Below are 57,671 nucleotides of genomic sequence, written 5' to 3'. Positions count from 1 at the left end.
ACTCTGGATAACCGTCTTGAGCGTCTGCTCATGCAAGCACTGAATACCGGAGGCAATGACAGCGTCGCGTTGGAGCCAGGTCTTGCAGATACATTGGCCAGCCAGACAGAAGCAGCCGCGCAGCAACAAGAGCAAATGGGGCTGACACCAGTATTGCTGGTACCTGCACCGCTGCGGGCATTGCTGGCGAAATTCCTGCGCCGCACGTTACCGCAATTGAAGGTGTTGTCACACGCCGAATTACCTGAATCAAAAACGATTAGAGTTACCAGCCTGGTTGGAGGTCAATGATGAATGTCAGAAAATTTACCGCAAATACATCCCGCGAAGCATTGCGGATGTTGAGGGAAGCTCTCGGTGCCGATGCCGTGATTCTTTCTAACCGTAATGTCGATGGTAAGGTCGAAATTCTGGCGATGGAAGACGGTGCAGTGAATGCGTTGGAACCAGTCTCTACACGCGCTGAGCAACAGGTGCCGGACCAGCCACGTTTTACGCCGCGATTTCAAGCTGATGCTCCATCTGTCGCGCGCCCATCATCCGTTCGCCCTGTTGTCGCTGCATTGAAGCCGATGATGCCTGCCATCGAGTCCGCCAGTTCTGCTGAACTGAATAACGTGATGTCGGAAATTCGCTCTATGCGCAGTATGCTGGAATCACAACTGGCAGAAATATCATGGAGTAACACGCAGAAGCGTGAACCTCAAAAAGCCGAAATGATGCGTGAAATGCTGGCGACTGGTTTTAGTGCCAGCTTGTCACGTTATCTGGTCAGTAAAATGCCGGAGACGGAAAAAGTTGAGAATGGTATCGATTGGATTAAATCAATCCTTTCCCGTAATTTATCGACCATTGATAACGAAAATGAAATTCTTGAAAAGGGCGGTGTGTATGCCTTGGTCGGCCCTACTGGCGTAGGGAAAACTACGACAACGGCAAAGCTGGCTGCGCGCTGCGTCATGCGTCACGGACCATCCAAGCTGGCATTGATTACGACTGATGGATATCGTATTGGTGGTTATGAACAGTTACGAATCTACGGCAAAATTCTGGGTGTGATGGTTCATGCAGTAAAGGATGAGAGTGATCTGCGCCTGGCACTGGATGAATTGAAAAACAAGCACACGGTATTAATCGACACTGTTGGTGTCAGTCAGCGCGACAAAATGGTGACTGAGCAGGTAGCGATGCTGTCCGGCGCTGATACGCCTGTCAAACGTTTGTTGTGCCTGAATGCGACATCCACAGGAGAAACCTTGAGCGAGGTGGTGCGCGCCTATCAAGGCAGTGGTCTGGCTGGTTGCATCCTGACCAAGCTGGATGAAGCTGCGACGATTGGTGGTGCGCTGGACATCGCCATTCGCCAGAAGCTGATGGTGTACTACGTAGCCAGTGGTCAGCGGGTTCCTGAGGATTTGCACATTGCGAATAAACAGCACTTGATTGATCGCGCCTTTAAACTGAAACGGGAAACGTCGGCTTTTCGCTATCTGGATGAAGAGCTGCCATTGCTGATGGCTGGCGCCGGTGTGATGCATAGTGGTTCCGCAAATACTTTCTCTCAGGAGGTGTCTCTTGGCTAATTTCGACCAGGCAGAAGGATTGCGGCGCATGCTCGCAGGACCAAAACCACGGGTATTGACATTTTTATCCGCGCTAAAGGATGAAGAGAAGAGTGGCATGTTGGTCAATTTGGGTGTTTCCCTCGCGCGCCAGGGAAGTCAGGTGTTGATGATTGATACCAGAGCTTCGGATGACAGTATTGGTGCCTGGATGAACGCAAGGAATGACCGTACCTTATTGGATGTAGCGAAACAACAGCGTACAATGTCTGAGGCAATTAAAATTGTAGCGTCAGGCTTATCTGTTACCATGCTCGCTCGTCATTCAATCACATCAACAGGATTGATAGCAGAGAATTCGCGGCAGTTATCACGCGTGTTTGATCATCTGGTCAGTAGCTCTGATCTGGTCGTGGTTGACACTGATATTGATGCTGAAGATTCGTTCCCATTATCATCGTTGGATGACAGTGAAATCGTGATTCAGGTTTCGGCAGATCCGACCAGAATTAAAGCCGCTTACGGCCTGATCAAGCGCGTCAGCAATCGCCTTGGTCGCCGGCAATACGGCATACTGGTATCGGGTGCCTCAGAAAAAGAAGCAAGATTGATTTATACAAATATGGCACAGGCAGCAAGTCGCTATTTAGCGGTACCTCTACATTTTGTCGGATATGTGCCAGAAGATGAGCATGTCAGAAAAGCGGCACATCTTGGTCGGTCTGTGATTGATGCTTTTCCTAAAGCATGCGCCTCCATGGCTTTTTCAAGACTCGCAGCCCAGTTGGCAACAACAGCGCGATCAACTTTGTGTTTAAAGGGAGTACCTGAGCTGGGTGTCGGCCTCGGAATTTAATCAACTATGTACACCGCAAGTGGAAAATCAGATAAAAACTTCCTGTTAAGGGAACATGCGCCATTGGTCAAGCGACTTGCTTACCAATTGAAAGCGCGGCTACCTCCCAGTGTGGAGGTAGACGATCTGGTGCAGGCGGGAATGATAGGTTTGCTGGATGCAGTAAATCGTTATGAAGATACGCATGGAGCGCAGTTCGAAACGTATGCGATTCAGCGTATTCGTGGTTCTATGTTGGATGAGTTGCGCAGCAGTGACTGGTTGCCGCGTGGTGTGCGGCAAAATATGCGCAAGATAGAAAATGCTATGAACGTTTTGCAGCAAAAGTTAGGACGTCCGCCGCTGGAAACAGAAGTAGCTAAATCTCTCAAACTTTCGCTGGAGGAGTATCAGGATCTATTGGGAGAAAGTGGTGGCCATCAACTGGTCTACTACGAAGACTTTCATGATGCTGATACCAAAGAACATTTTCTTGATCATTATTGTTCCGATTTTTCAGGTGATCCACTACAGGATTTATTGAATGACGATTTCAGAGATGCGGTGATTGGCGCGATTGACAGCTTGCCCGAAAGAGAGAAACTGCTCATGGGTTTATATTATGAGCAAGAATTAAATCTCAAAGAAATCGGTGCTGTCATGGGAGTGTCGGAGTCACGTATTTCACAACTTCATAGTCAGGCAGTTGCCCGGCTCAGGGCGTTTTTAAGGGAGAAAGCGTGGACTGGGCTAGCTTAGTTGGACTGATTTTAGTGATCGCTGGCGTCGTTTCGGGTCAGCTGATTGAGGGTGGAAAGTTATCGACGCTGCTGCAGCCAGCGGCTTTTTCTATTGTGGCTGTCGGTACTTTGGGTGCAGTTTTAATGCAAAGCCGCCTCTCTACATTCAGACGCGGGTTGAGAATGCTGCGCTGGATAATCATTGAGCCTCCTGATACCAGTAAAAAAAATATCCAGGAAGCAATGGTCTGGAGCGTAGTCGCCAGACGAGAGGGTTTTTTGAGTCTGGAACGTTACATGAGCACAAACGGAGACCCTTTTATTGACAAGGGTTTGCGTCTCGTCATCGACGGTATTGACCCTATCCGCTTGAAAGACATATTGGATGTCGACATTTCATTGTATGAAATGGAGCAGCGCCAAGCGGCCAAAATATGGGAGGCGGCAGGAGGATATTCCCCGACTGTGGGTATTCTCGGTGCTGTTTTGGGATTGATCCATGTGATGGAGAATCTTAGTGAGCCATCCAAGCTCGGCAGTGGGATTGCTGTTGCATTCGTTGCAACAATCTATGGGGTAGGACTGGCAAACCTGTTTTTTCTTCCTGTTAGTAACAAGCTCAAAGAGATTATCGGTAAAGAAGTTACCCGTCGTGAAATGTTGTCAGATATTTTCTTCAGTATTGCGCTCGGTGATAGTCCGCGTGTAGTGGAGGAGCGTCTTGGTAGTCAGAAAGGCTGACTATCTTATGGCGCGGAAGAAATATCACGAAGAGCCGGATAATCATGAGCGTTGGTTGGTATCTTATGCTGACTTTATGACGCTCCTGTTCGCGTTTTTCGTGGTGATGTATGCTATTTCCTCCCTGAATGAAGGTAAGTATCGTGTTTTATCGAATTCACTGACTGGTGCTTTTGGTAAAACGATTATTGTTCCCGCTAAGAATCAGGATGTGACTTATCCAGCAGTAGTAAAGCTGGATCCGTTACCGATGGTGAAGCAAAAAAATAGCGAAGCGTTACGCAAAGAACGTGAGCAGATGACCACCGTCGCTAAAGATATCATGACTGTTCTTGAGCCTTTGGTACGAGAGGGTAAAGTCCGGGTCACACAAACAAGTCGTGGCGTTACGATTGAAATTAATGCCAGCTTGTTATTCGCACCAGGAGAGGCGCGCCTGAATCTGGATTCTGTGCAAGCGTTGGTCGCGATTGCCTCTGTGTTGACGCTGGATAATCATGCGATTCAGGTAGATGGGCACACCGATAACGTGCCGATCAAAAATTCCATTTTTCCATCCAATTGGGAGTTGTCTGCCGTCAGGGCAAGTACGGTAGCTCGCTTGTTGACTGAGAATGGTGTTGATGAAATGCGTGTCACAGCGGTGGGGCAGGGGGCTAAACTTCCCGCCGAGACCAATGATACACCTGAGGGACGTGCCAGAAATCGCCGTGTGAGCGTCACGATTCTTGCTGTATTGCCAGAGCCTGTGATTGATGTACCAATTCGTAATAATCCAACAGCATCCTCTGTCAGAACAGAGGCGAATTAATCAAATCGATATTCATTCCCGGCATGTTAAATGCGGCACTGGCAATCAGTTTGATAGTCATCGAACAACAACACCTTTATTTGGCGAGCTTTTGATGGTCGAATGACCTGTTGGCCCGTATAAAGACGGAGCTTGGTTGCTTTCTTGTAAAGCACCAAGTGCTGCCTGATTGATCGATAATCTGCGATTAATTAGCATGCCGTTCGTACGGTTATTTTCTTTGGCTTGCTCAGAAATGCTCATCAATTGATTCCAGGCTTCTTTTGTCTCGGAATTTTCAGATGATTGCTGTAAATAATTCAGCATACCCGCAGCATCGCTTGAGAAGCCGAGTGCGAGCAGGCAAGTATTACGTTTTTTTTCTAATTCAGCAATCTGGTTTACCAGTATGCCTTTATCAAGAAGATGCTGGTTCAATGATGGAATATCTCCGTCGACAAGTGCGGACTGCTCTTTTTTTAACAGAGCGGCTAAAGAACTCATTGCTGCTATTTCTTCCTGCAAGCACAGGCTGATACCTGTGCTTTCTGTACTTGTCTGTGTCATTTCTAACGTTTTCTCGCGTTAAGCAAATCTTTAACTGTTTCCAGAAGTCCATCGGCAACCTTCTCAGAATTGACCTGAAAGCGGCCCTCTGAAATTGCCAATTTGATGGCTTCTACCTTTTTCGTCTCAAATACTGCGCTGCCGGCTTGCGTGCTTTGAAGTGCTTGCAACTGCGTCGATAACGATGAAATTTGTACGTTATGTGATGGAGTTGCAACGGGCGCTGTTTTTTCAGCAGGCGCTTCAGTGCGGCTTTGTTGCGGAGTGACTGGCAGTCCGACGGTTTTATTTAATGAGTCATCAATTTTCACAGCGACACCCTTTATGGTAGGATTTTTATCTATCTACCATCCGGTTATCGGCTGCGTAATTTTAAACTTTAGCTTTATTTATTCTAATCAATTGTGGCCAGGAAAATAATTTCTAATAATGCAATTTAAATTGTAGTCATGACTTGGGTAAATCCACCCCAGCGGCGTTATGGCTCTTTGTTCTAAAGCAAAGTAAAAGCTGTCTTGCATTGAAAAGACATGACTTGTCAGAATAGTTTTGCATCAATCCTGATGATGCCATGCGTTTTTAATAATTAATTTCAATAATTCCTCCAGCTCTGGCAATGCCGCTGACAGTTTGTCCAGAATTGGTCTTTGCTCTGGCTATTTGCCCATCAGTTGCGTTGCTGAGTGCCTGTCCGTCAGTAGCCACTTGAAATCCAGCACCTGAGCTTACGACTCTGACCGATTGCCCTTGTTGTACAACTGGTGCGCTTTTCAGTGAGTCCATGCGCAATACGCTACCAGACGGTACGGATGCCTGCATGGTCTTTCCGATCGCTTGCTCTGGATTGGTGATGACACCGACAGGCAAACTGGACAGCTCACCTTGTATTTTATTGAGGTCAGACAAACTGAGAACCTGTCCCTGCGATAGTGGACGAGCCGCCACATAATATTCAGCGCTTATTTTTACGTTGGCTTGCAGATAAATCACCCAGGACACTGGCGCGCTGCAACGGATGCCCATGGTTATTTTCCCCCATGGTTTACTTCCTGTTGGTAAAAACGGCTGTGGTGCTGAGCATGCTGCCAGGTTGAGCCTGCTATCGACTTGCCCAACGCTGATATTAATTTCACCCATTTGTCCTGCTGCTTGTTGAGTCAGGAAGTCCACTGCAATTTGTCGCAGTGCTGCGTGATCTTGCAGATTGGATTGATTTTCTGCCTGAGCAAGAATCGGTGCAGCCATCAGCAGCGAGCTGAGCAGTCGTTTAAAGCGGAAATTTACGGTTGTCATGATGTGTCCTGCATTGTGACGACATATTGCTTGATGAACTGATTGTAGTTCCTCAGTGAAAGTTTGAATCCATGAATAAAAGGGGTTTTTCCTCTCTGCTTCTTTGATCGAATTTGCTTGGCACTGCATATCATGCAAGGTATCGAAAACCGTTAAGCGTGTTTGCAGCGTGAGCGAAGGAGTCTGTAATGGTCGGCAAACTGGATGATTTTTTAAAGTTTCATGAGACTGCATTGGCAGTGCGTGGGCAGCGTCAGCAATTGTTGGCGTCAAATATTGCGAATGCGGACACGCCTAACTACAAGGCACGTGATATTGATTTTTCTAGTGTGATGTCTAAGGCACTGAACGTCAGTGGTAATCAGACTTCTACGCCTCTGGATAAAACTTCGCAACAGCACCTTGATGTGAAAAGTAGTGTTGATGGCATTACCCCTCAGTATCGGCCTACAGTACAGGGCAGTGTGGACGGTAATACGGTTGATATGGATGTTGAGCGCAATCAATTTACAGATAACTCCCTGCGCTACGAAGCCAGTCTGACGATGATTAATATGCAGATCCGCAACATGCTTGCGGCTATCCAAGGATAAATATTATGTCACTTTTCAATGTATTTAATGTGGCAGGTTCAGCAATGAGCGCGCAGGCACAACGCCTGAATGTCGTATCAAGCAATCTGGCTAATGCGGATAGCGTGACCAGTTCTAACGGTCAGCCTTACAAGGCAAAGCAAGTGGTATTTAGTGCCGTGCCAATGGATGGGACGGCATCTACTGCAGTGAAGGTGATTGATGTTGTAGAAGATAGTAATCCGCCTAAACTGATGTATGACCCTAAACATCCGTTGGCAGATGAAAAAGGCTATGTGGCGATGCCTAACGTCAATGTTGTCGAGGAAATGGTCAATATGATTTCGGCATCCAGATCATATCAAACCAATGTCGAGACCATGAATGCGGCAAAAACCATGCTGTTGAAGACTCTGACATTAGGACAGTAGCAAGCAACAGCAGACAGTAATCAATACTTTGAGATAGGACCATCATGACAACGATACAGACAAATACAGTTGACCAGTCGCTGCTCACCACCATGAACGGCAGTAAAACATCAACATCTTCCACGCAAGATGCGCAGGATAAATTTATGACCTTGCTGGTCACGCAGATGAAAAATCAGGATCCCTTAAATCCCATGGACAATGCCCAGGTAACGAGCCAACTGGCGCAACTGTCCACCGTGTCTGGTATCGACAAGTTGAACGCGACGGTAACTGCGCTGAATACGAATTTTCAAGCCAGCCAGAATTTGCAGGCAGCCAACATGATTGGTCACGGTGTGCTGGCCCCGGGAAGCTCAATGGGGTTGGCCAACTCTAAGTCAATTTACGGGGTTGAATTACCACAGGCAGCAGATAAAGTGGACGTCACCATCCGCGATGCAGCTGGTGTTGTGATGAGTAAAGTGAGTGTCGGTTCCTTGCCTCAAGGTATCAGTACGTTGAGCTGGGATGGCAAAAAAGATGATGGAACAACGGCACCGGATGGCAAATATCAGTTCCAGGTGACCGCCACGTCGGCCGGGCAGTCTGTGGCAGCCGTCAATCTTGGCTTTGGTACGGTATCGAGTGTCAGTTCGAGTACGCAGGGGGCCAAACTCAGCGTAGCGAATGTCGGTGATATTGCGATGAGCGATGTCAAACAAATTTATTGAGTGCGTCATCGTGTACGGTGTCAATAAGCAGTAATAAGTGGAAATAAGCAGCAGGGCGGATGTCTAACGTAAAAGGGGTACACCATGGGTTTTCAACAAGGCTTAAGCGGACTGAATGCCGCATCTAAATCACTTGATGTGATTGGCAACAACATATCAAATGCCAATACTGTCGGGTTTAAGCAAGCGCAGGCACAATTTGCCGACGTTTATGCGAACTCGTTGAGTGGTGCTGGCGGCGGTAATTCGGTCGGTATTGGTACAAAGGTCTCGGCTGTTGTTCAGCAATTCACTCAGGGAAATATTACATCGACGAATAATCCATTGGATATTGCGATCAATGGTGGTGGATTTTTCCGTATGTCGACGAATGGTGCCATCTCTTATTCCCGTAATGGACAGTTTCAGTTGGATAAGACGGGCAATATTGTGAATGCTCAGGGTGCACAGTTGACGGGTTATGTTGCGAATGCCAGTGGTGTTCTTTCAACAGGTGCACCAGCTCCGCTGAATATCAATACCGCGGATATTCCTCCAGCCCAAACGACTGGTATCAGCTCTGTGATGAATCTGGATTCGCGTAAGCTGGTTCCCGGTACACAGGTACCGGTTACGATTCCTCCGGTGATTACACCAGTCGCTTTTTCTGCAACAGACCCAACAACTTACAACAGTTCTACCTCCATCGCTGTCTATGACAGTTTGGGTAATTCGCATGTATTACAGTCTTTTTACGTCAAGGTAGATAGTGCTGTCACACCGCCAACATTGCCAGCGACTGCTGAATGGGATGTGTTTGCGACTGTTGATGGCAATCTGATTAACGGTACTGGTGCAACAACGAATTCGATAGGTCGAGTCGGTTTTGATTCATTCGGTAAGCTCACTGCTGCAACACCTGCTTTTTCATTGACTGATCCTCGATCATTTAAGGTAGTCGTACCGGTTGGTACAGGTGCTGTGACGCCAATTAACAATACGGTGGACATCAAGCTTGATTTCACCGGCACAACGCAATTTGGTTCTGATTTCAGTGTCAGCAAAAATACTCAGGATGGTTACACGTCCGGTAAATTATCCAAATTTAATACTGCTAAAGACGGAACCATTGTCGGTAGTTACACGAACGGTAAAACAGCGGTGCTGGGTCAGGTTGTTCTGGCAAATTTCACCAATCCTAATGGGTTGCAGTCGTCCGGTGACAATCAGTGGACCGAAACGGCAACTTCTGGCGCGCCGCTGGTTGGACCTCCAAACTCTGGCAGTTTGGGAACGCTGACTTCCTCTGCAACCGAAGACTCAAATACCGATCTGACTGGTGAACTGGTCAATATGATCACAGCACAGCGTATTTATCAGGCGAATGCGCAAACGATCAAGACGCAGGATCAGGTATTACAGACACTGGTTAATCTGCGCTAAGGCATTGGTAGCAGTATTTTTTGAATCATGTTTTTGAGTAATGTTTGTTGATGTCAATCTGACGGAGGATGTGCAATGGATCGGTTAATTTATACAGCGATGACTGGTGCAAAGCACATTCTGGAGCAGCAGGCAACGACATCCAATAATCTAGCGAACGCGACGACAACAGGTTTTCGCGCTCAGCTTGATTCTTTCCGTGCTGTTCCTGTACTAGGTGATGGTATGCCTACCCGGGCATTTGTCGTGGATGCGACGGTAGGAACGGATTTTTCTACTGGCAGTGTACAGATGACTGGACGTAATCTTGATGTGGCTGTTCAGGGTAAAGGTTGGCTGGCGGTAGAAAAGCCGGATGGAACGGAAGCTTATACGCGTGCGGGTAGTCTGAAGCTCAATGAAAATGGCGTATTGCAAACGCAAAACGGCTTGAATGTATTGGGCGAAACAGGGCCTCTGACGATTCCACCGGATGTTTCTGTCGCGATTGGCAAGGATGGCACGATCTCTACCATTCCGGCGGGTAGCAAGCCCAATGCTGTGCAGGTGATAGGGCGCCTGAAGCTGGTGAATCCTCCCGAAGAGAATCTGGTGAGAGGTGATGACGGTTTATTTAAAACCAAAGACGGCACAACACCTGATGCAGATGCAGCCGTCAATGTTGCCGGCGGCATGCTGGAGAATAGTAACGTCAACGTGGTTGAGTCGATGGTCAGTATGATTAATTTGTCACGGCAATTTGAGATGCAGATGAAGCTTTTACAGAATGCCGAGAATAACGCTACAAAAGCCAGTCAGATCTTGAGTTTGAGTTGATGCTTAATGTAAGACAATAGATTCATCGATTAATTTGTCTTTTTGTTGTAGCAGCAAACGGGAGTAAACAATGATACGTTCATTATGGATAGCCAAGACCGGCCTCGATGCGCAGCAGACGCAGATGGACGTGATCACCAATAATCTGGCTAACGTCAGTACCACAGGTTTTAAGCGCTCGCGTGCAGTATTCGAAGATTTGCTGTACCAGACTATTCGTCAACCTGGCGCGCAAAGCTCACAACAAACACAATTACCATCTGGTTTGCAGTTGGGTACTGGTGTCAAGCCAGTGGCGACCGAGCGTATTTTTACGCAAGGTAACTTGCAACAGACAGGAAATAGCAAAGACGTTGCGATTCAAGGCGAAGGTTTCTTTCAAGTGCTGATGCCGGATGGCGCAACTGCTTATACTCGTGATGGTTCTTTTCAGATGGATAATCAAGGTCAGCTGGTAACGTCGAGCGGCTTCGTCATTCAGCCTGCGATTACTATTCCCGCCAATGCACAATCAATTACGGTAGGTCGTGACGGTACTGTTTCTGTGACTCAGCCGGGTTCCACTGCGCCAGTACAGGTTGGTTCATTGCAACTCGCAACATTTATTAATCCAGCCGGCCTGATGTCGTTGGGTGAAAATTTATACGTCGAAACCGCCGCTTCTGGTAATCCCGGGACTAACACCCCTGGTACGAACGGCGCTGGCTTGCTGGTACAGAATTTTGTTGAAACGTCGAACGTGAACGTAGCAGAAGAGCTGGTGAACATGATACAGACGCAGCGTGCCTATGAGATTAACAGTAAAGCGATTACAACGTCGGACCAGATGTTACAGCGTTTATCGCAATTGTAATTTCAGTGTTGATGTGAGCTTTTAGCATAGTTCTGATCTGGAACGACGGGTTGATAGGGTGATGAGATGAGATTAGATTTTTTACCAGCAATAACGGTACTGATGTTAAGTGCATGCAGCGTCGTGCCGACACCAATTACACATCAACCTGGCTCATTGCCTGCTCAATCAGCCAGGCCGCAGCGCGAAATGAATGGCGCAATTTTTCAGTCAGCCAGTTACCGTCCTTTATATGAGGATAGTAAGGCACGTATGGTCGGTGATGTGCTGACGATTACGATCAGTGAAAAAACTTCTGCGGGTAAAGCAGCAGCCAGTTCGAATAGTAAAACTGGCAGCACCGCATATTCTGCGCCGACAATTTTTGGATTGCCTTCTTCAACGACGGCAAAAGCATCGCTGGCGGCATCTTCATCCAATAAGTTTGATGAAAAAGGTGCTGAAACTGCCAGTAATAATTTTACAGGTACGATTGCAGTGACAGTGATTGATGTTTTACCGAATGGAAATTTGTTGGTCAGTGGCGAAAAACAACTCGCATTCGACAAGAGTGCTGAATATGTGCGATTTTCCGGTGTCGTGAATCCGCAGACGGTTGCCGCTGGAAACACCGTGGCCTCAACACAGGTGGCCGATGCCCGTTTTGAATATCGCTCTACATCAAAAATGGATAGGGCTGAGATGAATTCCATGCTGAACCGGTTTTTCTTCAGTTTCCTCCCGTTATAACGTTGTTGTGTTTTTCAGTGAGTAAATGATGAAAATGTTTCCTTTTTCTGGTCGATATCTGTTGGGTATATTGCTGGCAAGTGTGCTCAGCGTGGGGCCTGCAGCGCACGCCGAGCGGTTAAAGGATCTCGCTGGTTTTCAGGGCGTTCGGCAGAATCAATTGGTCGGTTATGGTTTAGTGGTCGGGCTGGATGGCAGCGGCGACCAGACTACCCAAACGCCATTTACAGTGCAAAGTATCATCAGTATGTTGCAACAGCTGGGCGTCAGTATTCCGGTAGGAACGAGCCTGCAGTTGAAAAACGTTGCGGCGGTCATGGTGACAACTTCTTTGCCCCCATTTTCTCAGCCGGGACAGACGCTGGATGTAACGGTATCTTCTATGGGAAATGCGAAGAGTATTCGTGGCGGTACATTGTTGATGACGCCTTTGAAAGGCGCTGACAATCAGATTTACGCCATGGCTCAGGGCAACGTGTTGGTTGGTGGAGTCGGTGCAGCTGCGAATGGTAGCAAGGCGCAGATCAATCATCTGAGTGTTGGTCGTATCTCTTCAGGCGCCACTGTCGAGCGCTCGGTACCGTCGTCGTTCGGGCAGGGAAATACGATACAACTTGAATTGAATACGTCGGATTTTTCTACCGCGAGTCGGGTGGTAGATGCGATTAACCGTCGTTTTGGCCCGGATACTGCGGCTGCAGTCGACGGTCGTGTAATTCAGGTCAAAGCCCCCCCCAGCGATCAGCGTGTGGCTTTCCTTGGAAATCTGGAAAGCATTGATGTCACGCCAGCACAGATGGTTGCCAAAGTGATCCTGAATGCGCGCACTGGCTCTATTGTGATGAATCAGGCAGTGACTTTGGATACCTGTGCGGTTGCGCATGGCAATTTATCTGTGGTGGTCAATACTGATAATGCAGTCAGTCAGCCTAATGCACTGGCTGGTGGGCAGACGGCTGCTACGGCCAATTCGAATATCGCCATCACCAAAGACGGTGGACAATTATTGATGTTGAAAGCAGGAGTCTCTTTGACTGAAGTTGTCAAGGCACTCAATGCTATAGGTGCGACTCCTCAGGACTTACTGGCGATTTTGCAGGCAATTAAAGCTTCTGGCGCTTTGCGTGCAGATTTGGAAATTATCTAGGACATCAACATGCTAGGACGCGCAGATCTCTCGGATAAGCTAGCCTTTGATACCAAGGGCTTGGACGATCTTAAACAGTCCGCGAAAAATAATGCTCCAGATGCGCTGAAAACAGCAGCGAAACAATTTGAAGCTCTGTTCATGAACATGATGCTCAAATCCATGCGCCAGGCGGGTGGTCAGGATGGCCCGTTTGATAATGAGCAGAGTCGTATGTATACGTCGATGCTGGATCAGCAATTATCACAAAGCATGTCCAATCGCGGCATTGGCCTCGCCGATGCGCTGGTTCGTCAGTTGTCGAATAATGCTGCCAGTCAGGCATTGCAGGCAGATGGAACTTCTCCGGCGACAGCCAGTAAAATGAGAGGCATTGATTCCTATATCGATAATTTGAAGCTGGAGCCATCAGCGACTCCAGTGCCGGCATCAGTACCTGCCAAATCGTCGATACCGAGCCACGTTCGAGAGTTTCAGCAAAAATTGTCTGCCGATGCAGATAAAGCAAGCGCGGAAACCGGCATTCCAGCTAAGTTCATGTTAGGGCAAGCTGCTCTCGAGAGTGGCTGGGGGCGCAAAGAAATCAAAATGCCTGATGGCTCCAGTAGCCACAATATTTTTGGTATGAAGGCCAATAGCAGTTGGAAGGGCAAAACTGTGAATACGGTCACGACAGAATATGTCAACGGCGTTGCGCAGAGAAAAGTAGAGAAATTTAAAGCCTACGACTCTTATGCTGATGCGTTTAAAGACTATGCCAAACTGATTACCAAAAATCCGCGCTATGACAACGTAGTCGCCAATGCGAAAGATGCAACCAGCTTTGCACAGGGATTACAGCGTGCTGGTTACGCCACTGATCCGCAATATGCAAATAAATTATCAAAAATTATCAAACAAACACTGTCAACATAGTTCTGGTGTCTGTTGGATCTGGTCATATTAAAGTTTTCTGGAAATACTCCGAAAACCATCAAGACAACTCTGAGTGCGCAATTTAGCAAATAAACAGGTTCAATTATGGGTACAAATATTCTAGGCATTGGGCAAACTGCTCTGGCTGCCGCACAGTTAGGTATTAGTACCACTGGACATAATATTGCAAATGCATCAACTCCTGGGTTTAATCGTCAGGTATTGTTGCAGACTGCGGCCGAACCTCAAAATCTGGGCGGCTCATTTGTTGGGCAGGGCGTTTCAGTGACGCAGATACAGCGCCAGTACAATCAATTTACTGCGTTGCAGGTCAACAGCTCACAGTCATCCAAGAATCAAGTTGATTCGTATTACGCCCAGATTTCCCAGATTAATAATCTGGTGGCGGATCCAACAGCAGGTGTTACGCCTGCATTGCAGGATTTTTTCTCTGCTGTTCAAAATCTGGCATCGAGCCCGAATGGTACTGCTGGTGCTGCCGCCCGGCAGGCTGCATTGTCATCTGCACAGTCTCTGGTAGGACGCCTGACCGGTGTACAACAGCGTCTTGATCAGATCAGTACCGACGTAAATGGTCAGATTGGCACATCGATTGGCTCTATCAATACATATGCTTCTCAGCTGGCACAGTTGAATGACACGATAGAAAAAGCCACCAGTGTGTCCCAAGGGTCGCCACCTAACGATTTGCTGGATCAGCGTGATCAATTGATTACTGAGTTGAGTAAATTCACCAAAGTAACGGTGGTTCCTCAGGATTCAAAATATAATGTTTTTATTGGTAATGGACAGCCGCTGGTGCTGGGGGCCTCCGCTAATTTGTTGCAGGCAAGTCAGTCGCTCACAGATCCTACGCGAGTAGAAATTTCTTATGTTGCCAACGGTAAAACGATACAAATTGCTGAAAATGGTTTGCCTGGTGGTAGTCTCGGAGGTTTGCTGGATTTCCGCGCCAATATGCTGGATACATCGCAAAATTCGATTGGTCGTGTAGCGATAGGAATTGCGACTGCCTTCAATGATCAGCATAAACTTGGACAGGATTTAACAGGCCAGGTTGGCGCAGATTTTTTCAATGTTGCCACGCCGATTTCCAAACCCAGTAGTAACAATACCTCGACAGCATTAATCAGTGCATCAATTTCTGATGCAAGTGCGCTGACGACCAGTGACTACCGCATGCAGTTTGATGGAACGAACTACAAAATTACACGATTGGCCGATGGTGCAGTACAAACTACGTCTTCGCTACCATTGAAAATGGATGGTGTCACTTTCGCACTTGCGCCGCCGCCAGCTGCCGCCGTTCCAGCCGCCGGCGATGAATTTTTAATACGGCCTACCGCTGCTGGCGCTGCCAATATCTCTGTGCGGTTAACTGATCCTTCTAAAATTGCCGTAGCGTCGTCATTGACAACAACTGTTCCGACCACGAATACAGGTACGGCAAAATTTACTGGTGCGGTGGTGAATTCAGCAGTTGCGTCTGCGAGTACATCGGCGACATCAACGATCAGTGCGGTAACGACTGATGATTCGTATACCGGCACAACATTGGCTGCGCCGCTGACTTTAAGCTATGCATCGCCAAATTTAACAGGATTTCCTGCAGGTGCGACCGTTTCTGTCAAAGTAGGTGCTGTCACTACCAATTATCCACCTCCGGCAACTGTGCCTTATACCAATGGAGCAACGATTAGTTTTAGCGGTGTCAGTTTTTCGATTAACAACAATGGCGCGACTCCTCCGACGAGCGGCGATACCTTTACCTTATCTGCCTCGCTGCCTGTCGCCGCTACTAAGCTGACATTTAATTCTGCGGGTAATACTCTGACAGGATTTCCTGCAACGGCGAACGTGACTGTAACGAATGGTGGTACTTCAACCACTTATCCTGCTGGTACTCCAGTTCCCTACACCTCTGGTGCGACTATCAGTTATAGTGGCTTCAGCGTGACATTGTCTGGCTCGCCTGCGAATGGGGATGTGTTTAACATCAGTCCTAATGTCACTGGTACAGGTGATAATCGTAATGCCTTGTTGCTGGCGGGTTTGCAGACGCAGAATGCGCTAGCAGGTAAAACGACGACAATACAAGGGGCGTACGCACAGTTCGTCAGTTTTGTTGGCAATAAAGCCAATGAATTAAGTATTTCCAGTGTTTCTGAAACTAAATTACTAGCGCAGGCAGTGGCTACGCAGCAATCTGAGTCCGGCGTGAATCTGGATGAAGAAGCTGCGAATTTATTGCGCTATCAGCAGGCATATCAGGCTGCGGGAAAATTAATGCAGATTGCCAGTCAACTATTTGATGCATTACTGGCAATAGGCCGATAGAGGTTATTATGCGTATCAGTACAAGTACTATTTATGAAACTGGCGGCAGCCGTATCAGTGACCTGCAATCCAGCTTGAACAAAACCCAGCAGCAGATTGCTTCTGGTAAGCGTATTCTGACACCGGAAGATGACCCTATTGGCTCTGCCCGGGCACTGGTTATTTCTCAGGCAGATGCCGTCAATGATCAGTATGCAGTTAATCGTACCAATGCTAAAAATACCTTGAGTGTGACGGACGGGGTGTTGGGTGATGTGACGACGACGCTGCACAACATCAAAAGCCTGATTGTTGCTGCCGGTAACGGCACATTGAATGATACGGATCGCAAAGCTATAGCGACCGAGTTGCAGGGAAATCTGGATCAATTATATGGTCTTGCCAATTCAACTGATGGCACGGGAACATATTTGTTTTCAGGATTTTCTTCGACAACTGCGCCATATACAAAAACAGCAGGTGGAGCCACCTACAATGGTGATCAGGGGCAGCGTTATTTGCAAGTGGATAATTCCAGACAATTGCCACTGAGCGAACCTGGAACGGTCATTTTTGAAAACATCCGCACTTCTGCCAGTCAATTTAATGTCGTGTCTAACCCATCCAATACAGGACAAGTTGTAGCGACTGCGGCAATCAACCCTGCTACCGCTGCAGCGTTGACGGGTAATAACTACGAGGTGAGTTTTGACAATACCGGAGCAAACTTTACTGTAACGAATAAAACGACAGGTGCAGTCGTTGTTCCATTGAGTCCTTATACGAGCCCACAAGCGACTACCTTTGATGGGATTGATGTCACGTTGACCAATACGCCCAATGCGCCTGGGCCTAACGATAAAATTGCTATTCAACCGGGTAATCAAAACATTTTTGAGACGATGACCGATTTGATCAATAGCTTGAATACGTCAGCAACGACTCCTGCAGGAAAAAAAGACCTGACTCAGGCGTTAAATCAGGCGAATGGTAATCTTGATTTGTCGTTGGGTAACGTTTTGACAGCACGTGCAAAACTCGGTGTCAGCTTGAAAGAAATTGATCAACTGGATGGCGTAGGCGATAGTAAGGGTCTTCAGTACAAACAGGAGTTGTCACAAATTCAGGATCTTGATTACGCGAAAGCGATTACTTCACTGAATCAACAGCAGACAACATTGCAAGCGGCACAACAATCATTTGTGAAAACATCATCTTTATCCTTGTTTAATTACATTAACTAAACATAATGTGAGAATTTTGCCTCAACATTCTCTCGTAAAAAAACAGATTCTGTGATGAATCATTGTTTGAAATAGGTAAGGAGAGCAGGCTCTGACCTGCTCAAATTTTTTCCATTTCATCTGATTCTAATGCTATGACATGCGTTTGCATGATGCCTTGCTCATCGTGCCATTCCCTTACTACGCACGGTTGTCCTTCTTCATCCATATCGATCACTTTAAAAAACTGACCGATCATTGATTCAATCAAAATTCTTTCGTCAGCTGGAAAATTTTCAATGAATTCGTTACTGAGCGAAACCACGCGTACGATATCCCCGATATGGACTGTTTGGTTCTTGCAGTCGACGACTTGATTGTTAGACATAATTTCTGATTAGTAGGTAAAACATCTATTGTACTTGTATTGCTAGCTTCGCCAAATGTGGCAATAAATGTGGCCATTGCTAGATTGCTGGGGACGTGACTTGTCAGTTCCCCGCTTTAAGATATAACGTTTGTTCAGGTAGCCTTTTTTTCTTTGCCAATCCAGTACAGTAGCGCGATGATGATTGCATAAGGCAATAGGGATAAGCCATCCGCATTTGCACCTTCAAAAAATGGATTATTCAGTGTGGCCCAGGAACCTATTTTTTTATCAAAATCAGTCAAAATGCCCGCAGTGAACGCAATTACAATTCCAGCCAGCGCACCTCCTGCGATATAGCCTGACGACAACAGTACTCCTGCGCTGCGGTCACCAGCAGCCTGTTTTTCTTCCTCATTCAAATCTTTGTATTGAGGTAAGCGACTATTGCGTTTGTCCACCAGCCAGCGGATCATGCCGCCGACGAATAATGGCGCTGATGATGACAGCGGCAGATATACGCCAACTGCAAATGCCAGTGAGGGGATGCCTGCCATTTCCAGCACCAGCGCGATCATGACGCCGAACAATACTAGGGTCCAAGGTAATTGTCGGTCTAATATGCCTTTGATGATATAGGACATCAACACTGCTTTTGGGGCATCATACTTTTTAACTTCGGAACCATCAGGCCGCTTGTTGTAAGCACCATTAATGCCAGGGTCAACCAGGTAAACCACTTGACCCGCGTCGTTGACCAAGTATTTTCCTGCAGGGCCGCCGACCGTATTATTTTTATGCCAGACCTTGTATGTGCCGTGATCTTGTTCAGCCTGTGGGCCTTGTAATTGTGCTGTGTCCGTCAATATGGATGCATCAGTTGTCAGATCCGGTGCTACCTGTGCAGCAGGAACATATACCGTGCCTGCGTCATTTAATTTCAATAGAATGGGGCCCAGTATCAGCGCCGAAGAAAGTGCGCCTGCCAATATGGCATATTGCTGCAAGCGTGGTGTGGAGCCAACGATATAGCCAGTTTTTAAATCTTGTGAAGTCGTTCCTGCATTGCTGGAAGCAATGCAGACGATGGCGCCAACAGATAAAGCCGTGACGTAATATTGACCGCCAGTCCAACCCATCAGTAAAAAAATCAGGCAAGTGAACAAGAGCGTTGCGACAGTCATGCCAGAAATAGGGTTTGAAGATGATCCTATTTCTCCGGTTAATCGTGAAGAAACCGTGGCAAATAAAAAGCCAAACACCAGAATCAATAAGGCGCCAAGCAAATTCATGTGCAGCGGCGTGGCGAAAGTAATGATCGCGATAATCGCCAACGCGCCGATGATGACCCATTTCATCGGAATATCCTGATCGGTACGGGGAATGATTTGCTGGCTATTTTTATTCTGACTTAAACCAGACAGGCCGGCTGAAAGACTACGCCAGATTGTTGGCATTGCCCTGACTAGGCTGATTAATCCACCGGCAGCAACCGCACCGGCGCCTATATACAAAATGTAAGCGCTGCGGACATCATGAGCACTCATTTCGCTGATGAGTTTATTTCCTGGTGATAGTGGCACGCTTAACGCATCACCAAAAAATTTGATCATGGGAATCAGCAACAAATAAGACATGACCCCACCTGCCGCCATGACTGAGGCAATGCGGGGGCCGATAATATAGCCAACGCCCAGCAATTCAGGTGATACTTCTGCACCGATAGAGCCACCTTTCAACGGAGCGCCGAATGTCACTTCAGGCGTGTCTTTCCAGCCTTTTAATGCGACATTGGTAATTTTATAGAGCAGTCCCACCGCAAATCCACCAAAAATAATCGCTGCGCGCTTACTGGCGTCATCTTGAGCGTGTGGATTATTTTTTTCTCCCGCAGCTTCCCGAGAAGAGTCTGTTGCCGCCGCTTTTAATACCTCAGCACAAGCCGTCCCTTCGGGATACTTTAGTTCCAGATGCTTTTCAACGATCATCGTGCGCCGCATCGGTATCATGAGTAAAATGCCGAGCAGACCACCAAGACAGCCAACCAGCATAACGCGAGAAATTTCCAGATCAAAACCAAGAATCAAAATGGCGGGCATCGTTACTCCCAAACCGAATGCCAATGATTCGCCGGCAGATCCGGCTGTCTGGGTAATGCTATTTTCCAGAATGGTGGCGTCTTTGCCACCCAGTTTATTGGTCAGCCGGAAAAGGGTGATGGCGATCACCGCAACTGGGATTGAAGCGCTAACAGTGAGCCCAACTTTTAATACAAGATAGAGTGACGAAGCACCGAAAATCATTCCCAATACCACACCCATGAGCAGCGCTCTGGCAGTCATTTCCGGCAAAACAGCCGTTGCAGGAATATAGGGTTGGAATGCGCTGGATGACGTTTGTTTTGGCATGGTTCTACCTTGTTGTCGTGTCAAAAATGGAGCACCGGACGTGAATTGTCTTTAGTGTTTTATATTTGATAATGTCTGTTTTCTATTATGCATTATCTTGAATTGTTCTTCGATGCACAAATACAGTCGCTTTAGTCGTTTTTTATTCAGTATATTTTGTTGTGTGTTGCCCGATATTGAATCCTTGTTCGTTGGGATGATGTAGATCCGGTATTACAATGTGCGGTCTATGGTCATTGGTTTGCTTGCGACATCATTGAGTGATTTAGTCGGCCTTTCGTTCACTGTGCGCAATAGACACAGCCTATTTTATTTAGTTCCAGTGCTTGAGAAATACTATGTTTGAAACACCTATTGTGATGATCGACTTCGAAACATCAGGGATGAGTCCTGATCAGGGCGGTCGTGTCACTGAAGTTGCTGCGCTGCGTCTGGTAGGTGATCAAGTGGTTGATCGCTATGTGTCCTTGATTAATTGCGGTGTGCATATCCCTTATTTCATTACTGAATTGACCGGAATTAGTCAAAAAATGGTTAACAATGCACCGCCTGTGTCGGAAGTAATTCCAACGCTATTGGAATTTATCGGCAGCGATACCCTTGCGGCTCATAATGCCAGTTTTGATGAGAAATTTCTTTTTTCTGAGAGTAATAGATTAGGGTTGCGCCCTTCACACAACGGCTTAATTTGTTCGGTTAAACTTGCTCGACGCATTTTGCCTGGACTTGGCAGTTATTCATTAGGACCATTGGCCTCCTCAATTGGTATTCGTTTTAATGGCACAGCGCATCGGGCGGAGGCGGATGCGGAGGTAGCATCTTCAGTCATGTTACATATTGCAGATCAACTGCGTCAGACTTATGGAGTGCCATTCGTCGAGCCAAGTTTGCTGGAAAAGGTAAATAAACTGACCGCGGCAAAAGTGCCTCGTTTTTTGCAACAGTATTTTTCTTCTGAACATACGGATGCGCAGATGAAGCCTGTTAATCCGGTTTTCGGCTCACAGCCTTCGGGACAAGTACAACGCTATCGTCATTACAAAGGCGGAATTTATGAATTGGTATGCGAAGCAACTCAAGAGTCTGATTTGAGTCCTGTCATTGTCTATCGCTCTCATAATGGCAGTATCTGGACCAGACCAAAGGCTGTATTTTTTGAGCAGATAATGATCAATGGTAAGAGTGTGCAGCGGTTTACACCGATGGATGATTAAACAGATAAATTCAGTCAAAGGTGTGAAACTATTGCTGTTGTAAGCATAATTCGTATCAAAATTAACATACGCTATTTAAACGAGGATCGCATGAAATCTTATTCCCTGCTATTGGTACTACTCTCTGTTGCTTTTCAGGTGCAAGCGGATGATGTATTGAAATTATCTACGACGACAAGTACAGAAAACTCTGGTTTGTTGAAAGTGTTGCTCCCTGCATTTGAGGCTAAAGAACATATTAAAGTGCATGTGATTTCTGTTGGTACAGGCAAGGCACTGGAGTTGGCGAAAAATGGTGATGTGGATGTTACCTTGGTGCATGCGCGCTCCGCAGAGGATAAATTTGTCGCCGAAGGACATGGTATTAATCGTCGCGATGTGATGTATAACGATTTTATTATTGTCGGCCCCGAATCTGATCCGGCTGGTATTAAAGGCCAGCATGATGTTATCGCCGCTTTGCGCAAATTGGTGTCTGGTAAGTCCAGATTTATTTCCAGGGGTGATAATTCCGGTACGGACCAGATGGAGCAGAATTACTGGAAAGAAGCAGGGGTAAAACCAGTCGGTAGTAGTTATGTGTCGGCTGGACTTGGGATGGGCGAGGTATTGACCATGGCTTCTCAGATGCAGGCATACACTCTGACTGACCGTGCAACTTATGGTGCCTATCGTGCCAAAACTGGATTAGCTGTTTTAGTTGAAGGCGACGCTAAAATGTTTAATCCGTACGGCATCATTGCAGTAAATCCGGCAAAGTATAAGGACATTAATATTCAAGGTGCCAATAAATTGATTGAGTGGATGACTTCAATCGAAGGTCAGAAAAAAATCGCTGATTTTAAAGTTGATGGACAGCAACTGTTTTTTCCTTCTTATAAAAAATAACAGCACATCAGTTCTGAGCTATTCATTCATCAATAACAGGAGACAAAATGACGACGAATGTGACTGTAAATGGTAAGAAAACCGTATGCCGTTCCGATGATGACACGCCTTTGTTATGGGTGTTGCGAGATGAGCTGGGACTGACGGGAACCAAATTTGGCTGCGGTGCGGCCTTGTGTGGCGCATGTACAGTAATGCTTGATGGCGAGGCCGTTCGTTCTTGCCAGTTGCCAGTGTCTGCCGCGAACGATAAACATGTGCATACAGTGGAGTCGCTCTCTGTTGATAACAGCCATGCGTTACAGCGTGCGTGGATTGCACATGATGTTCCGCAGTGTGGTTATTGTCAGTCAGGACAATTAATGAGTGCAGCAGCTTTATTGGCGAGGAATAAAAATCCAAGCGACGATGAAATTGACCAGGCAATGAGTGGCAATCTGTGTCGTTGTGGTACCTACAGTCGTATTCGGGCGGCAATCAAGTCGGCGGCAGCAGATTTGCGTAAAAGTACCTGACATAGCAGTGGTTTCTTTGTATGTTGGCGAGTCAGCTTTTAGACATGTGTTTGCCGCACTGATCACTGATATGTAGCCATGTTTGCGGCAGAGAAAGTGGATTGCCGACGGTGGAGCCGATTTGATCAAAATTTTCGACTTGAAGTCATACGCAGAAATTCGTCAGCAGATCGTTCGATGTGTCAATAATGTATGTGAGACAAACAATAAAGCGGTTATTTTTGCGCCGCCACAATTGCTTGGTAATGAAAAAACCGACGTAGCCCTTATTTGGCGTAAAATTCCACCCAATATCAATTTGGCAGGAGAGCGGTGTGAGTATTAAATCAGATAAATGGATACGTAAAATGGCTCAGGAGCATGGCATGATAGAGCCGTTTGAGCCGGGTCAGATACGCGAAGAAAACGGACAGAAAATTGTCAGTTACGGCACATCATCCTATGGCTATGATATTCGTTGTGCTGATGAATTCAAGATTTTTACTAACATCAACAGCACTATCGTTGATCCAAAGAATTTTGATGAAAAATCTTTTGTCGATTTCAAAGGCGATGTTTGCATCATTCCGCCTAATTCTTTCGCATTGGCGCGTACGATGGAGTACTTCCGTATTCCGCGTAGCGTGTTGACTATTTGCCTTGGAAAATCAACCTATGCGCGCTGCGGCATCATTGTGAATGTCACACCATTTGAGCCAGAATGGGAAGGTTATGTCACGCTGGAATTTTCAAATACAACACCACTCCCAGCAAAAATTTATGCAGGAGAAGGATGTGCTCAGGTCTTGTTTTTCGAGAGTGATGAAGTCTGTGAAACGTCATATAAAGACCGCAATGGTAAATACCAAGGTCAACATGGTGTGACACTCCCTAAAGCCTGAGCCGGAGCAGTTCTTCGATGACTCCAGATTATTCTGCAATTCTCAATACAATTTACGCTGAAATTCAACCTTTGTTGTCGGAGGGGGAGGTCGCTTCGTATATACCGCAGTTATCAACCATTTCGCCACAACATTTTGGTATGGCCGTGTATTGTCTTGATGGACGTACTTTTGCTGTTGGTGACGCGCATCAAAAATTTTCCCTGCAAAGTATTACTAAGCTGTTTGCGTTGGCCTTAGCATTTTCGCGTGAGGGAGATTCTATATGGACCAGAGTAGGGCGTGAGCCCTCGGGAAATCCGTTTAATTCTCTGGTACAGCTTGAATACGAGCGTGGAAAGCCACGCAACCCGTTTATTAATGCCGGTGCGCTGGTGATCAGCGATATTCTCTCGACTCGTTTTGTTCAATCGGATATTGCCGTTTTACAGTTTGCACGCATGATCGCTGATGAGCCAAATATCGATTTTGATACAACGGTAGCGCAATCTGAGCATGAAACAGCTCATCGTAATTATGCGATTGCACATCTGATGAAGGATTTTGGTAATTTTCACAATCCTGTGCGCACGGTGATAGAAAGCTATTGCCGCCAATGCTCCATCACGATGACCTGTGCAGAACTGGCTAAAGCCGGTAGTTTTTTAGCCCAACATGGAAGTATCCCTTGGAATGGTACGCAAATACTTGATGCCAGCTCTGCAAAACGCATGAATGCGCTGATGCTGACTTGCGGAACCTATGATGCGGCAGGGGATTTTGCTTACCGCGTAGGTTTGCCAGCAAAAAGTGGTGTCGGCGGCGGGATTCTGGCATTGGTACCGGGTGATCTTGCAGTTGCTGTCTGGTCCCCCGGTTTGGATACGACTGGCAATTCACTCGCTGGGACATATGCATTGGAGCGCTTCACGACACTGACGGCCAGGTCTATTTTTTAGCGAAGCCGTTCTGGGATTTGCTCATGTCGTCGTCTTATTTTGTTTCATTGAATACGGCGTAAATGTGGATGAAAGCTCATACTTTGAGTATTCCTTTTTACGCCATAAACCCTATATTTCTGTTGCTGAAATTTTTGATGTTGGGGAATACATCGTTAATTTGTGTCGCATTAAGCCCAAACCAGCTGGCTAACGTTGCACCGTATTGATCAACAGAAAATTGCGGCAATAAACTGCCAGAGCCCACATCCTGATTATGTTTTAACCCTGTGACCGGAAAGTCGCCATAAATATTGCGGCCTTTAACGGCACCACCTGCGATGAAGTGGTGTGAGCCCCACCCATGATCTGTGCCATCGCCATTGCTGGTAAATGTGCGGCCAAAATCAGAGGCTGTGAACAACGTTACTTGATTACGTAAGTCTGCTCCTTGCAAATTACCCATGACGGTATCGAAGTAGGCTATCGCATGAGAAACCTTGGCGAGGAGATCTGCCTGCGCTGTGCGCTGGAAATCATGTGTATCAAATCCTCCCATGCTGACAAAAAATACCTGACGTTGCGCCCCAAGCGTGCTACGACCTGCAATGATGCGCGCAACTGTTTGTAGCTGTACTGCCAGAGGATTCGTGGTGAGAGCGCCATTATTGGGATTGGTGTACTGCGTTGGATTGGGAACACCGCTGGCGCCTGCGGCTGCCATTGCCGGACTGAGCAGGCTTTGTGCATTGATTGAACGATTGGTCACAGCCGCATACTCTTTATGAAAGAGATTGCTATTGTCAGAAGTGATAATGGCTTTTAAGGGGTTTGCCGCTGCACTGGAGCCAAATAAACTCCCACTCAGTCCACCAATTGGCACCGCGCCAGAGGAGCTGACTTGATATTGATTGATGTTTTTGCCCGCTAAAAACACGGCATTACCTGAAGCCGAGATCGCCGTAAACAGTGGATTAGCGTTATTAGATGCCAGCAAATCTCCCATTCGTCCACCCCATCCGTAGGCTGCACCTTCTGGCGCATACGCTTGCCATAATGATTGCTGATCATTATGCGAGAATAATTTTGGTGGTAATGGTACGCTGGCAGCCTTGTATTGTGCCAATGTGGTTGGTACGATCAGCGGCCCTACATTGCTGATGATCGCGGCACGACCATTATCAAATAATCCCTTTAATTCACCCATTGCCGGATGTAAGGCAAAACTACGGCCAGGCTGTGCTGTATCTGGGGTGATAGGTAGCACACCACCAGCGGTCCCTACCGCAGGTAAGGCAATAGAGCCAGACTCATTCGTCGTTCTTACTGATAAATACTGAGACCAGGAACTGCTGTCTGTTGCGAGTACAGTATTAGCATGATCGTTAGCACCAAACATGAATAGACATACCAGCGCTTTATAACCAGACTGGGATGTTTGTGCAGCGGCGCTTGCTACAGTGAGCAAATTTAATGCAAACGGAGCAGCGGTAGCACCCACTGCACTAGACGCAGATAAGAGTGCGGATGTGCGTAAAAATTCCCGGCGAGATGCATTGATCTTTTTCATGATGTGTCCTGCTTATTTTTGAACCAGATATTCTGGAGATGCCATCGTCAAAAAAATACTGAGATAAACGCGATTTTTTTTCGCCGCGTCTGCATTCGCTGCACTATTGCCAGGGATGCTGATGGAATTCACCGCACTCATTATCTGGCTGCGCAAGTTTGTCGACATCTGATTTGCCATTAATAGTAAATTAATCTGATCAATCAGTTTATCCGGTGTCGCTGCCAAGGCAATCAGATTGGTGTAGTCAGCTTTAATGTCGCGTGCAGAGCCGGTGCCATTGGGGATGATGTCGCGCATAAAGTTGAGATAGCCAACAACGGACGTTTCTCCGGTAATCTGCATTTCAGGAGAAACCAATCCTGCGTTGGCAATACTGGTATTTGGTGGAACATAGCCCGGCCTGTAAAAATTGAATACAGTGGGAGAGCGCATTTGGGTTTGTCCCAACGCTGTCAATGGGTCATCGGTGCTGGTCATCAGAAAGCGACCAGATGTCGATTGCACATTAAATGCACGCATCCAGTTGGCCAGACGAATCACTGGCTCCCGTAATTTGCCGCTACCGGCAGATTGAATAGTGTTGTCACTTCTTGCCTCACTATCCATCAGAATGGCCGTGACAACAGCTTTCATATCTCCTCGAACACCTTGTCCATTATTGATAAATGCTGCGGCAACACGCGACACATATTGTGGGCTGGGGTTGCTTGTGACTAGCCGTTGGATTAGCTGTTTGCTGATAAATGGAGCCACGTTGGGATGGTTAAACAGAGTATCCAGAGCTATTTTTAAATCAGCCTCTGGATTAGAAGATGACTGTGCTGGTATTGTTTTTCCCAGAAAAGTTTTTTCTGAGGTGGAGTGATATTTAGGATAGCTCTGCATCGGAGTCCAGTCCCGGTTGGCATCGGGATTGCCGCCGAAAAATCGTGTGTCGCTCTTATCTGGACCAGCCCAGCTCCATCCCGTGAATACTTTGGCCAGACCGGCAATATCCGCGCTGGAGTATGTTTCCACTGGTTTTCCATTGTTGAGAACATAGCTGCCATCCTGATTCAGCTGATAAAGGCCAATGGAGAATAATTGCATGACCTCACGCGCATAATTTTCATCGGGAACTTGTGTTGCTGATTCTTTCTGATTACGTAATGAAGTCAGGTAAATTCCCATCATCGGATGAAGAGTGACTGCCTCCAGCAAGTTACGATAGTTGCCAAAGGCGTTTGTTTCGAGCACATCATAGTAAGAGGCGACTCCTCTGGGGTAATTATTAACGGTGCTGTCCTGGAAAGAAATCACGAATATCTGTGAAAGCGCAAATGCAAGCCGTTGCCGTAACTGATCGTCGCCATTGATGGCTTGTTGCCAGAACGACTCAAAGAAATGATTTTGATTCAGGTCTTTGAGCCCATTCAAAAAAGTGGTTGAAATCGTGTCCATGTAAGTGCGATGGAGTTTTTGGCTTTTCGCAAATTGCGCATCCAGCCATGGCTTATAGCCTGATGCCGCTAACGTTGTTATATCCGCGCTGTTTGCGCCGAAGGTTGCCTGTGCCAACATTCTGGATGCTTGCGTTGATGTGACGGCATCAGTCGTAACGGGTGAAAAACCGACCAGTGACAAAATCAGAATATTGGCAACGCCGTTATCGGCTGGGGTGACGGCGGCTAGTAACGCTTTGGCCTTATTGGTAGCGTCTTCTGGTGATACATAATTCAAACCTTGTTGTATCGCGAAGTTAGTAGATACCAGCACCTTGTTTGATAAAAGTGACGCAACATCAGTATAGGCAGGATTGCTGGCATATCCATGTGCAGCAGCAATCATCTGAATGACAAATTGCCCCTTTGAGAGCGCGTTAGTATCCAGCGCATTGGACCAATAATCGAGTCCTCCCTTATCCGGAACGGGTCTATTTAGTACATTGTTATAGATAAGGCTGACAAAGTCAGCGGTGCTCATTTTCTCTGGATAGCCGTTTTGCGCCCCAGAATTGATAGCAGATAGGTAAAAGGATTGGCTTATGTCACTCAGTTTTGTGCCATTCGCCAATTGCGTCATCCAGTAACTGAGTCCATTTGCATCTGGCACCCGGTTGAAATAAGCAATATACAACTCGACCAAGGAGTTGATGTCTATTGCAGACATCCTTGCTGCCTGATTCGCAATCAAGAGATTGACCGACACATCTTGAAATGTCAGTGACTCGGTTCCGGGGGGAAGTGTTGTTGTGCCATCGTTGCCAGACTGATCGATGACAGTAATACCGTCGCTGTTTCGGGAAATGGTGTAATTGGAGCGAGGTCCAGAGAATTTTGCGCTGTTTCCGGAGATGCTTGGTGCTGGCGAGAAAAAATGCTGTATGTCCGAAATCAATGTATTTCCAGCATTGCTGGAATTGCCGGATCCACCGCACGAGACCAATGCCAGAAGTGACATCAGAGTAAGTATGCGTTTGGCGTAGCTTCGTAAAGATTGTGACGTCATACTTTCCTCTGATTGCTGCAATAAATTTCTTTTTGGAAATTAATATTAGTTCATTTCTGCCAGAGTTTGGTGAACAAATGCAGATAAAATCAGCCTTGATTGTGTTGGAACATCAACAAATTCAAAGCCATGCCGAAACTCAAGCCCATTTTCAGTTGGTGCGACTGAGCGCAATATAATTTTTAAAGTCAGAAATTCATCATTGCCAGCCGCATTGACCTTGAATTTAATAATGCCAGTATCGCCTTTTTCACCAAGTGGTTTCTTGATCAATCCCGACGCCCCACCCATGCTGATATCACCAATTGTTGCGGCGCCTGTTTGTTCAGGATTGCCAATGGTGACAGCGGCAATAATTTTGACCACTGCACGCGAGCCTTGCCGTATTGTAGTTGAGCGTACTTGTCGTGGATAAGATAAATGCAGGTAGGGGTAGGGACTGTAAACGTACTTAAGCGCCGATGCTGTGAAGGCATACGCTTTTTTGCCAGGAAATGCTCGAATGATAAAAGTTTGGCCTTCGCGTATCAGCGCTGCTTTTCCGTCTACTACTGGTGCTGTGACAAAGACTGATTTATTTTTGACGAAGCCGATCAGTTTGACCGTGTATCGAGCGGCAGTCTGGTCATGTACTTGCAGGTAAAGTATTTCGCCCACATTCCAGCGGACGCTATCAAGTTCGATAATTGCTTCTTTGTTGACTTCACTGACGGTTGATTTGCTAGCGGGAGCAGAGGGCTGAGCAACCGGAGTCTGTTGCTCAGGAGTTAAAAATTTTGAAGGTATGCTGTCCCATAAACTGTTGGCATCGCAATAACCATTTTCCATTAACTGCTCAAAAAATTTCTGATCTTCTATGAGAATGCCTGCTTCATACAATTGCTGGCCAAATTGGTCATAGACAGGCCACGGTAAAATCTGACCTTTTGTAATTCCTGCATGTTTGAATGGCATTAACCCTGACACATCGCCCATGAAATTTCCATTATCTGAATATTGTTTGTAATCGATTGTATCTCGAAACAACTTTCACATCGCTGACAAGCATTCTGTCCATAATAAAAATATATTGAAAGTAGCGTAACAAGTTGTTTTTATGATGTTAATGTTATGGCATCGTCAGTTTTGTTTTGAATTATTAAATTTTGTTAGTTCGTCTTTTTATTGCCCAAAAGCAAAATACAGTCAATTTGATTCACGCTATGATGTCGCTTCATTCAGAGAGCAAAACTATGGCAGAGAATAATTCTCACGTTGAGTTAACCGACGAAACGGCGCCTTACACCGTTTTGATCGTTGATGATACCCCGCAAAACCTGACCATTCTGGGTGAACTCCTCAGACCTGTTTATCATGTCCGGGCAGCCAATTCCGGAGAGCGCGCATTACGTGCCGCGCATACCGAGCCCAAACCCGACCTTATTCTGCTGGACGTGATGATGCCTGTCATGGACGGCTACGAAGTCTTGCGACAATTACGTCAAGACTCCGTCACGCACAATATTCCAGTGATATTCATTACGGCGATGACGGGTTCTGATAATGAGGAGCATGGGCTTGAAGTGGGGGCGGTTGATTACATCACTAAACCGTTTGTGCCGTCGATTGTGCTGGCCAGGGTCAGGACTCAGCTGGAACTTAAGCATGCACGTGACCGCCTTGCCGCAGAAAACGATTGGCTGGAACGCGAGGTTGCTCGCCGCATGCGTGAAAACTTGCTGATACAGGATTTGAGTGTACGGGCATTGGCTTGTCTCGCGGAGGCGAGAGACAACGAGACTGGTCATCATATTGTGAGGACTCAGGCCTACGTTGAGCTTTTGGTGCATAAATTGGCGCAGCATGAGCGCTTTTGTGATGCTTTAAGTGGCAATCGTTCGGGAATGGTCATTAAAGCGGCTCCGTTACATGATATTGGTAAGGTAGGTATTCCAGACGCCATATTGTTAAAGCCAGGTCGCCTTACTCCTGAGGAGTTTGAGATCATGAAAACACATGCTGAAATCGGCTCACACGCCATCAAAAAGGCGATGGCAGATGCAATGGCAGCGGCAGATAGCGTGACGGCAAATCAGGCGCAAGGGGCATTTGCATTTTTAGAAGTGGCAAATGAAATCGCATTGGGCCACCACGAAAAATGGGATGGTTCGGGTTATCCAGCGGGTCTCGCTGGCGATGCCATTCCTGCCGCTGCGCGCTTAATGGCACTGGCAGACGTATTTGATGCGCTGACATGTCGACGTGTATACAAGTCATCAATGCCAATTGAAAAAGCAACTGCGATTATCGTTGAGGGTAAAGGCTCACATTTTGATCCTGATGTGGTGGACGCATTCTTATCTTGTCTTGATGAGTTTTCTGATATTGCGATTCGTTTTGCTGATCCAGTGAGTCTGGGTGAGTAAATCATGTTGATGAGAATTTTAGTAGGTTTGCTAATGTGCATCTCCACCAGTTTTGTGACTGTTTATGCACAAGGTAGCGCCAGTTCCGAAGCGTCATCTTCTGTTTCTGCTCATGTTTTTAATGAGGTTGCGGCAAGTAGAGAACTTATATCCAGGTTAAAACGCGGTGGTTTCGTTTTGTATTTGAGGCACGGTACAACCGATAACACCCGCCCTGATCGTTTCCCCAATGTTGATCTGAATGATTGTTCAACTCAACGGCCGTTGAATGACGAAGGGCGCAAGCAGGCTATCAAAATTGGAGAGAGCCTTCGTAAAGCACGTATTCCACTAGGTGAAATTCGGATTAGCCCCCTATGCAGGGTGAAAGATACGGCGGCGGCAGCGTTACCGGGCATAACCTACGTCGTCGATGAAAAATTGATGTACACGGCAAATCTGACTACCGAGCAGAAAAACCCCATTTTGAATAACACGCGGTTTTTGTTAAGTCAGCCAGTGAATGAGCACCAGAATAGATTATTGATTGCACACGCGCCCAACCTGATGGACTTAATGGGATATTTTCCCAAAGAAGGAACCTTAGTGATATTTTTACCAAAAGGTGACGCAGGTTTTGAATATGTAGCCAGTATTTTGCCCACACAATGGAATGATTTGCTGCGGTTCAATGAATAATGAAACGACTAAACGCCAGAATTTCACCGTATTTACTGATTTTTTTTCTTCCCGTTGCGTTGGTCGCAGTGGTGACGGGGGCGTTAAATTTTATTTCCTATAGCAAATTACGACAAGATCATTTAGCTGTTAGCTCCGCGCAAAACACTGATTTACAAACGGTACGTCTGGTAGCTGAATTTAATCAGGAAGCTACGGCAGTTCAACTACTGGTAGGCGATACTCTCAATAAGGCCACAAGCGGCCAATTGTCCGAAGCAGAAGTCTACTTACTTCATTCACAAGTCGTTGAGCGAATGACGCGGCTTGAGAAAAGACTGCCAGTGCTATCCAATGCCGAAAGCCCTGAGGATTTTAAAGATACCTACAGGGATTTCTCGGAATATCAGCGTTTTATCATACAGGCGACAGATTTGGCGGCAATTAATCCGCCAGGTGCATTGCAAAGCGCCTATGAAGCCGCGACTCGTTACCTCTCCTTTTCCGAACATACACGCCACATAGTGAAGGCGATTACCGACAAAGCTGCACAGCGCAATGAAGAGCGTGAGCAGACCTTTGAGCGACATGCGGTTCAAAATATATTGTTAGGAATGGGGCTGATCCTTGTTTTAATTTCTCTCTGGATCGTAGTGATAAAGATCCTGACCAAGCGACTTCTCGCGTTAACATCAACATTAGATGATTTGACTAAAGGTGAACTGAATCCTGCTACGTTATCTGTGGTTGAGGCGGCAGCACATGATTCTCGCAGCATTTTGCGAGGACTCGCATTTTCTGTAGTTCGTTTCAGAGAAACGATTCTGGCGCACTTGGGCGCTCAAACAGAGTTAAATGCCAGAATGGGGCAATTATCATGCCTTTTTGATATTCTTAATATTGTCAGTCATGATGATCTTGAGATTGAGCGGATGTATGATTCGGTCGCAGCACGTCTGTTGGTGGCAATGCGTGAACCTGAATTGCTTCTTTGTTCAATGGTGCCAAAAACCGATACAGATAACCCTTGTGGTGCTGGTATTGCCCAGGGAATGAGAGAAGAATTTGTGGGCATAGATGGCGAAGCTATGTATATCTGCGTTTGCCATCGCATGACAGATAATGATCGCGCCGCAGCACCTCATATCTTCACAGATGAAGAACATGCGTTACTGAAAGCTGTTGCAACACAGATGAGCACTGCGATCGAGCGCAGAAGAGTCGTCTTGCGAGAGCGTGATCGCAAAGCGTTGCTCGATGCCGTGATTACAGAGGCTCCTGATGCGATCGATCTGATTGATATGGAAACCTTGCGTTTTATCGCGGTCAATGATGCCAGCTGCCGGACTTTGGGTTACAGCCGCGAAGAAATGCTGACAATGTCTTTACCGCAGACGCAGATTCATCGCGATATGGCGCACATGGTTGCGGTGACACATGATATTCAAACGAATGGTAGTGCCAAGTTTGAAAACCAGCTGAAAAAGAAAAATGGTGACGTGATTGATGTACGTGTCAGTGTTCGCGTCATTCGCCAGAAAAACCGCGACTATCTGGTGGGAGTATGGCGTGACATCACTACAGAAAAAAAGACGGCATCCGATATCCGTAAATTATCCTTGGCGATTGAGCAGAGCCCTAATTCCGTATTGATTACTGATCTGGAATGCAAGATTGAATATGTCAATGACGCTTTCACTAAAAACACCGGCTATGAACGAGAGCAAGCGATAGGTCAGACGCCGCGTATGTTGAAGTCGGGTAAAACTCCTGAATCAACCTATCAGCAAATGTGGGCAACCTTAGTTCAGGGGCATGTCTGGAAGGGGGAGTTCATCAATCGCAATCGGCATGGCAATGAAATTATTGAGGCAGCCATTATTGTTCCTCTACGGCAGTCGGATGGCGAAATTACCCATTACGTCGCTATTAAAGAAGATGTCACATTAAGAAAACAACAGGAAGCACAGTTACGTAAATTATTTCTGGCTGCGGAGCAGAGTCCAACCAGCATTGTTATTACTAACTTGGATGCGCAGATCGAATACGTCAATGAAGCTTTTGTTCGTACTACCGGGTATAGCCGTGATGAGGCACTGCATAAAAATCCACGATTATTAAAATCTGGACAAACACCGCAAAAAAATTATGACGAGATGTGGGCAAGCTTATCGCAGGGGCATTCCTGGAGCGGCGAGTTAATTAATCGTCGTAAAGATGGCAGTGAATATATTGAATTTGCCAACATTGCCCCGATAAGGCAAGAGGATGGCGTCATCACACACTATCTCGCTATCAAAGAGGATGTGACTGAAAAAAAGACGATGAGTGTTGAGCTTGAGCGCTACAGGCAACATCTGGAACAATTGGTGGAAAGTCGCACTACTGAACTGAATATTGCCGTTCAGGAGCAAAATGCGTTGTTTGACTCTGCTACCGCTGGCATTGTTTTACTGAAAAACCGTACCATCATTCGTGCAAATCATCAGATGGATGAGATGTTTGGATATGCGTTTGGTGAACAGATTGGTCGGTTGACCCGCATCTGGTTTGCAGATGACGCCACCTTTGTTGATATAGGTAAGCAAGTTTATTCTCGTTTGGGGCGCGGAGAAATAGATAGCAGAGAGCAGGCTCTTATTCGCAAAGATGGAACACAGTTCTGGGCGCGCATGTCTTGCCGCTCCGTTGATTCATCTGATCTCAACAAGGGAGTTGTTGTTATCGTTGAAGATATTACTTATGAACGTCAAGCGGCGGAAGCGCTGAGATTGGCAAACGATGAACAGCAGGCGATTTTTAATACTGCAAACTCAGGCATTGCTCTCATTTCTGATCGGATCATTCTTCGTGCTAACCGTCGCCTTCATGAAATGCTGGAGTGGTCATTCGGTAGCTTGATTGGTCAGACGACCGATGTCTTGTATGTCGATGAGGTGGCGCGAGATGTAGATATTGGTGGGGCATACGAGCAAATTTGGCGTGGAGAAGTACATCGGCGCGATCAGGCGCTGGTGCGTCGAGACGGCACTCAGTTCTGGGCACGTTTGACTGGTACTGCGGTGGATGTTCATGATCACGCAAAAGGTACCGTGTGGGTTATTGATGACATTACTGCCGAGCGTGCTGCAATCGAACAAATACGTCATGCCAAGGCATTGGCTGAAACCGCGGTCAGAACAAAGTCAGACTTTTTGGCGAACATGAGTCATGAAATTCGCACGCCGATGAATGCAATCATTGGTATGTCGCATCTGGTCATGAAAACGGAATTGTCTGCTCGGCAAATGGATTATGTGAGAAAGATACAATCGTCCAGTCAGCATTTGCTTGGCATTATTAATGACATTCTCGATTTATCCAAAATTGAGGCGGGTAAAATGGTGGTGGAGCACATCAATTTTGAACTGGATGCCGTTCTTGATAATGTGTCTTCTCTGATTGCAGAAAAGGCTGCAGCGAAAGGTCTTGAATTTATTATCGACATTGATGACGACGTGCCGCGTAGCCTGATCGGTGATCCATTGCGGGTGGGACAGATATTAATTAACTACTTCAATAATGCTATTAAATTTACTGAAGCTGGCGAGGTCGCTGTAAGGATATCCGTTCTGGAAAATACGGAGCAACAGGTATTACTCAATTTTTCTGTCAAAGACTCAGGTATTGGCATTGATGAGGAGCAGCTCAGTCGTTTATTCAAGAGTTTTGAACAGGCAGATACATCCACGACGCGTAAATATGGTGGGACTGGCCTTGGGCTCGCCATTTCAAAACAGCTTGCAGAAATGATGGGCGGCACGGTAGGTGTACAAAGCGAGGTGGGCAAAGGTTCTGTATTTTGGTTTTCTGCAAGGCTTGATCGTGGAGTTGAAAAGACCAGGCTCTTGTTGCCATCACCTGATCTGCGTGACCGCCGGGTATTGGTCATTGATGATAACGAATATGCGCGGGATGTCATCTGTGATTTATTGCGCAGTATGACTTTTGTCGTTTCAGCCGTATCCAGTGGTGCCGAGGGTGTTGCCGAAATTCTGCGAGCAGTTGAGGAAAATAACCCGTATGAAGTGGTGTTCCTGGATTGGCAGATGCCAGATATGGATGGCATTGCAACGGCAAAAGAAATTCGTCGTCATCTATCCGACAAAGCACCACATCTGATCATGATCACTGCTTATGGCCGTGATGATGTCATGCGGACTGCTGGCGATGTCGGTATTGAGGGGGTGTTGATTAAGCCGGTTACTTCATCCTTGTTGTTTGAGACAGTGATGCGGATGATGAACGGCGTGTTGCCCGATTTTCCTGTGGGGACTCAATCCTCCGAACTCAATATCAGCTTCAACGAAATCGCTGGTGCACGGATATTACTGGTTGAAGATAATGAACTGAATCAGGAAGTGGCGACAGCGTTGCTGACAGAGGTGGGGCTCAAAGTTGACGTCGCGGGGAATGGCTTGATTGCGATTGATATGCTGAACCGACATGGTGATTCACACTATTACGATATGGTGTTGATGGATATGCAGATGCCCGTGATGGATGGCATCACTGCAACTCAGGAAATCCGTAAGTTGACGCAATTTGTGCATTTGCCGATTGTCGCGATGACGGCGAATGCGATGTCTGGCGATCGTGAACGGTGCTTGCAAGCGGGAATGAATGACCATATTGCAAAACCAATTGATCCCGATAATCTCTGGGCCAAATTGCGTTTGTGGGTACGTTACCATCAAGCGCAGCGAGCGCATGCAGCTGAAGTACTGGCTGCAAATCCAGATCAGTTGACCCTGGATAGCAGTATTCAGATACCAGGTCTTGATACTGCCACTGGGTTGCGTCTTGCTATGGGTAGAAAAGAATTATTTCACTCATTATTGAAGAAATTTGCTCATGGTCAGGAAGGGTTTGTTCCACAAATGAAGGATGCTCTTGCTGTATTCGATTATGTAACGGCAGAACGTCTGGCGCATACGCTGAAGGGAGTGTCCGCACAGATCGGTGCTGCTGAAATCCGTGCTCAGGCAGAGAAATTGGAGTCGGCAGCAAGGAATCGGATAGCTTTGCCAGAGATCGATGACTTACTCACGGAGATCAGCCTTCCTCTAAAGGCATTGAATGATGCTATTGACGAGCACTTTCCGCAAGTACAGGAAATTGTATCCACCTCACCAATCATATTGTCTGAGATTGATGCAGATGCGCTGATTACTGTTTGCCGTCAGCTAGCGCATCAGCTAGAAACAGATGATTTTGCAAGCGGTGATACGTTGATAAAGAATGAGACGCTGTTGCGCTCCGCCATGGGAGGGCAATACGCAAAAATGGCAAGTCTGATTGAAGATTATGATTTTGATGGCGCTCAGGCATTGTTAAAGACATTTGCTGAGCAACAGCATCTGAATTTGAATGAGCAGATGTAGGCCGACGTAGGTCGAAGTAGACGGTATAAATTAGATTTTGTGTCGAACTTTAGATTCAATCGGCTGAAAAATGATAAAAAATGCCGCCATCTTATAAGGATCGCGGCATTTCCAGTATCAATGATCAAAGAATGCCAAATACTAATGTGCGATAAGGTTTACTTTGCTTGTTCCGCAGAGAGCTTCACACAGTCAACGAAATAGCCGCGTTTCCCGTCGACTTCTGCTTTCACCAGACCATGACAGTCTGTTTCAAATCCAGGGAAACGTTCATTAAAGTCGCGTACAAATTTCAGATAATCGACAATGGTGCGATTGAACCGTTCACCAGGAATCAGCAAGGGAATGCCTGGTGGATATGGTGTCAATAAGATAGCCGTTACACGACCTTCCAGTTCATCAATCGACACACGTTCAATTTCACGATGCGCCATCATTGCAAATGCATCAGAAGGTTTCATCGCAGGTTGCATGTCAGACAGATACATCTCAGTTGTCAGTCGCGCTACGTCATGTCCTTTGTAGGCTTCATGAATTCCCTGACACAAATCTCGCAATCCTACACCTTCGTAGCGTGGATTCGCCGCAGCAAATTCTGGCAAAATGCGCCACATTGGATGGTTTTTATCATAATCATCTTTAAACTGCTGCAAAGCAGTCAGTAGTGTGTTCCAGCGGCCTTTAGTGATGCCGATGGTAAACATGATGAAGAAAGAGTAAAGGCCGCATTTTTCGACGATCACACCATGTTCTGCAAGGTATTTAGTCACGATGGATGCTGGAATGCCGGTTTCTCCAAACTGTCCTTCCAGTGATAAGCCGGGAGTGACGATTGTTGCTTTAATTGGATCAAGCATATTGAAGCCAGATGCGAGATTGCCAAAGCCGTGCCAATCGTCTTCTGCACGAATAATCCAGTCTTCACGTGACCCTATGCCATCAGCAGCGAATTCTTCTGGTCCCCAGACCTGAAACCACCAGTCTTTGCCCCATTCCTGATCAACTTTGCGCATGGCACGGCGGAAATCCAGTGCTTCCAGAATAGATTCTTCTACTAACGCCGTCCCCCCTGGGGCTTCCATCATTGCAGCGGCAACGTCGCAAGACGCAATGATAGAGTATTGTGGAGACGTTGAAGTATGCATCAGATAGGCTTCATTGAAACTATCTTTATCCAGTTTGCGGGATTCTGATTCGCGCACCAGAATCTGAGATGCCTGAGAAATCCCTGCCAGCAATTTATGTGTCGATTGCGTTGAGAAAATCATGGATTGCTTGGCGCGCGGGCGATCTTTGCCTATCGCATGCATGTCTTTGTAGAAGTCATGGAAAGTGGCGTGAGGCAGCCACGCTTCGTCGAAGTGCAGGGTGTCGATTTCGCCGTCCAGCATATTTTTCAGCACTTCGACGTTGTACAGCACGCCGTCGTAAGTCGATTGAGTGATGGTCAGAATGCGTGGTTTTTTATTTTTAGCTTCGCGTGCAAAGGGATTTGCCTCGATTTTCCGACGTATGCTTTCCATGCTGAATTCTTCCAGCGGAATCGGGCCGATAATGCCAAGGTGATTGCGGGTTGGCATCAGGAAAACCGGAATCGCGCCGCACATAATAATCGAATGCAAAATCGATTTATGGCAGTTGCGATCAACGACCACGATGTCGCCGGGCGCAACAGTGGAATGCCATACCATCTTGTTCGAGGTCGACGTGCCGTTGGTGACGAAATAGCAATGATCGGCATTGAAAATGCGTGCAGCATTGCGCTCGGATGCAGCGACCGGGCCCGTATGATCGAGCAACTGACCGAGTTCTTCCACCGCGTTACACACGTCGGCACGCAGCATGTTTTCGCCGAAAAACTGATGGAACATCTGGCCGATAGGCGATTTCAGGAAAGCCACGCCGCCTGAGTGGCCGGGGCAATGCCAGGAATAAGAGCCATCATTGGCGTAGTGTACAAGTGCGCGGAAGAACGGAGGAGCCAGGCTATCAAGGTAGGACTTGGCTTCACGAATAATATGGCGTGCGACAAACTCCGGAGTGTCTTCAAACATATGGATGAAGCCATGCAGTTCGCGCAGGATGTCATTTGGGATATGGCGTGAGGTGCGTGTTTCGCCATACAGATAAATCGGAATGTCTGCATTCTTATAGCGAATTTCTTCGACAAAGGCACGCAGAGACTTTAATGCGTAATCAGTTTCTTCGTCGGTGCCATCACCAAATTCTTCATCGTCGATCGACAGGATAAAAGCGGAGGCGCGGGATTGTTGCTGCGCGAATTGAGATAAGTCACCATAGCTGGTAACACCCAAAACTTCCATACCTTCTTTTTCCATAGCATCAGCAAGTGCTCGAATGCCAAGGCCGGAAGTATTTTCGGAACGGAAATCTTCGTCAATGATGACGATGGGAAAGCGGAATTTCATGGATGTCTCCAAAAAAGCGTAAAACAAGGGAGACGCCTGGGCAAGTTTGGTAACCGCTTGCGCGCCGAAAAATTCAAAAATCGAATTCTCTCAGATATGTGGGTGATAATGTGAAAAAATACGCCTAAATTGATGATGAATGTAGAGATTTCATGCACTTGTCACATATCTGTTCCGGTGTGATGTCGATGACAATTCAGATGTGATTAAAAGTCTATTGTCTATGTAGATCTTGGCACGTCAGAATTGAATGACGATGGTTGTGCTTATGTTGTATGTAAAAACACAAAGAGCACGACATGCGTGCTCTTAGCAGAAGGTATTCCAGCGATATCAAGATTAATTTACATCAGAAGCGATAGTTTGCTGACGAAAAAACGGTGACGGGATTTTTCTGGAAAACGAATGGGCTCTTACCAGCGTCACCAGTCAGTCGTGTCATTGATGCACCTGTGGTGAGCGACCAGTTAGTATCCACATTCCAGTGCCAGCTAGCGCCAATTTTGACATCACTGATGCCTGATGATGGTGCGAACTGACTATAGCCACTTGCTACCGACTGGCTGGCATTGACGCCGTAGTACGACTGTACGTAAGACGTATTGCTCCAATTGGCTCCCAAAATTGCTGACAGACGATGCTGGCTATTTAATGCCGTGGTGACGATACCTCCAAATCCAATGCGCAAACCATTGTGATCAACTCCTGATCCATATCTGACTGAGGATACTAATGAGTAGTTCTGGTTGATGGAGTAATTAAAAAAAGCACCAGGCTCCAGTGTTGTATTGACGTCGCCCAAGCCATTCAGTTTGGATGAGCGGGATTCATCTCTGGCCGCTTCAAGCGACATCCTTAATCCGTATTGTATGCTGGGATTTTTTGAGAAATTGTAGCCTAGCCCATTAAATGCACTGAAGAAAGCACCGTTTTTCCATTGTGCATCAAATAGCGGATAGACTGCTGCACGTCGCTCATCCGAACCCGAGTATTTGGGCAACGATAAGGCAACCGCTCCAATCGAGAAGTTGACATCTTTTGGTAAATATTGTGCTGGCACCAGATGAACAAAGTCTGATGTCTGCGCTTGTGCCATACCAGCGGCTGCTACAAAGAAGATGGTAAGTATTTTTTTCATATTAATTCCGTGGATTAAATATGGAACCATGCTAATCCTGCCAACGCTACACCAATACCAGCCACTCCGTAAGAAGCAAATTGTAACCATTTTTTCTTCGTCAACAATGTAATGGCAGCAAGAGAAATCGCAATTTGCACGCCTGTCATTGCTTGCGCCCAGCGGTGATGCTGATGAAGAGATGCCTCTGATTCATGCTCCCATTTCACTGCTTCTGCTTCCAGCTCTTCTGCTTTTTTCTTGATTTCTTCTTTTTCAGATTTGTAGCGACTGACTTCGGATTTATATTTTTCAATATCCACACCCGGCAATACCATGGCTAATTCCGCCAGATTTTGTTTGTTAGATTTTGATTGATAAAAGTTCCACTGGTTGGATGCTTCAGTTTTTTTGATCGCAGCATTATTTTTGAACATGGCTGCATCGTTTTGTGTTGCGCCGCCCTCATACCCAAACAAAGCGCCAACCGTCGCCATAATTGCAGTCATGACTGCAATTTTGCTGGCAAAATCGTCATTGCCATGAGCGGCATGCTCCAGTTCGTGATCATGTGGGCCGTGTACGTGAAAGCCGTCTCCAGACATTAATTGCTCCTCAAATTTTTGTATGTAACAAATGCATAATGCAAATTTTTTGTTTCTGAAAAATGCGTTTCCCTACTGGTTTCCTGCCATCGAGCAGGGTCAATGAGGGGAAAAAACGCATCGCACGAAAATGTCTGATCTACTTCAGTCACAATCAGTTGATCTGCCAAAGGTAAAGTTTGCGCATAAATTTCTGCGCCACCAATAATGAAAGCCTGATCGCTCCCAAGTGATTTCAGCGCATCATCAATCGATGTAAATGTATCAACGCCATCGTGCTTCCACTCTGAATTACGGGTGATGACGATATTGCGACGCTGAGGAAGCGCTCGGCCAATCGAGTCAAAAGTTTTTCGCCCCATGATGATCGTATGACCGCTGGTTGTTCGTTTGAAGTGTGCGAGGTCTTCCGGCAGATGCCAGGGAAGGGTATTGTTTATACCAATACCGCGCTCACGATCCGTGGCAACGATAATCGTTAAAAATGACATGGCAATGACTCTGATAAATCAAACAGCAACGGGTGCTTTGATGTGGGGGTGGAATTGATAGTTGATCACTTCAAAATCTTCATATTTGTAATCAAAAATTGATTCTGGTTTGCCGTGAATCACTAGCTCAGGTAATGGATAGCTTGCTCTTGATAATTGTTCCGCTACCTGATCCATATGATTGCTATACAAGTGGCAATCTCCACCAGTCCAGATAAATTCACCGACTTGCAATCCTGTTTGTTGGGCAACCATGTGCGTTAACATTGCATAGGATGCAATGTTAAATGGTACGCCGAGAAAAATATCGGCGCTGCGCTGATAAAGTTGGCATGATAACTTACCATCTGCTACATAAAACTGAAACATGGCATGGCAGGGCGGCAGTTTCATTTGCGGGATGTCTGCGACGTTCCATGCTGATACGATCAGGCGGCGCGAGTCCGGATTGTTTTTTATTTGTTCGATCAGTTGTTTGATCTGATCAATATGTCCACCATCTGGCGTTGGCCAACTACGCCATTGTGAACCATAGACAGGACCAAGGTTGCCATCGGCATCGGCCCACTCGTCCCAGATAGAGACGCCATGGTCTTTCAGGTATTTGATATTGGTGGAGCCAGCCAGAAACCAGATTAATTCATGGACGATGGATTTCAGGTGGATTTTTTTTGTGGTTACCAACGGAAATCCCTGATTCAGGTCAAAGCGCATCTGGTAGCCGAATACAGAAACCGTGCCGGTGCCGGTGCGGTCAGTTTTGCGTGTACCATGTTCTTGGACATGGCGCATAAAGTCGAGGTATTGGCGCATGATGATGTTGAGTGGAGCTGAAGTCTAACCCTCTAGTATAACCGACACGCGTGACTTACTAAAGCCTAAACGATTCTTATCTCTTAATGTGCGGTGGTCTGTGCCAATCTGCCGTTGTGACTGATTGTAGTGGCGATTCTGTAGTGCGTTGAGCTTAACTATTATTTAACAGAGGATCGCTAGCCTCCGGATCCCCGGGGGCAACCAATGGCAACTTGATTTCAAAACACGTACCTTGCCCCACGGTGCTTGATGGATGAATCGTTCCTCCAAGTACGTTAGTCACGATATTGAAGGTAATACTCAGTCCAAGGCCGCTGCCACCCTGACCAAATTTAGTAGTAAAGAATGGTTCAAAGATCCGATTGATGATTTCCGGAGGAATACCTTTACCATTGTCTTTAAAGTGGATTAATACATACTCACCAGCAAGCTCTGCGGAGCAACACATGTGACCTTCGCTCATGCCATCTAATCCGTGCGCAACGGCATTATTCACCAAGTTGGTAAAGACCTGACCCAAGAGCCCAGGATAGCTATCAAGCTGAATGTTATCGGGAATATCAAGTTCTAGCGTGTAAGGTGTTTTTTTCAGGCTGGAATGAAGCAGGGCAGAGAGTTCTTGAAGTACAACCAATAATCCAAAACGGCGACGTTGTGCGCTGGACTGATCAACGGCTACTTGCTTAAAGTCGCCAACCAGATGTGCTGATTGCTGTAGTCCTCGCATGAGTAATTTCGTCGAGTCGAGCGCTGTTGATGCATAGCGACTGAGGTCTGAACGACGTATCTGCCCATCCTCGACCATTTTCATCAGTTGCTTCGTTTCATCTTCTAAAGTGCTGGCAACTAGCAGGCAATTCCCCAGCGGTGTATTGAGTTCGTGCGCGACGCCAGCCACCATCGAACCTAATGCTGCCATGCGTTCGACTCTTGCCAATTCTGTTTGCGCAGAATTGACGTTATGCAGGGCGGCTTCCAGATTATGATTAACGGTTTCCAACTCTTGAGTGCGTTGTCTGACCTTGGATTCAAGCGTGCCTGAATATTCCAGCAGTTGCTGATTTTTAATTTCAAGCTCGCCGAATGAGTGCTTCAGCGCTTGGCGAGTTGCTTCGAGACTATTTGCCAGGTGTCCTAATTCATCTTCGCGGTTGAGCGCAATAGGATCATTCAGCTCACCGTTAGCCAGTCGATCTGACTCATCCATCAACATGCGTACTGGCTGTACAAGGCGCCACTGCAATACCATCAGGATAAAAATAATTGCCAGAATGAGTGACAATACAGCTGTCATTACATAACGACGAAAATCGGAAGCGAGATTTTCCTGTAATAAGTCTTCCGCCAGAGTGAGCCGGACTTCGCCAATGATCTGTCCGCCATGCTTGATTTCACGAGCCATTGTAGTGAATGGCCCTTTCTGCATTTTGAGACGAATGTCATTTTTAATAAATTCTTTGTGATCGGGAAGGGTGATGACTTCTATCGTGGCTACGCGCGGGTCGGAATACACCACTTCGCTGGAAATGTTGGCGATTTCAGGCGTGATTTGCCATAAGGGCTCACTCAGAATGACAGAGAGAATTTCAACCAGGCGGTTATGGTCTTCTGTATTTTTGACGCGGGCAGCAGTCTCTATGCTGCGTAAGTGATACGGAATAAGAATGGCAGACGGTACAGTTAAACCAAATACGACGGCGAGAATAATCGCAAGTCTCAGCGTAATTCGACTGCGAATAGCAGATAAGAAGTATCTAAACCGCATTGCAAGATCCTTGTGCATCACTTGTCAGTCAACGTGCCAAGGTCAAGTGGTGTTACCCCCGGCTCAAACAATCATCATGGTCAGACGTGGATATAGATGACAGCCAATCATCCGTATAAAAGGCGAGATAAGCCAGTACCCCTAAAATACTAAAAGGTTTTTGGTATTTCAGCAAGAAATGAATCTGCAGTAATAGTTATTTCTGTGCAACATGTGTGTTGCCAGCTAAGGAAGAGAATCGATATTTTATTTTGTCTCTTCTATCCACGCCATTTGTATCGCCTCAAGAATTTTTTCACCGCCACGAGAGTGATCATCATCAAATTCTTCGAGGTCTACAATCCAGTTGTGTAAATCAGTAAAACGGACAGAAATTGGATCCACATCAGGATATTTGTCGTACAGGGCTTCCGCAATGCGGTGTGTGTCGGTCCATTTCATTTTCTGTCCTTACGAAATTAATGATGCTCGCGTGCGTGATTGATGGTGTATTTTGGAATTTCGATCGTAATATCTTGTTTGCCCAGTTTTACCTGACAGGATAAACGTGATGTGGATTCCAGCCCCCAGGCTGCATCCAGCAGATCTTCTTCTTCTTCTGTTGACTCATTGAGTGAACCGAAACCTTCACGGATGACTACGTGACAGGTAGTGCAGGCGCAGGACATCTCACAAGCGTGTTCGATTTCAACATCGCTTTCCACCAGTGCTTCGCAGAGGGATTTTCCTTCCTCTGCATCAATGACAGTGCCTTCCGGGCAAAGCTGAGGATGTGGCAAAACAATAATTTGTGGCATGGTAATCTCTGTTCTTGAAAATGGTTTAGGCGATGTCGTCCAATTTTTTTCCAGCCAGCGCGCTGCGTACACTTTGATCCATGCGACGCGCAGCAAATTCTTCCGTGCCTTGAGCTAGCGCTGTGATGGCATGATGCAATGCCTGATGGTCAGATTGTGTCGAAAGAGTCGTAACGCTTGCCATTAATTGTTGGATGTCAGAAAACTCCTGATCACTGATCAAGTGACGATCTGCCTGCAGTGCCGATTGTGTTGCGAGCAAGATTCTTTCTGCTTCCACCTGTTCTTCGCGCAATGCTCTTTGTTGCATATCTGCATCTGCGGAACTGAAGGAGTCCTGCAGCATACGTGTAATGTCGTCATCTGCAAGACCATACGAAGGTTTTACCGTGATGGCTGCTTCAACTCCTGAGCGCAGCTCGCGGGCTGATACTGACAATAAACCATCGGCATCAACCTGGTAGGTAATACGTATGCGTGCTGCACCGGCGGCCATCGGCGGAATGCCACGTAATTCAAAGCGGGCGAGTGAACGACAGTCGCTGACAAGTTCGCGTTCACCCTGAACAACATGAATTGCCATTGCAGTCTGACCGTCTTTGAATGTGGTGAACTCTTGTGCTCTTGCGCAAGGAATAGTCGAGTTGCGGGGAATGACTTTTTCAGCAAGTCCTCCCATTGTTTCTACCCCAAGAGAAAGCGGTATCACATCCAGTAATAACCAGTCATCACCCGGCGCGCGATTTCCAGCAAGTAGGTTGGCTTGAATTGCTGCACCGAGCGCCACCACTTTATCCGGGTCGATGTTTGCCAGAGGTGTGGTCTGGAAAAAATCTCCGACTGCTTTACGTACATGCGGCATACGTGTTGCACCACCGACCAGTACTACGCCATCAATGTCATCTGAAGATAGGTCGGCATCCCGTAAAGCTTTGCGGCATGGAGTGATGGTCTTGACGACAAGATTTTGTGTTATTTCCGCAAACTGTGTAGCTGTAACCTGGAGGTGAACGCTTTCACCTGAGCTCAGTTTGGCATCTATATAAGTGCTGGGTTTGCTGGAGAGTATTTCTTTGGCTTCTCTGGCTTTTACCATCAATACGCTGGTATCCTCATCCGACAAGGGCGCGAGTTTGGACTCTTGTAAAATCCAGCAGAATAAACGATGATCGAAATCGTCGCCGCCGAGTGCAGAGTCACCACCGGTCGACAACACCTCAAATACCCCTTTGCTCATTTTCAATATGGATATATCAAAGGTTCCTCCACCCAGATCATATACAGCATACGTGCCTTCAGAGGCGTTATCCAGCCCATAAGCAATTGCTGCGGCAGTTGGTTCATTCAATAAACGCAGCACATTCAGGCCAGCAAGTTTGGCAGCATCTTTGGTGGCTTGTCGCTGTGCATCGTCAAAGTAAGCAGGAACTGTGATGACCGCGCCAACCAGATCGTCACCAAGCGCATCTTCAGCCTGTTGGCGAAGGGTCGCTAAAATTTGTGCTGAGACTTCAACCGGACTTTTAATGCCTGCGATAGTCTTGAGTTGAACCATGCCGGGTTCGTCGTGAAAATCATAGGGTAGATTTTCAGCATAGGCGATGTCTTTCAGGCCACGCCCCATGAAGCGCTTGACTGATGCGATGGTGTTTTTGGGGTCGTTGCTTTGTTCTGCCTGCGCTTTGAAGCCAATGTGCGCATGACCATTAGGCAGATAGCGCACGACAGACGGCAATAAAGGTCGACCTTCTTCGTCATTTAATACTTCTGGAATGCTATTGCGTACAGTGGCGACCAGAGAGTTGGTGGTGCCAAGATCAATACCTACTGCCAGTCTGTGCTGGTGAGGGGCGGTGGACATGCCAGGTTCTGAAATCTGCAGTAATGCCATGGTGTGATATGTGGTGGATGGAAAACCATCAACAAATTATGCGCAAATGACTGCGCCTGGTTATTCGGACTTACTCTTCCAATGCAACAATATCAGCGATGAATTTTTCTAAAAACATGCAGGTGCGGATTTGTTGTGCTGCAGAAGCATAATCATGCGCATCGAGTGTTGTGCTGATTTGCTGCAATTGTGTTTTTAAGGCGCTATGCAGTTCTTTTTCAAGCGACATTAACGCCGAAATATTATTGTCATGACGTGCATCCTCGAATGCCTCACGCCACTCCATTTGCTGCATTAAGAAAGCTGCCGGCATGCTGGTGTTTGATTCGGTTTGCAAATCCACACCCTGTAATTCACACAGATAGCGAGCACGTTTCAGAGGTTTTTTAAGTGTCTGATACGCTTCATTGGCACGCGTTGCCCATTGCATGGCAACGCGTTTTTCGCTCTCGCTTGCTTGGACGAATTTGTCTGGATGAACTTTGCTCTGTACTTCCCGATAGGCAGAATCCAGCTGAGCCATATCCAGCGTAAACTGTTGCGGTAGCTGGAATAGCTCAAAATGATTTTGCATCTGCTGGTTCCTGGCGGTTTCTCTGGAATTTAAATACGGAAGCTTTCACCGCAGCCGCACTCGTCTTTGACGTTCGGGTTATAAAATTTAAAGCCTTCATTAAGCCCTTCGCGAGCAAAATCAAGTTCAGTGCCGTCAATATAGGGCAAACTTTTTGGATCTACGAAAACCTTGACACCGTGTGACTCGAACACCTGGTCATCGCCGCCCATCTCATCAACATATTCTAATTTGTATGCCATGCCAGAGCAGCCGGTTGTACGAACGCCAAAGCGTAGGCCAATACCTTTACCGCGCCGCTCCATATAGCGAGAAACATGTTTTGCTGCTTTTTCTGTGAGTGTGATTGCCATGGTGTTCCCCATCCTTACTACGTCAAATCTTCATGTCGTGCAAAAAACACGATGATATCGTTATCAGGCGCTATGCTTGTTTTTGTAATCAAGAACTGCCGCTTTGATTGCATCTTCAGCCAGAATCGAGCAGTGAATTTTGACTGGTGGCAATGCGAGTTCTTCAGCGATCGCCGTATTTTTGATTTCAAGTGCCTGATCCAGCGTTTTGCCTTTCACCCACTCGGTTACCAAAGAAGATGATGCAATAGCAGAGCCGCAACCATAAGTTTTAAACTTCGCATCTTCAATAACGCCATCAGCACCGACCTTGATTTGTAACTTCATGACGTCGCCACAGGCTGGTGCTCCCACCATACCGGTGCCAACTGAATCATCACCTTTTTCAAAGGCACCTACATTACGTGGATTTTCGTAGTGATCTAAAACTTTTTCTGAGTAAGCCATGATGATGCTCCTGTCTGTTCTTTGCGTTTGTTTTGCTGATGAAGTATCACCAGCCTGTTATCTTCTTAATTAGTGGGCTGCCCACTGTATTGTGGAGATGTCAATGCCATCTTTGTACATGTCCCACAGCGGTGACAATTCGCGCAATTTCTCTACTTTTGATTTCAATAATTGAATGGTGAAATCAATGTCTTCTTCTGTTGTAAAGCGCCCAATGGTAAAACGTATGGAGCTATGAGCCAATTCATCGCTGCGGCCCAAAGCACGCAAAACATAAGACGGCTCCAGACTAGCTGAAGTACAGGCTGAGCCGGACGATACGGCAATGTCTTTGATCGCCATAATCAGGGATTCGCCTTCGACATAATTGAAGCTGACATTCAGATTATGCGGGACGCGATGATCCATGTCGCCATTCACATATGTTTCTTCAATTTCTTTCAATCCAGTCGCAAGACGATCACGCATAGCGCGGATATGCGCCAGTTCGCTTTGCATTTCTTCTTTAGCGATGCGGAAAGCTTCACCCATGCCTACGCATTGATGTGGTGCCAGTGTGCCTGAGCGGAAGCCACGCTCGTGGCCGCCACCGTGCATTTGCGCTTCGAGGCGAACACGTGGTTTGCGGCGGATATACAAAGCGCCTATGCCTTTCGGGCCATAAGATTTGTGAGCTGAGAAGGAAACCAGATCTACTTTGACTTTTTCCAGATCAATTTCGACTTTGCCAGTGGCTTGCGCGGCATCGGAATGAAATACGATGCCTTTTTCACGGCACAGTTCGCCAATTTCTGCGATGGGTTGAATCACACCAATCTCGTTATTGACCCACATGACCGAGATCAATATGGTATCTGGACGAATCGCTTCTTTAAGTTGTTCAATCGTGATCAGGCCATTATCCTGAGGTTGCAGATAAGTGGCCTCAAAGCCTTGTCGCTCCAGTTCGCGTACAGTATCCAGTACTGCTTTGTGTTCTGTCTTTACGGTGATGAGGTGCTTGCCTTTGGCCTTATAGAAATTGGCAGCACCCTTCAAGGCGAGGTTGTTGCTCTCTGTTGCGCCAGAAGTCCAGATGATTTCGCGCGAATCAGCGTTGACCAGGGCAGCAACATTGCCACGTGCTTCTTCTACCGCAGCTTCTGCATCCCAGCCATACATATGGCTACGTGATGCAGGATTGCCAAATTGAGCGCGCAGAAATGGGATCATTTTGTCAGCAACACGCGGATCGACCGGCGTGGTAGCAGAATAATCCATATAAATAGGGAAATGCGGAGACTTCAGTGTGTCCAGCAAACTTTGTTCAAGAGGGGCGTTCATTCAAGACTCCAAATATTCAAGAAGCAGTGTGCGAGGCATGCGATTGATGCATGACAACTACTTGGTTTTCCGAGGTTTTCTGTTTTTGCTGATTGACCAGATCCTGCAAGGAGACTGAATCCAGATAATCTACCATTTTGGCATTCAGTGTCGCCCATAAGTCATGTGTCATGCAGTGCAGTCCGTTGTCAATATCGCTTCCATGACAGCTTCCCTTGCCGCCGCATTGCGTTGCATCCAAAGGCTCATCGACAGCAATAATAATGTCAGCAACAGTCACGTGCTGAGCCTGGCGGGCAAGATTATAGCCTCCTCCGGGACCACGCACCGACTCAACGATTTCATGGCGACGCAGCTTGCCAAATAATTGCTCCAGGTATGACAGAGAGATATCCTGACGTTGACTGATGCCTGCAAGCGTCACAGGACCCTTGTCCTGGCGCAAGGCCAGATCAATCATCGCCGTAACTGCAAAACGTCCTTTGGTGGTAAGGCGCATACTTTGACTCCGCTGATGCATCAACTAAAATTCCGAATGCCCTGAGTTGTTGAGCATTTTTATCAAGTATAGCAAACTTGACTGAATCTGTCAGGTAATAGGCTTTTTTGAAAAGTCAGTGAGAAAGTAGCTTGATCATCAGGCATCTGTCGATGCAGATTTACTCAGGATTAATCTGTATCTGGCGCATCTGGTGCTTTCCCATGCAGATAAAGTTGTTCAACTTTTGTCCTTGCCCATGGCGTTTTGCGCAAAAATTTCAGGCTTGATTTGATACTTGGCTCATGGCTGAAGCAGCGCAAATCGATTCTTTGTGTCAGTCCACTCCATCCATATGTGTCCACTAGTTGCGACAATATCGACTCCAGAGTGATGCCATCGAGGCTGCGTTGAGGTTGATTGGTACTCATTAAAAATGGGAAGTGTATCGAATGCCACATGATACGCCGAACTTTGTTACGTCGTTGTGCTTGGGCTTTTCTGTTGCAGAGGGCCACAAGGAGGGGGGGGGCTTTGTGGCTCCACATCAGCTGATGGTATTGCTGAGATTGTCCACAGAGCCCCAACGGTTCATGTGTTGGCGAAGTGTCAGATATCGAAGCTGATTCCTTGGGCTAGTGGCAGCGCATGGCTGTAATTGAAGGTATTGGTCGTGCGGCGCATATAGGCTTTCCATGCATCGGAGCCGGATTCACGGCCACCGCCGGTATCTTTTTCGCCGCCGAATGCGCCACCAATCTCAGCGCCGGATGGACCGATGTTGACGTTGGCGATGCCACAATCGCTGCCAGTAGCTGAAACAAAACGTTCCGCTTCACGCATATCGGTCGTAAAGATGGATGAAGATAAGCCTTGCGGCACTTCGTTATTCCAGTCTATCGCCTGATCCAGGTCGCTGTAACGCACGATGTACATGATGGGCGCGAAAGTTTCATGATGCATGCTTGTGGTCTGGGTCGGCATTTCAACCAGTGCCGGCCGCACATAATAGGCCGCTTCACAGCCTGCAACTGTTACGCGTTCGCCGCCAAATACCTGACCTTGTTCTGGTTTGGCGACGGCCAGACTGCTTTGCATCGCATCGTAAGAGGCAGCATCGATCAATGGGCCAACCAGCGTGGATTTTTCGAGTGGATTGCCGACTGGCAGCCCGGCATAGATTTTTTTCAGGCGCGGTACCAGGGTGTCGTAAATGCTGTCGTGTACGAATAAACGGCGCAGTGTTGTGCAACGCTGGCCTGCAGTACCTACGGCTGAGAAGGTAATGGCGCGTACGGCCATTTCCAAATCTGCACTTGGTGCCACGATCATCGCGTTATTGCCGCCTAGTTCAAGGATGGTGCGGGTCAGGCGGCGGGCACACACTTCAGCCACTTGTTTACCCATGCGGGTGCTGCCGGTGGCGCTGACTAGCGCAATCCGTTTGTCCTCGACCATCTGCGCGCCGCTGTCGCGGCCACCTATAATCAGCTCGGCCAGACCAGTTGGCGCATCGCTGCCAAAGCGGGTCACCGCTTTCATGAATAAGGCGTGGGTCGCAATCGCGGTCAGCGGGGTTTTTTCAGACGGTTTCCAGACTACGCTATCACCGCAGACAAAAGCCAGTGCGGCATTCCAGGCCCATACTGCGACCGGGAAGTTGAATGCAGAAATGACGCCAACCACACCGACCGGATGCCATTGTTCCATCATGCGGTGACCTGGACGTTCCGATGCAATCGTCAGGCCGTATAACTGGCGCGACAGACCGACTGCGAAATCGCAGATATCGATCATTTCCTGTACTTCGCCTAAGCCTTCTTGCAGGATTTTGCCTGCTTCCATGGTGACTAACTGGCCGAGTGCGGCTTTGTGCGTGCGCAGTTCTTCACCAAACAGGCGTACCAGTTCGCCACGACGCGGTGCCGGAATGCTACGCCATTGTAGGTAGGCTGCATGCGCTTTAGCGATACGCACCTGCACTTCACTGGCGGAATCCGCACGCAGGCTGACCAGAGGTTTGCGATCAATAGGTGAAATACTCTGTATGGCATCGCCCTGATAGTCGGCAAGTTGAACGCCGAGTTGACTCAACAGTTCTTGGAAGGATAAGTTTGTCATATTGATCTCATGATTTTGTGGTGGCACGATGTTATTACCGGGAACTTCATCTTGCCTGGCCTCTGAAGACTGAGGGATTGCGCTCTATTATCTTTATGGTGCAGTGTTGCATGCGTTTGAATGACGAAAAACTGCATCAAAAAAGAGGTTTGATCGCTCAGACAGCTCAGATTGCGTAATACTGACCAAAACGGTTATTCAGAAATTCTGACAGAACCGCTTGCTCCTGACGTACCAACCCATGTTGCGGCAGTTTTCCTGTTACCACCAGATCAACCATGGCACAGATGCCGGAGGCAGTTGTCAGCTGGATTGCAGATAGTAATTGGCCGTTCACTTGCTGGGCATAGATTTTCTTAGCATAGGATTCCTGCTCCAAGCGACCATCGCGCATGCCGACTACGCTCACGAATACCAGTACCACGTCTTGCTTGGTCATCGGGATCGCAGTTTCCATCACTTCTTTCAGGATAGGACGGCGCTCCAGTTTGCCCAGTTGCAGGTCGCGGATCAGCATTTTAACGATGTCGCGGTGGCCAGGATAACGGACCGTTTTGTAGTTCAGATTCTGCACTTTACCTTGCAGGCTTTCGCATAGTGTGCCGAGACCACCCGAGGTGTTGAATGCCTCATAGTCGATACCATCCAGCGAGAAATGTTCAATTTCTTCCAGTGCCGCAGTTTCGCGCAATTCACCATCCACAATCGCTTCGCAGGGATTGCAGTATTCATTGATCAGGCCATCGGTACTCCAGGTTAGATTGTATTTCAGTGCATTGTTAGGGAAAGTCGGTAGGGCGCCGACCCGCATGCTGACATCGCGCAGGGTATCGAAGCGTTTTGCCACATCATTGGCAACGATAGAGATGAATCCCGGTGCCAAGCCGCATTGCGGGACGAAGGCACAGTCTGCACCCTCCGCGAGTAATTTGACCACGCGGGTACTCTCCACATCTTCGGTCAGGTCGAAATAATGGGAGTTGGCTTCGCGTGCGGCACCAGCGATAACAGGGGTTAAAAAATAAGGACAAGCAGACATTGCCACTCTATTGCCATCAATCAGTCGTGTGACCGTTGTTTTGTCACTGAGATCGGCCTGTACGATGCGTGTGTTCGGAAAATTTGCCTGCGCAACAAATTGAAGGCGTTCCGGATCCCGGTCAGCGACAGTGATGTCGTAGTCGCCGCTGTGTGAGAGCAGATTGAGAATGGCGTCGCCGATTTTGCCTGCGCCAAGAAGTATCAGTTTCGTTGCCATGCTATATCTCCAAAAAAGTGAGTGCGTCTGGAGAACAGTCTAAGCTGAAGTTTTGTCAGATAATAGAGAGCAAAATAACGTCATATTGTATTTTTTTAATACAATATGACGAATATTTTTTATATAAAGTCGATATGAGGCCAGAATTAGATGCCGTTGATAATAATATCCTCGCGTTATTGATGGATAACGCTCGTTTGCCAGTGACCACCATTGCCAAGAAAATAGGAGTAGCACGTACGACGATCATTGCGCGCATTGCGGCATTGGAAAAGCGAGGTGTCATTGCCGGCTATGGCTTGAAGTTGAACCAGAAGCTGGTTCAACCAATGGTGCGGGCTTATGTGGGATTATCTGTTGAAGCCAAATATGCTCCGGCGCTGATTCGGTTTCTGCAACAACTGCCTGAAACGGAGACTTTATGTGCTGTCAGCGGTGCAATCGACTATATGCTGACTCTGCGCTGTGCAAACACTGAGATGCTGGATCGTTTACTGGATCAAATCGGTGCTCAGGATGGTGTTAGGCAGACATCCACTTCGGTGATTTTGAGTAAACGCATCGACAGGGCGGCCATCTGACGACAAAAAAGATTTATTCGCACTCAATTGATTGCTGCTTGGCAGACGCTGGAAGGCAGATGAGTGGCGTTTATTAGTGCTGGATAAGGAATTCAGGAATTGTTTGGAGCTTTGATCTGCGCCTTTTTGTCATAGGCATTTGGTTTTTTAGTCGACGTGTTGTCTGAGAAATGCGTATTTGACTGCTGCAGTATCTGCAAATGCACCGAAGCACGGTCTACGCCACCACGATCAAATTGCAGCGCGCTTGGTGGATTAGTCGTGGTTGTCGATTCCTGATTCGAGCCAGTGATGGACTTTTCCTGCTGTCCTTGCGGGATTGAGATAGCTGCCATAGCATTAAACTGCTCGCTGAAAGCAACGATAGCCAGCATAGAACTTAACAGTGCGCAGAAGAGTAGCGATTTTTTTAACATAATTGCCTGCTATTGAAGTGGTGGTCGACAAGCAAAATGTGTTTTTTTCGCCGACAAGAAATGAATTATAAATACTATACAAATAATTGTGGCTTTTTATTGTAAGTAAGTTTCTCTATTACGATAGATTGTATTCATTGATGTTGTTGCAATTTTCTGTTGCTGATCCAGAGCCAGTTTTTCTTCAGCGCTCATACGATGGCTGGTGATGATAACGGTTTGTATGGTGTTACCTGATTGCTCAAGGTCAAATGCCATTTTTTGCTCGGGATTCATTTTCTTTCCAAAAATATGCACCGTCTCGATGGTAGCTGATGGTGTTTTTTGCGATACAGAATATGGGATGGAAAAGCAGATTGCCGTCGCGATACCAATGATTGCTGCTATGAATGAGTGCATCAGGTTTTTTCTGTTGCGTAGTGAAAGACTCGGTGATGTGCGGGAATAGGTCATGATGGTTTTCCGATGATATGTGGGATGAACAGGTGTTGCTGACGTTGTACATGTGTGTATGGATGCACTGTAGAGTGATTTGACTTCGCTCGCTATGGATCTGCGATGAAGCGTAAAAACAGATAGATGAGCGTCTTTCATCAGGGATGAGCTGTAACGTGCTGTGCGCAGGTGTTGCACGATTGTGTGATAAAAAGAGACTGTGGTGCCGGTAGGTCTGTGTTGCTCACGCGCACTTTATTTACGTTCGACTACTTCTGAGTGTATGTGGCAAGACACGTGTCATGTATGTAGTGAGCTGAATGGCATGTGAAGCACGAAAAATGAAAATCAAATATTTGAGTGAGATGTTTGAGAGAGGCAATCTCTGGGAGAGAAAATGAGCAGTCAGTTTCAGCGCTGGGTAGAACAATGGAAGGGATGGAGGCTTTTATTTGCCTTTATTTTGTTGCCTTTGTTGTCTTTGTCGCCGTTGCAGGCCAAGGCGCAGTTACAGGCGTTTGGGGATTATCCGCGTATGCCGCAGCGTCTTGTTTCAGCCTCAATAGCTATTCAACCAGCAGAGCCTGATGTAGCCGATGATCCCTATCAGATCTTGCAATCGATGGGTGATCCCGATGTGCGTGCCTGGTTTAAAAGGCAAACTGATTTCAGTAATCAGGTCTTGCGCCGGATTAATGGACGTGAGGCTTTGTTGCAAAGTCTGCGCATGCTCAATCGCAGCCATTCTGGCGCAGAGCGTTTGTTTGAAATACGCGGCATGCAGTTTTATAGCCGCACTGATGCAGATAGCAGGACGCGCTTGTTTGCGCGTGTTGCTGCGACGGGCGCGGAGCGTTTGTTGTATCTGACTGAGAAAGGGGAGCAACTGCATTTTTTCACTCCCGCACCAGATGCCAGTCTGGTTGCTATTGCAGTTTCTCGATCTGTTTCCCTTACTTCTTCTGAGGCTGTATCGCGCCAGACTATGCCTGCTCGCAGCCCATTGACACTGAAAATCATCCGCACATCTGATGCCATTGTATTGAAGGATCAACTCGACAAAGTTGCTGGCATAGCGACAGAAATTGGCTGGCGTGCCGATGCCAGTGCCGTGTATTACCGACGCGCAGCAATGCGGGGTGATGCGACCGACGGAAGCCTTTGGCAGCATATAGTAGGCCAGTACCAGGAAGAAGATCAGGGTGTGATTGGGCCGGGATTAAGCAAGCAGCGCAAATTTGTCGCAGGCGATAGATTGCAAATTCATTCTCGTCCAGGTTCAGATTTTATGTTGGCAGAGGTGAAGCATGGGAGTACTGGTGAGCGCAGCGTATATCTGATTCAAACAGCACAATTAAAAGGGGCAGCAAGTCCTTGGCAGCGCGTGATAGCGCCGGCTGACAAAGTAAGGGATATGGCGTTGATGGCAGATCAGCTTTACTTGTTGTCGACGAAAAAAAATGCCAATGGCGCTGTGCTTCAATTGGATTTAAAAAAGCCGCAAATGAGCAGTGCTAAAGAGGTTTTGCCTTCGGGCAAAGATGAATTGTTGAATCTCGCGCCGTCAAAAGGAGTTTTGTATCTGCATGCTGCTCACGGTGGGATGAGTAAATTGTTCAAAATTGATACGGCAAGTAATAAAAAAGAAGAACTGATCTTGCCCCACGACGGACGTATCAGTCAGTTGCTTGCTGACTCTGAGACTGAGGGCGCCGTCATTGTTCTGGATGCTCCCAATCAGGCGCCTTTGTCGTACCGCGTATTGCCGGGCGGACAAATTAAAAATGCTGAAGTGATACAGGCAAGTGCCTTGGGTTTTCATCGATTTATCCACCGTCAGGTCAGTTTTATTGCGGCCGACAATCAATCATTGACCTTGAACCTGCTGTTGCCACAAAACATGGAGTTGAGCGGGCAGCATGTCACTTTATTGCAGGTCGAGCGTGGCAGCGGGGTGGCTAAATTGGCGCGTTACAATCCATTGCAGTTGGCTTGGCTGGAGCAGGGCGGCATTGTCGCTACATTGCTTGAAAATGAGGTGCCATCTGGAGTGAAATCAACGGCAAAGTCAACAAAGGCGCCGAAAAAAAAATCAGCACAGCCATCCTCTGTTGACAGGGCTGGAGAGTTAATTTCTGTTGCCGAATATCTGATCAGAGAAGGCTATACCAATGCCAAAAAGCTCGTTGTACAAGAAAATACGCCTGGTAAAGACCATGTTGCATTGGCTATTGTACGCAGGCCAGATTTGTTTGCTGCCGCGCAAGGATGGAATATGGTGACTGAGGGGATGCCATCGCCAGTTCTGTCTGATAAATCCATAGGTACCGTAGCAGGTAATACGGTAGGTAAG

At 47.0% G+C, this 57,671-nt stretch carries 54 protein-coding genes (2 of these 54 cut by a window edge); 27 read left to right on the top strand and 27 right to left on the bottom strand.

Annotation, left to right across the window (positions count from 1 at the left end; all coding sequences use genetic code 11):
- The 6 genes in view from flhA to motD are tightly spaced (at most 7 nt apart) and all read left to right on the top strand, a layout consistent with a single transcriptional unit that may run on beyond the window.
- Positions 1–291, top strand: partial view of a flagellar biosynthesis protein FlhA gene (flhA, locus tag ACO0LB_RS13365; protein ID WP_423049805.1) — the 3' end only. Its footprint begins 1,797 nt before the window's first position; the window shows 291 of its 2,088 coding nt (coding positions 1,798–2,088); its start codon lies off the left edge, out of view; the stop codon is at positions 289–291.
- Positions 291–1,583 (top strand): flagellar biosynthesis protein FlhF, encoded by a 1,293-nt coding sequence (flhF, locus tag ACO0LB_RS13360; RefSeq protein WP_423049847.1) that lies wholly within the window; start codon positions 291–293, stop codon positions 1,581–1,583. Before flhA ends, flhF begins: the two co-directional genes overlap by 1 nt.
- Positions 1,576–2,418, top strand: a complete 843-nt coding sequence (locus ACO0LB_RS13355; protein WP_423049803.1) for a MinD/ParA family ATP-binding protein — start codon at positions 1,576–1,578, stop codon at positions 2,416–2,418. The genes flhF and ACO0LB_RS13355 overlap by 8 nt, the downstream gene beginning before the upstream one ends.
- Positions 2,419–2,424: 6 nt before the next feature.
- On the top strand, positions 2,425–3,156 hold the full coding sequence (locus tag ACO0LB_RS13350; protein ID WP_423049801.1) for an RNA polymerase sigma factor FliA: 732 nt from the start codon (positions 2,425–2,427) through the stop codon (positions 3,154–3,156).
- Entirely contained in the window at positions 3,138–3,878 is a 741-nt protein-coding gene (locus ACO0LB_RS13345) for a flagellar motor protein (RefSeq protein ID WP_423049799.1), read from the top strand. The genes ACO0LB_RS13350 and ACO0LB_RS13345 overlap by 19 nt, the downstream gene beginning before the upstream one ends.
- Positions 3,879–3,885: 7 nt before the next feature.
- Positions 3,886–4,689, top strand: coding sequence for a flagellar motor protein MotD (gene motD / locus ACO0LB_RS13340; protein ID WP_423049797.1), 804 nt, complete (start codon positions 3,886–3,888; stop codon positions 4,687–4,689).
- Between the two features lie 57 nt (positions 4,690–4,746).
- Here the strand turns inward: motD and ACO0LB_RS13335 are convergent, their stop codons facing one another.
- From ACO0LB_RS13335 to flgA, 3 genes are all read right to left on the bottom strand, one after another.
- Positions 4,747–5,193, bottom strand: a complete 447-nt coding sequence (locus ACO0LB_RS13335) for a flagella synthesis protein FlgN (protein WP_423049795.1) — start codon at positions 5,191–5,193, stop codon at positions 4,747–4,749.
- Positions 5,194–5,237: 44 nt separating this feature from the next.
- Entirely contained in the window at positions 5,238–5,546 is a 309-nt protein-coding gene (gene flgM / locus ACO0LB_RS13330) for a flagellar biosynthesis anti-sigma factor FlgM (protein ID WP_423049792.1), read from the bottom strand.
- 268 nt (positions 5,547–5,814) lie between these two features.
- Entirely contained in the window at positions 5,815–6,528 is a 714-nt protein-coding gene (gene flgA / locus ACO0LB_RS13325; RefSeq protein ID WP_423049790.1) for a flagellar basal body P-ring formation chaperone FlgA, read from the bottom strand.
- Positions 6,529–6,716: 188 nt separating this feature from the next.
- Here flgA and flgB point away from each other — a divergent pair, with 188 nt between their 5' ends.
- From flgB to flgL, 11 genes are all read left to right on the top strand, one after another.
- Complete coding sequence (gene flgB, locus ACO0LB_RS13320) at positions 6,717–7,121, top strand: flagellar basal body rod protein FlgB (protein ID WP_423049788.1); 405 nt, start codon at positions 6,717–6,719, stop codon at positions 7,119–7,121.
- A 5-nt stretch (positions 7,122–7,126) separates the two neighbouring features.
- Positions 7,127–7,531, top strand: a complete 405-nt coding sequence (gene flgC / locus ACO0LB_RS13315; RefSeq protein ID WP_423049786.1) for a flagellar basal body rod protein FlgC — start codon at positions 7,127–7,129, stop codon at positions 7,529–7,531.
- Between the two features lie 44 nt (positions 7,532–7,575).
- Complete coding sequence (locus tag ACO0LB_RS13310; RefSeq protein ID WP_423049784.1) at positions 7,576–8,244, top strand: flagellar hook assembly protein FlgD; 669 nt, start codon at positions 7,576–7,578, stop codon at positions 8,242–8,244.
- Between the two features lie 84 nt (positions 8,245–8,328).
- A complete protein-coding gene (gene flgE, locus ACO0LB_RS13305; protein WP_423049782.1) occupies positions 8,329–9,666 on the top strand; it encodes a flagellar hook protein FlgE in 1,338 nt (445 codons plus the stop codon).
- Positions 9,667–9,741: 75 nt separating this feature from the next.
- Entirely contained in the window at positions 9,742–10,482 is a 741-nt protein-coding gene (gene flgF, locus ACO0LB_RS13300; RefSeq protein ID WP_423049780.1) for a flagellar basal-body rod protein FlgF, read from the top strand.
- Positions 10,483–10,552: 70 nt separating this feature from the next.
- A complete protein-coding gene (gene flgG, locus ACO0LB_RS13295) occupies positions 10,553–11,335 on the top strand; it encodes a flagellar basal-body rod protein FlgG (protein WP_423049778.1) in 783 nt (260 codons plus the stop codon).
- Between the two features lie 66 nt (positions 11,336–11,401).
- On the top strand, positions 11,402–12,064 hold the full coding sequence (locus tag ACO0LB_RS13290; RefSeq protein ID WP_423049776.1) for a flagellar basal body L-ring protein FlgH: 663 nt from the start codon (positions 11,402–11,404) through the stop codon (positions 12,062–12,064).
- A 25-nt stretch (positions 12,065–12,089) separates the two neighbouring features.
- A complete protein-coding gene (locus tag ACO0LB_RS13285) occupies positions 12,090–13,211 on the top strand; it encodes a flagellar basal body P-ring protein FlgI (protein ID WP_423049774.1) in 1,122 nt (373 codons plus the stop codon).
- Between the two features lie 9 nt (positions 13,212–13,220).
- Entirely contained in the window at positions 13,221–14,126 is a 906-nt protein-coding gene (gene flgJ / locus ACO0LB_RS13280) for a flagellar assembly peptidoglycan hydrolase FlgJ (protein ID WP_423049772.1), read from the top strand.
- A 105-nt stretch (positions 14,127–14,231) separates the two neighbouring features.
- Positions 14,232–16,484 (top strand): flagellar hook-associated protein FlgK, encoded by a 2,253-nt coding sequence (gene flgK, locus ACO0LB_RS13275; protein WP_423049770.1) that lies wholly within the window; start codon positions 14,232–14,234, stop codon positions 16,482–16,484.
- A gap of 8 nt (positions 16,485–16,492) precedes the next feature.
- Positions 16,493–17,707, top strand: a complete 1,215-nt coding sequence (gene flgL / locus ACO0LB_RS13270; protein ID WP_423049768.1) for a flagellar hook-associated protein FlgL — start codon at positions 16,493–16,495, stop codon at positions 17,705–17,707.
- 100 nt (positions 17,708–17,807) lie between these two features.
- Here the strand turns inward: flgL and ACO0LB_RS13265 are convergent, their stop codons facing one another.
- Both ACO0LB_RS13265 and ACO0LB_RS13260 read right to left on the bottom strand, forming a co-directional pair.
- Entirely contained in the window at positions 17,808–18,074 is a 267-nt protein-coding gene (locus ACO0LB_RS13265; RefSeq protein WP_423049766.1) for a hypothetical protein, read from the bottom strand.
- A gap of 134 nt (positions 18,075–18,208) precedes the next feature.
- Positions 18,209–20,461, bottom strand: a complete 2,253-nt coding sequence (locus tag ACO0LB_RS13260; RefSeq protein WP_423049764.1) for an OPT family oligopeptide transporter — start codon at positions 20,459–20,461, stop codon at positions 18,209–18,211.
- A gap of 338 nt (positions 20,462–20,799) precedes the next feature.
- On the opposite strand from ACO0LB_RS13260, the gene ACO0LB_RS13255 reads away from it, so the two are divergent.
- The 5 genes from ACO0LB_RS13255 (at position 20,800) to ACO0LB_RS13235 (ending at position 24,897) form a co-directional block, all read left to right on the top strand.
- A complete protein-coding gene (locus ACO0LB_RS13255; protein WP_423049762.1) occupies positions 20,800–21,675 on the top strand; it encodes a DUF1653 domain-containing protein in 876 nt (291 codons plus the stop codon).
- A 90-nt stretch (positions 21,676–21,765) separates the two neighbouring features.
- Positions 21,766–22,563 (top strand): substrate-binding domain-containing protein, encoded by a 798-nt coding sequence (locus tag ACO0LB_RS13250; protein ID WP_423049760.1) that lies wholly within the window; start codon positions 21,766–21,768, stop codon positions 22,561–22,563.
- Between the two features lie 47 nt (positions 22,564–22,610).
- Positions 22,611–23,078 carry a (2Fe-2S)-binding protein gene (locus ACO0LB_RS13245; RefSeq protein WP_423049758.1) on the top strand — a complete coding sequence of 156 codons (468 nt, stop codon included), beginning with the start codon at positions 22,611–22,613 and terminating at the stop codon, positions 23,076–23,078.
- Positions 23,079–23,392: 314 nt separating this feature from the next.
- Positions 23,393–23,959 (top strand): dCTP deaminase, encoded by a 567-nt coding sequence (gene dcd, locus ACO0LB_RS13240; RefSeq protein ID WP_423049756.1) that lies wholly within the window; start codon positions 23,393–23,395, stop codon positions 23,957–23,959.
- A 17-nt stretch (positions 23,960–23,976) separates the two neighbouring features.
- On the top strand, positions 23,977–24,897 hold the full coding sequence (locus ACO0LB_RS13235; protein ID WP_423049754.1) for a glutaminase: 921 nt from the start codon (positions 23,977–23,979) through the stop codon (positions 24,895–24,897).
- A 97-nt stretch (positions 24,898–24,994) separates the two neighbouring features.
- On the opposite strand, the gene ACO0LB_RS13230 is transcribed toward ACO0LB_RS13235, so the two are convergent.
- From ACO0LB_RS13230 to ACO0LB_RS13220, 3 genes are read right to left on the bottom strand one after another with little or no spacing between them, the layout of a single operon-like run.
- Positions 24,995–26,446, bottom strand: a complete 1,452-nt coding sequence (locus ACO0LB_RS13230) for a DUF1501 domain-containing protein (RefSeq protein ID WP_423049752.1) — start codon at positions 26,444–26,446, stop codon at positions 24,995–24,997.
- A gap of 12 nt (positions 26,447–26,458) precedes the next feature.
- A complete protein-coding gene (locus ACO0LB_RS13225; protein ID WP_423049750.1) occupies positions 26,459–28,936 on the bottom strand; it encodes a DUF1800 family protein in 2,478 nt (825 codons plus the stop codon).
- Between the two features lie 45 nt (positions 28,937–28,981).
- Complete coding sequence (locus ACO0LB_RS13220) at positions 28,982–29,911, bottom strand: flagellar brake protein (protein WP_423049748.1); 930 nt, start codon at positions 29,909–29,911, stop codon at positions 28,982–28,984.
- 257 nt (positions 29,912–30,168) lie between these two features.
- Between ACO0LB_RS13220 and ACO0LB_RS13215 the strand changes: the two genes are divergently transcribed.
- The 3 genes from ACO0LB_RS13215 to ACO0LB_RS13205 are packed head-to-tail and all read left to right on the top strand — an operon-like array spanning position 30,169 to position 37,421.
- A complete protein-coding gene (locus tag ACO0LB_RS13215; protein WP_423049746.1) occupies positions 30,169–31,341 on the top strand; it encodes a response regulator in 1,173 nt (390 codons plus the stop codon).
- Positions 31,342–31,344: 3 nt separating this feature from the next.
- The gene (locus tag ACO0LB_RS13210) at positions 31,345–32,019 is read left to right on the top strand and encodes a histidine phosphatase family protein (protein ID WP_423049744.1); all 675 of its coding nucleotides are present in this window, start codon (positions 31,345–31,347) and stop codon (positions 32,017–32,019) included.
- Positions 32,019–37,421, top strand: a complete 5,403-nt coding sequence (locus tag ACO0LB_RS13205; protein WP_423049742.1) for a PAS domain S-box protein — start codon at positions 32,019–32,021, stop codon at positions 37,419–37,421. Before ACO0LB_RS13210 ends, ACO0LB_RS13205 begins: the two co-directional genes overlap by 1 nt.
- Positions 37,422–37,579: 158 nt before the next feature.
- Here ACO0LB_RS13205 and ACO0LB_RS13200 read toward each other — a convergent pair whose 3' ends face one another.
- The 17 genes from ACO0LB_RS13200 to ACO0LB_RS13120 all read right to left on the bottom strand — a co-directional run bounded on the left by ACO0LB_RS13200 (position 37,580) and on the right by ACO0LB_RS13120 (position 53,886).
- Positions 37,580–39,850 carry an Orn/Lys/Arg decarboxylase N-terminal domain-containing protein gene (locus tag ACO0LB_RS13200; RefSeq protein ID WP_423049740.1) on the bottom strand — a complete coding sequence of 757 codons (2,271 nt, stop codon included), beginning with the start codon at positions 39,848–39,850 and terminating at the stop codon, positions 37,580–37,582.
- 349 nt (positions 39,851–40,199) lie between these two features.
- A complete protein-coding gene (locus tag ACO0LB_RS13195) occupies positions 40,200–40,988 on the bottom strand; it encodes a MipA/OmpV family protein (RefSeq protein WP_423049738.1) in 789 nt (262 codons plus the stop codon).
- Positions 40,989–41,002: 14 nt separating this feature from the next.
- A complete protein-coding gene (locus ACO0LB_RS13190) occupies positions 41,003–41,572 on the bottom strand; it encodes a DUF4337 domain-containing protein (RefSeq protein ID WP_423049737.1) in 570 nt (189 codons plus the stop codon).
- A complete protein-coding gene (locus tag ACO0LB_RS13185) occupies positions 41,572–42,063 on the bottom strand; it encodes a dihydrofolate reductase (protein ID WP_423049735.1) in 492 nt (163 codons plus the stop codon). The genes ACO0LB_RS13190 and ACO0LB_RS13185 overlap by 1 nt, the downstream gene beginning before the upstream one ends.
- 18 nt (positions 42,064–42,081) lie before the next feature.
- A complete protein-coding gene (locus tag ACO0LB_RS13180; protein ID WP_423049733.1) occupies positions 42,082–42,876 on the bottom strand; it encodes a thymidylate synthase in 795 nt (264 codons plus the stop codon).
- Positions 42,877–43,030: 154 nt separating this feature from the next.
- Entirely contained in the window at positions 43,031–44,644 is a 1,614-nt protein-coding gene (locus tag ACO0LB_RS13175; RefSeq protein WP_423049731.1) for an ATP-binding protein, read from the bottom strand.
- Positions 44,645–44,890: 246 nt separating this feature from the next.
- Entirely contained in the window at positions 44,891–45,085 is a 195-nt protein-coding gene (gene iscX / locus ACO0LB_RS13170) for a Fe-S cluster assembly protein IscX (protein WP_423049729.1), read from the bottom strand.
- 17 nt (positions 45,086–45,102) lie between these two features.
- Positions 45,103–45,441, bottom strand: a complete 339-nt coding sequence (gene fdx / locus ACO0LB_RS13165; protein ID WP_423049727.1) for an ISC system 2Fe-2S type ferredoxin — start codon at positions 45,439–45,441, stop codon at positions 45,103–45,105.
- Positions 45,442–45,466: 25 nt separating this feature from the next.
- A complete protein-coding gene (gene hscA / locus ACO0LB_RS13160) occupies positions 45,467–47,332 on the bottom strand; it encodes a Fe-S protein assembly chaperone HscA (RefSeq protein ID WP_423049725.1) in 1,866 nt (621 codons plus the stop codon).
- A gap of 70 nt (positions 47,333–47,402) precedes the next feature.
- Positions 47,403–47,906: a Fe-S protein assembly co-chaperone HscB gene (gene hscB, locus ACO0LB_RS13155; protein WP_423049723.1), complete on the bottom strand. Its 504-nt coding sequence runs from the start codon at positions 47,904–47,906 to the stop codon at positions 47,403–47,405.
- 29 nt (positions 47,907–47,935) lie between these two features.
- On the bottom strand, positions 47,936–48,259 hold the full coding sequence (iscA, locus tag ACO0LB_RS13150; RefSeq protein ID WP_423049721.1) for an iron-sulfur cluster assembly protein IscA: 324 nt from the start codon (positions 48,257–48,259) through the stop codon (positions 47,936–47,938).
- Positions 48,260–48,322: 63 nt separating this feature from the next.
- A complete protein-coding gene (gene iscU, locus ACO0LB_RS13145; protein WP_423049719.1) occupies positions 48,323–48,706 on the bottom strand; it encodes a Fe-S cluster assembly scaffold IscU in 384 nt (127 codons plus the stop codon).
- 69 nt (positions 48,707–48,775) lie between these two features.
- Positions 48,776–50,029, bottom strand: a complete 1,254-nt coding sequence (locus ACO0LB_RS13140) for an IscS subfamily cysteine desulfurase (protein ID WP_423049717.1) — start codon at positions 50,027–50,029, stop codon at positions 48,776–48,778.
- 16 nt (positions 50,030–50,045) lie between these two features.
- Positions 50,046–50,528: a Fe-S cluster assembly transcriptional regulator IscR gene (gene iscR, locus ACO0LB_RS13135; protein ID WP_423049715.1), complete on the bottom strand. Its 483-nt coding sequence runs from the start codon at positions 50,526–50,528 to the stop codon at positions 50,046–50,048.
- Between the two features lie 170 nt (positions 50,529–50,698).
- On the bottom strand, positions 50,699–50,938 hold the full coding sequence (locus ACO0LB_RS13130) for a VF530 family DNA-binding protein (protein WP_423049713.1): 240 nt from the start codon (positions 50,936–50,938) through the stop codon (positions 50,699–50,701).
- A gap of 178 nt (positions 50,939–51,116) precedes the next feature.
- Entirely contained in the window at positions 51,117–52,628 is a 1,512-nt protein-coding gene (locus ACO0LB_RS13125; protein WP_423049711.1) for an aldehyde dehydrogenase family protein, read from the bottom strand.
- Positions 52,629–52,794: 166 nt separating this feature from the next.
- On the bottom strand, positions 52,795–53,886 hold the full coding sequence (locus ACO0LB_RS13120) for a saccharopine dehydrogenase C-terminal domain-containing protein (protein WP_423049709.1): 1,092 nt from the start codon (positions 53,884–53,886) through the stop codon (positions 52,795–52,797).
- 134 nt (positions 53,887–54,020) lie between these two features.
- On the opposite strand from ACO0LB_RS13120, the gene ACO0LB_RS13115 reads away from it, so the two are divergent.
- Positions 54,021–54,467, top strand: coding sequence for an Lrp/AsnC family transcriptional regulator (locus ACO0LB_RS13115; protein ID WP_423049707.1), 447 nt, complete (start codon positions 54,021–54,023; stop codon positions 54,465–54,467).
- A 92-nt stretch (positions 54,468–54,559) separates the two neighbouring features.
- Here ACO0LB_RS13115 and ACO0LB_RS13110 read toward each other — a convergent pair whose 3' ends face one another.
- Together ACO0LB_RS13110 and ACO0LB_RS13105 are read right to left on the bottom strand one after the other, a co-directional pair.
- On the bottom strand, positions 54,560–54,883 hold the full coding sequence (locus ACO0LB_RS13110) for a hypothetical protein (protein WP_423049705.1): 324 nt from the start codon (positions 54,881–54,883) through the stop codon (positions 54,560–54,562).
- Positions 54,884–54,979: 96 nt separating this feature from the next.
- Positions 54,980–55,336 carry a hypothetical protein gene (locus ACO0LB_RS13105; RefSeq protein ID WP_423049703.1) on the bottom strand — a complete coding sequence of 119 codons (357 nt, stop codon included), beginning with the start codon at positions 55,334–55,336 and terminating at the stop codon, positions 54,980–54,982.
- Positions 55,337–55,715: 379 nt separating this feature from the next.
- On the opposite strand from ACO0LB_RS13105, the gene ACO0LB_RS13100 reads away from it, so the two are divergent.
- Positions 55,716–57,671: the 5' portion of a hypothetical protein gene (locus ACO0LB_RS13100; protein ID WP_423049701.1), read on the top strand. 312 nt of this gene lie beyond the right edge of the window; only the first 1,956 of its 2,268 coding nucleotides appear in the window; its start codon is at positions 55,716–55,718; the stop codon falls past the right edge of the window.

The organism is Undibacterium sp. SXout7W, from assembly GCF_049339385.1.
In the GTDB taxonomy this organism is placed as follows: domain Bacteria; phylum Pseudomonadota; class Gammaproteobacteria; order Burkholderiales; family Burkholderiaceae_D; genus Undibacterium.
Note: the sequence above shows the minus strand (reverse complement) of the source record. Positions and strands in the feature narration are given on the sequence as shown.

What these genes read in the sequence shown, in the direction of transcription:
- flhF (WP_423049847.1), top strand. Translation starts at nt 291, where the DNA reads ATGAATGTCAGAAAATTTACCGCAAATACATCCCGCGAAGCATTGCGG.
- ACO0LB_RS13350 (WP_423049801.1), top strand. Translation starts at nt 2,425, where the DNA reads ATGTACACCGCAAGTGGAAAATCAGATAAAAACTTCCTGTTAAGGGAA.
- motD (WP_423049797.1), top strand. Translation starts at nt 3,886, where the DNA reads ATGGCGCGGAAGAAATATCACGAAGAGCCGGATAATCATGAGCGTTGG.
- flgA (WP_423049790.1), bottom strand. Translation starts at nt 6,528, where the DNA reads ATGACAACCGTAAATTTCCGCTTTAAACGACTGCTCAGCTCGCTGCTG.
- flgB (WP_423049788.1), top strand. Translation starts at nt 6,717, where the DNA reads ATGGTCGGCAAACTGGATGATTTTTTAAAGTTTCATGAGACTGCATTG.
- flgC (WP_423049786.1), top strand. Translation starts at nt 7,127, where the DNA reads ATGTCACTTTTCAATGTATTTAATGTGGCAGGTTCAGCAATGAGCGCG.
- ACO0LB_RS13310 (WP_423049784.1), top strand. Translation starts at nt 7,576, where the DNA reads ATGACAACGATACAGACAAATACAGTTGACCAGTCGCTGCTCACCACC.
- flgE (WP_423049782.1), top strand. Translation starts at nt 8,329, where the DNA reads ATGGGTTTTCAACAAGGCTTAAGCGGACTGAATGCCGCATCTAAATCA.
- flgF (WP_423049780.1), top strand. Translation starts at nt 9,742, where the DNA reads ATGGATCGGTTAATTTATACAGCGATGACTGGTGCAAAGCACATTCTG.
- flgG (WP_423049778.1), top strand. Translation starts at nt 10,553, where the DNA reads ATGATACGTTCATTATGGATAGCCAAGACCGGCCTCGATGCGCAGCAG.
- ACO0LB_RS13290 (WP_423049776.1), top strand. Translation starts at nt 11,402, where the DNA reads ATGAGATTAGATTTTTTACCAGCAATAACGGTACTGATGTTAAGTGCA.
- ACO0LB_RS13285 (WP_423049774.1), top strand. Translation starts at nt 12,090, where the DNA reads ATGATGAAAATGTTTCCTTTTTCTGGTCGATATCTGTTGGGTATATTG.
- flgJ (WP_423049772.1), top strand. Translation starts at nt 13,221, where the DNA reads ATGCTAGGACGCGCAGATCTCTCGGATAAGCTAGCCTTTGATACCAAG.
- flgK (WP_423049770.1), top strand. Translation starts at nt 14,232, where the DNA reads ATGGGTACAAATATTCTAGGCATTGGGCAAACTGCTCTGGCTGCCGCA.
- flgL (WP_423049768.1), top strand. Translation starts at nt 16,493, where the DNA reads ATGCGTATCAGTACAAGTACTATTTATGAAACTGGCGGCAGCCGTATC.
- ACO0LB_RS13265 (WP_423049766.1), bottom strand. Translation starts at nt 18,074, where the DNA reads ATGTCTAACAATCAAGTCGTCGACTGCAAGAACCAAACAGTCCATATC.
- ACO0LB_RS13260 (WP_423049764.1), bottom strand. Translation starts at nt 20,461, where the DNA reads ATGCCAAAACAAACGTCATCCAGCGCATTCCAACCCTATATTCCTGCA.
- ACO0LB_RS13255 (WP_423049762.1), top strand. Translation starts at nt 20,800, where the DNA reads ATGTTTGAAACACCTATTGTGATGATCGACTTCGAAACATCAGGGATG.
- ACO0LB_RS13250 (WP_423049760.1), top strand. Translation starts at nt 21,766, where the DNA reads ATGAAATCTTATTCCCTGCTATTGGTACTACTCTCTGTTGCTTTTCAG.
- ACO0LB_RS13245 (WP_423049758.1), top strand. Translation starts at nt 22,611, where the DNA reads ATGACGACGAATGTGACTGTAAATGGTAAGAAAACCGTATGCCGTTCC.
- ACO0LB_RS13235 (WP_423049754.1), top strand. Translation starts at nt 23,977, where the DNA reads ATGACTCCAGATTATTCTGCAATTCTCAATACAATTTACGCTGAAATT.
- ACO0LB_RS13230 (WP_423049752.1), bottom strand. Translation starts at nt 26,446, where the DNA reads ATGAAAAAGATCAATGCATCTCGCCGGGAATTTTTACGCACATCCGCA.
- ACO0LB_RS13225 (WP_423049750.1), bottom strand. Translation starts at nt 28,936, where the DNA reads ATGACGTCACAATCTTTACGAAGCTACGCCAAACGCATACTTACTCTG.
- ACO0LB_RS13220 (WP_423049748.1), bottom strand. Translation starts at nt 29,911, where the DNA reads ATGGGCGATGTGTCAGGGTTAATGCCATTCAAACATGCAGGAATTACA.
- ACO0LB_RS13215 (WP_423049746.1), top strand. Translation starts at nt 30,169, where the DNA reads ATGGCAGAGAATAATTCTCACGTTGAGTTAACCGACGAAACGGCGCCT.
- ACO0LB_RS13210 (WP_423049744.1), top strand. Translation starts at nt 31,345, where the DNA reads ATGTTGATGAGAATTTTAGTAGGTTTGCTAATGTGCATCTCCACCAGT.
- ACO0LB_RS13205 (WP_423049742.1), top strand. Translation starts at nt 32,019, where the DNA reads ATGAAACGACTAAACGCCAGAATTTCACCGTATTTACTGATTTTTTTT.
- ACO0LB_RS13200 (WP_423049740.1), bottom strand. Translation starts at nt 39,850, where the DNA reads ATGAAATTCCGCTTTCCCATCGTCATCATTGACGAAGATTTCCGTTCC.
- ACO0LB_RS13195 (WP_423049738.1), bottom strand. Translation starts at nt 40,988, where the DNA reads ATGAAAAAAATACTTACCATCTTCTTTGTAGCAGCCGCTGGTATGGCA.
- ACO0LB_RS13190 (WP_423049737.1), bottom strand. Translation starts at nt 41,572, where the DNA reads ATGTCTGGAGACGGCTTTCACGTACACGGCCCACATGATCACGAACTG.
- ACO0LB_RS13185 (WP_423049735.1), bottom strand. Translation starts at nt 42,063, where the DNA reads ATGTCATTTTTAACGATTATCGTTGCCACGGATCGTGAGCGCGGTATT.
- ACO0LB_RS13180 (WP_423049733.1), bottom strand. Translation starts at nt 42,876, where the DNA reads ATGCGCCAATACCTCGACTTTATGCGCCATGTCCAAGAACATGGTACA.
- ACO0LB_RS13175 (WP_423049731.1), bottom strand. Translation starts at nt 44,644, where the DNA reads ATGCGGTTTAGATACTTCTTATCTGCTATTCGCAGTCGAATTACGCTG.
- iscX (WP_423049729.1), bottom strand. Translation starts at nt 45,085, where the DNA reads ATGAAATGGACCGACACACACCGCATTGCGGAAGCCCTGTACGACAAA.
- fdx (WP_423049727.1), bottom strand. Translation starts at nt 45,441, where the DNA reads ATGCCACAAATTATTGTTTTGCCACATCCTCAGCTTTGCCCGGAAGGC.
- hscA (WP_423049725.1), bottom strand. Translation starts at nt 47,332, where the DNA reads ATGGCATTACTGCAGATTTCAGAACCTGGCATGTCCACCGCCCCTCAC.
- hscB (WP_423049723.1), bottom strand. Translation starts at nt 47,906, where the DNA reads ATGCAAAATCATTTTGAGCTATTCCAGCTACCGCAACAGTTTACGCTG.
- iscA (WP_423049721.1), bottom strand. Translation starts at nt 48,259, where the DNA reads ATGGCAATCACACTCACAGAAAAAGCAGCAAAACATGTTTCTCGCTAT.
- iscU (WP_423049719.1), bottom strand. Translation starts at nt 48,706, where the DNA reads ATGGCTTACTCAGAAAAAGTTTTAGATCACTACGAAAATCCACGTAAT.
- ACO0LB_RS13140 (WP_423049717.1), bottom strand. Translation starts at nt 50,029, where the DNA reads ATGAACGCCCCTCTTGAACAAAGTTTGCTGGACACACTGAAGTCTCCG.
- iscR (WP_423049715.1), bottom strand. Translation starts at nt 50,528, where the DNA reads ATGCGCCTTACCACCAAAGGACGTTTTGCAGTTACGGCGATGATTGAT.
- ACO0LB_RS13130 (WP_423049713.1), bottom strand. Translation starts at nt 50,938, where the DNA reads ATGAGTACCAATCAACCTCAACGCAGCCTCGATGGCATCACTCTGGAG.
- ACO0LB_RS13125 (WP_423049711.1), bottom strand. Translation starts at nt 52,628, where the DNA reads ATGACAAACTTATCCTTCCAAGAACTGTTGAGTCAACTCGGCGTTCAA.
- ACO0LB_RS13120 (WP_423049709.1), bottom strand. Translation starts at nt 53,886, where the DNA reads ATGGCAACGAAACTGATACTTCTTGGCGCAGGCAAAATCGGCGACGCC.
- ACO0LB_RS13115 (WP_423049707.1), top strand. Translation starts at nt 54,021, where the DNA reads ATGAGGCCAGAATTAGATGCCGTTGATAATAATATCCTCGCGTTATTG.
- ACO0LB_RS13110 (WP_423049705.1), bottom strand. Translation starts at nt 54,883, where the DNA reads ATGTTAAAAAAATCGCTACTCTTCTGCGCACTGTTAAGTTCTATGCTG.
- ACO0LB_RS13105 (WP_423049703.1), bottom strand. Translation starts at nt 55,336, where the DNA reads ATGACCTATTCCCGCACATCACCGAGTCTTTCACTACGCAACAGAAAA.